We start from the raw sequence: 57,671 nt of genomic DNA on the forward strand, positions 1-57,671 counted from the left end.
AACGGGCAGGTGTTCCTGGTCAATAGCAATGGCGTGCTGTTCGGCCCTGGCGCGCAGGTCAATGTCGGCGGCCTGGTGGCCAGCAGCCTGGGTATGAGCGCGGCCGATTTCATGAACAACGGCAACACGCTCGATGCCGGCGGCGGCACTTCGTTCGTCTCCAACAACGGCACCATCACTGCGGCGGCAGGCTCGGTCAACCTGATCGGTGGCCAGGTCGTCAACAACGGCACCATCACCGCCACGGCGGGCAACATCACACTGGCCGGCGCCAACCGCGCCACGCTCAATTTCGAAAGTGGCGGTTTCGGCGTCGTCATCGAGACAGGGTTGCAAAGCCAGCTAGGCGGAGCGGCGGCGAACAACACCGACAGTCTGATCGCACCCGGCGGTACCATCACCTTGCAGGCCAGCGCCGCCAGAGCGCTGTTCAACCAGCTCGTCAACAACAGCGGCATCATCAGCGCTGTTTCGCTGTCCGATGTCGGAAGGGACGGCAATGTCTCGTTGGTTGCCAATGGCAGCACTGAAACATCGATTGGTGGCAGCGGCAGCATCAATGTCGGCAGCGGCTCGATCAGCTATATCACTGAGGGCAGCGTGCAGCAAACCGGCACCCTGACCGCCGGCGACCTGTTTGCCAGCGTCAGCAAAAACCTGCTGCTCACCGGCGAGAACAAGATCGCCAAGATCAATGGCTTCATAGACGGCGATCTGAGCCTGACCAATGCGCGCGATCTCGGTCAGGGCACCGCCCTCCAGGTGAAGGGGATCAGTACGTTCGCGCTCGGGTCCCATGCGCTCACCCTGAACACTACGAGCAACGACTTCGTCAAAGCGGTGAACATCAAGGCCGGTGCCACCAGCATCACCGATGGCAATGCGCTGACGCTGGGCGAACTGACCACCGGGAACCTGACCGCCGCCAGCACTGGCGCGTTGAACCTGGGCAGCGGCACCATCACCGGCACGCTGACCGCCACCAGCAACAACGGTGCGATCACCCAGGCCAACGGCCTGACCGTGACCGGTGCAAGTAGCCTCAATGCCGGCAGTGGCGCGATCACGCTGACCACCGGCAACAACGACTTCCAGCAGTCCGTCGCGCTGACCGGCGGCCTCACCAGCATCGCCGATGGCAATGCGCTGACACTGGGCACGCTCAACACCGGCAACCTCACCGCCACCAGTAACGGCGCATTGAACCTGGGCAGCGGCACCATCACTGGTACGCTGGCCGCCACCAGCAACAATGGCGCAATCACCCAGGCCAACGGCCTGACCGTGACCGGCAACAGCACGTTGAATGCCGGCAGCGCTGGCATCACGCTGGAGAATGCCGACAACGAGTTCCAGGGCGCCGTCGGCGCCACCGGCAACGGCATCGCCCTCACCGACCGCAACACGCTGACGGTCTCCTCGATCGCCGGCAACACCAGCGGCAACATCGTGTTGAACGCGCAGGCGATCACGCTACCGACATCGGCGATCACCGCCGGCACCGGTGGACTGACCCTGACCGCAAACGCCGGTCCACTGGCCACCCAGGGTGCCCTCAGCGGCGGCAATGTCGTGCTCGACGCCCGCGACGGGCTGACGCTTGCGCACGACATCACCGCCAACAACACCTTGACCCTGCGCACGGCCAATGCCGCGATCGAGCAGACCGCCGGCCAATTGCTGGTGCGCGAGACGACCAGTGCAAACGCCGGCACCGCCGCCATCAGCTTGACCGGCAACAACGACTTCCAGCAGGCCGTCACGCTCAGCGGCGGCCTCACCAACATCAACGACCGCAATGCGTTGACGCTGGGCACGCTCAACACCGGCAACCTCACCGCCACCAGCAACGGCGCATTGAACCTGGGCAGCGGCACGATCGATGGCATCTTGGTCGCCACCAGCAACGGCGGGGCCGTGACGCAGACCGGTGCGTTGCTGGTCACTGGCACCAGTACGGTCGATGCCGGCAGCGGCGCGCTCGTGCTGAACTCCGACGGCAATGATTTCCGCGGTGCGCTCACCCTGGCGGCGGGCAACGCGCAGATCGTGGATTCCAACCTGCTCACCCTGGAGCGGTTCGTCACCGGCGCGCTCGACGTCACCAGCCATGGGCAGCTGGATCTGGGCCAGGGCAGTGCGGGCAGCCTGCTGGCGGTCAGCAACGGTGCTGCCATCGGGCAGGCCGGTGCACTGGTCATCGCCGGCAACAGCGTGATCGACGCCGGCGCCGGCGCGGTCACCTTGAACCAGGCCGGAAACGACTTCGGCGGCACCGTGGCCGTGGCCGCCGGTGCGGTACAACTGCGCGATGCCCATGCGCTGTCGCTGGCAACCTCGCGCATGGGCAGCATCGCCGCCGTCGCCAACGGTGCCATCGCACAGACAGGCACGTTGTCGGTGTCTGGCGATGCCTCGTTCGATGCGGGTGCGGGCACCATTGCATTGACAGCGCCAGGCAACGACTTCGCTGGAACCGTCTCGCTGCGTGGTGGCGCGGTGGGGATTGCCGATGCCACTGCATTGACGCTGGGGCGGCTGGACACCTCCACGCTGCAGGCCACCAGCCAGGGCGATCTGAATCTGGGGGTTGGCGTCGTCGCCGGCACGCTGTCGGCGCGCAGCAATGGCGGTGCGATCAGGCAGGGCGGCTCGCTCCGTGTCCTTGGTGACGCTGTGCTTGACGCAGGCGCGGGCGCCATCTTCTTGAACGATCCAGCCAACGATCTGGCGGGCAAGCTCACGCTCAACGCGGCAGCGGCGCGGATTGGTACCGCTACGCCACTGACGCTGGGCATGCTCAACGTCGGAGAGCTGCATGTCTCGACGGTGGGTGCGCTCAATCTCGGCAAGGGTACGGTCGGTACGCTGGCGGCGAGCAGCGTGTTCGGCTCGGTGTCGCAGACGGGGCCACTGGTGGTCTCAGGCAGCAGCGTCATCGAAGCGAACGCCGGTGACGTCAGGTTGGACAACGTCGGCAACGATTTCGTCGGCGCGCTATCGGTGTTCTCACAAGGTGTGACGCTGGTGGACCGTAATGCATTGACGCTGGGCAACGTTGGCGCCGATCGCCTCACGGTGACCAGCACCGGTGCGCTGGACCTGGGAATGGCCGGCGTGCGTGGCGATTTGCGTGCAACCAGCAATGGCGGCGCGATCGGCCAGGCCTTTTCGATTGGGGTGGGTGGCGACAGCATGATCGATGCCGGTACCGGAACGATCACGCTCACCCACCGGTTCAACGACTTCCAGGGCGGAGTGCGCCTTGTCGGTGGTGCGAGCCAGATCGTCGATCGCAATGCACTCAGCCTGGAGACCTTTGCGGTGACCAGCCTGCGCGCAACCAGCAACGAACGTGCCCTGGACGCGACGGTGAAGGACACGCTCAGCCTGGGTAGCGGTCGCAGCGACGGTGCACTGACGGCCATCAGCAACGGCGGCGACATCGTGCAACGCGGTGCGCTCAGCGTGGGCGGCGCGACCACCCTCGATAGCAGCACCGGCAGCCTCGGTGCCGACGCCGGCACTATCACGCTGACCGGCAACAATGCTTTCGCAGGCACGGTGAGCCTCACCGGTGGCGCGACCCAGCTCACGGCCGGCTCCGCGCTCACCCTGGGCACGCTGGACACCGGTGCACTCACCATCGCCAGCAACGGCGCACTGAATCTGGGCCAGGGCCGCGTCGATGGCGCGTTGACCGCCACCAGCAACGGCGGCCGCATCACCCAGGCAGGCGCACTGCGCGTCAACGGCACCAGCACGCTCAATGCTGTCAGTGGTGCCATCGCGCTGGACGACGCCGGCAACGATTTCGCCGGTGCAGTGAACGCGATCGCCTCCGGCATCGCGTTGGTGGATCGCAACGACCTGCAGATGGCGTCCTTGCAGAGCAGCGGCAACGCCTCGGTCTCGCTGGATGCCGGCGGTGCCTTGCAGCTGCCTGCCAGTGCGATCGATGTCGGTACCGGCGCGCTCAGCCTCACGGCGCGCGGCGCTGTCCTCACCACCACGCACGCCGTGCGCGGTGGCGATGTGCAGCTCAGCGGTGCCAACGGGATTGCACTGGGCGAGGGCATCACCGCCGGCGGCACGCTGAGCCTGCGCAGCACCAACGCCGCCATCACCCAGGGCGCGGGCACGCTGCAGGTCGCCGGCAACAGCGTGGTGGATGCCGGCAGCGGCGCGATCGTGCTGGATGCGGCGGGCAACGATTTCCAGGGAGGGCTTGCCCTGACCGGCGGCGCCACGCGGGTGCGCGATGCCAATGCGCTCAGCCTGGATGCACTCGACACCGGCGCATTGAATGTCACCAGCAACGGTGCATTGAACCTGGGTTTTGGCCTGGTCAACGGCGATCTGGATGCCACCAGCAACGGCGGTGCGGTGAGCCAGACCGGCGCGCTGACCGTCACCGGTGCCAGCCGCATCAATAGCGCCGGCGCAACCATCGCGCTGGCCGATACGGGCAATGATTTCCAATCCATCCTCAGCCTGAGCGGCGGCGATACCCGCGTGCGCGATCGCAACGCACTGACACTGGGCAACCTGGACGTGGGCGCGCTGGATGCGGCCAGCGGTGCCGGCCTGAACCTGGGCCAGGGCCGCATCGGCGGCACGCTGCTGGCGCGTAGCGGCACCGCTGCGGGTAGCGACAATGGCAGGGTCACCGCGCAGGCCATCGCGCGCCCGGCCGCAACCGGCGCCGATATCACCCAGCAGGGCGCCTTGACCGTCCTCGGCAACAGCCTGCTCGACGCCGGCACCGGTGCCATCGTGCTCACCGACGCCGGCAACGATTTCCAGGGGAGTGTGCAGGCCAGCGGCGGCAGCATCGCCCTGGCCGATCGCAACGCCCTGGCCGCCGCCGTGCAATCCAGCGGTGCGGTGGACCTGCAGGCCGGCGGACAGCTGTCCAGCAGTGGCGCGATCACCGGCAACACCGTGGCGTTGACCAGCGGCGGTGCCATGCTGCTCGGCCACGATGTCGCCACGGCCGGCACGCTCAGCCTGCATAGCGGCGGTGCGATCACCCAGCGCGCTGGCAGCCTGCGTGTCGGCCAGCTCAACGGCAGCGCCGCCGGTGCGGCCACGCTCGCCGGTGCCGGCAACAGCATCGGCACCTTGGCCGATGTCAGCGCGCAGGGGCTGGACGTGTTCAGCGCCACCACGCTGCAGGTCAGCGGGCGCGTGGATGGCGGCACGTTGTTGCGGCTGGGCAGTGGCGCGGTGTTGCTGCTGGATGGACAGCTCAGCGGTGCCAGCACCTGGCTGCAGGCCACAGCGGGCATTGACCAGCGCGCCGGCAGTACGCTGGGTACCAACCTGCTCAGTGGCAGTGCCGGTGGTCCGGTCATGCTGGGCGATGCGGCCACCTTCATCGACAACCGCGTGGTGCGCCTGGGCGACTTCACGGCCGGCAATGGTTTCAGCCTGACCAACGCCGGCACCCTCACCCTGGTGCGGGCCAACGGCAGCGTCTACAGCGTGGATGCCGGCAACAGCGCCTTGTTCCTGTCGGTGCGCGGCGATCTGTTGCAGGAAGGCCGCGCCACCCTGCGCGATGGCACCGGCAGCTTCTCGGCCACCGGCCGCATCGGCACCCAGCAGGACCCGATCTACCTCATCGGCAGCGGGTCGCAGACCATCGGCATGGTGGGCGCGCCACCGGCCTACTTCGACGCCACCACCGCCGCTGGCGGCCTGCTGGACCTGAGCGGCGGCTCCAGCTTCAACGTGCCGGCCTCTGCGTTCGCCAGTCGCGCGCAGAGTTCGGCCAACCGCACCATCGCCTTTGTTGATCTGTCCAGCTCCGGGACGCCGTATCGCGCGTTCGGCCTGGTTCGCCCCGGCCTGCGCCTGCCCGACGACCAGCAGCCGGCCTGCGATGCCGGCGACCCGGACGCGGTCTGTACCCCCCAGTAATCGCCCCGCCGCCGCCTCGTTGCGGCGGCTCCCCCGACGGAGCCCATGCCATGCACGACGACAGCACCCTGCAGACCCTGCTCGCACCGGTCAGCGACGACGCACCGGCCGGCCCGGATCTGGAATACGACCCGGACTTCCTGCGCCTGGAGCGCGACTCGGCCATCCGCGCCGAGCGCAGCCTGGGCGATGCCGTCATTGCCGCCGAAGAGCCGGACTGGGACAAGGTGCAGACGCTGGCGCTGGAGCTGAGCCGGCGCAGCCGCGACCTGCGCGTGGCCAGCCGGCTCGGCGCGGCCTGGCTGCGCTTGCGCGGGCTGCCCGGCTGGGCCGACACCCTGGCGCTGATCCACGGCCTGCTGGAGCAGCATTGGGACAGCGTGCACCCGCAACTGGATGCCGACGACGACAACGACCCCACCTCGCGCGTCAACGCCCTGGTCGGCCTGAGCGACCCCATGGGCCTGCTGGGCGCGCTGCGCACCACCGCATTCGTGCAGTCGCCGCGGCTGGGCCGTTTCAGCCTGCGCGACCTGCGCGTAGCCAACGGCAGCATCAAGCTAGCCGACGGGCAGAGCGGCCCCAGCCTGGCCGAGATCGAAGCCTGCTGCCTGGACTGCGCGCTCGAGACCCTGGCCGCCTCTGCCCAGGCCATCACCGATGCGCTGGCGCGCACGCGTGCGATCGACGCCCTGCTGACCGAACGCCTGGGCACCGCCGCGCCAGACCTGCGCCCGCTGTTGACCGACCTACGCGAGCTGGAGCGCTTCGTGTTGCCGCATTGGCAGGCGCGCGACGGCGGTGCCACCGCCGGCACGCGAGGGCGAGGTGGCATCCAGCAGCGCCCGCCCACCCGGTGCCATTGCCGGCCCGGACGATGTGCTGCGCCGCCTGGACGAGATCTGCGCCTACTACGCGCGCTGCGAGCCTTCCAGCCCGGTCCCGATGCTGTTGCGCCGCGCCCAGCGCCTGGTGGGCTGCGACTTCCTGGCCTTGATGAAGGAACTGGCCCCGGCCGGCATCGACGACCTGCAACGCGTCACCGGCCCGCTGGAAGAACGCTGAGCATTGCCGGCACGAGCGGCCGGCAACGCCGCCGTGCTTACGCTCTACGATTCCCGATTCCCGATTCCCGAATCACCAGCTATACAGCTGCCAATGTACCTTGTTGACCTTGTCCTTCTCCGCATCGGTGTGTCCATCGTGGTCGCGGTCGTAGAGGAAATACGGCGCACCGCGTGCCGGCGTGACGCGCACCATTTCCAGTTCACCGTTGACGCGGTATTCGTCCACCTTGTCGCCATTGCCCATGGTCTTGCTGGTGACGTCGGCATTGGCTGGCACATCGCCGCCGCCAGGATTGGTGGTGGCACAGCCGCCAAGCAGCACTAGCGGCAGCAGCAAGAAACGTGCTTTGTTCATCGTGATGGTCCGTGTGAGGTCGCCGCCGAGTATGCGCCGGCCGGGTGCGCTGTGGGCGTGCAGCGTAGAATCGGGCCATGAGCAGATTAGTCCTGATCGACGGGTCCAGTTACCTGTATCGCGCGTTCCACGCGCTTCCGCCGCTGACCAACGCCCAGGGCGAGCCCACCGGCGCCTTGTTCGGCGTGGTCAACATGCTGCGCGCCACCTTGAAGGAGCGCCCGGCCTACGTCGCCTTCGTGGTGGATGCGCCCGGCAAGACATTTCGTGATGACTTGTATGCCGACTACAAGGCCAACCGCCCGTCCATGCCCGACGACTTGCGCGCGCAGGTGCAGCCCATGTGCGACATCGTGCATGCGCTGGGCATCGACATCCTGCGCATCGACGGCGTGGAAGCGGACGATGTGATCGGCACGCTGGCGTTGCAAGGTGCCAGCGATGGCCTGGCCGTCACCATCTCCACTGGCGACAAGGACTTCGCCCAGCTGGTGCGTCCGGGCATCGAACTGGTCAACACCATGAGCGGCAGCCGCATGGACTCGGACGAAGCGGTGATCGCCAAGTTCGGCGTGCGCCCCGACCAGATCGTGGACCTGCTGGCGCTGATGGGCGATGCCATCGACAACGTGCCCGGCGTGGAAAAGTGCGGCCCCAAGACCGCCGCCAAATGGCTGGCCGAATACGACTCGCTCGACGGGGTCATCGCCAATGCCGACAAGATCAAGGGCAAGATCGGCGACAACCTGCGCGCCGCGCTGCCGCGGCTGCCGCTCAACCGCGAGCTGGTCACCATCAAGACCGACGTGACCCTGGCCAGCGGCCCGCGCGCGCTGGAGCTGCGCGAGCCCAACAGCGAAACGCTGGCCGCGCTGTATGCCCGCTATGGCTTCAGCCAGGCACTGCGCGAACTCGGTGGCGCCGCCGCCGCTGGCGTGCAGACCGAAGCGATGGCGGTGGCCCGCACCGAACCCGGCCGCGCCCGCGGCACCGGCTTCGTCTCCGGCCCAGCCAGCGCGCCGGTAGATATCGATCCGGCACTGGCCGCACCCGGCCAGTACGAGACAATCCTGACCCAGGAACAGCTGGACAGCTGGATCGCGCGCCTGCGTGAGGCCGGCCAGTTCGCCTTCGATACCGAAACCGACAGCCTGGATGCCCTGCAGGCCAACCTGATCGGCCTCAGCGTCGCCGCCGAGCCCGGCTACGCCGCCTACCTGCCGTTCGGCCACGACTTCCCCGGTGCCCCCGCCCAGCTCGACCGCACCCAGGCACTGGCGCAGCTGGCACCGCTGCTCACCGACCCGGCCGTGCGCAAGCTCGGCCAGCACGGCAAGTACGACCTGCACGTGATGCGCCGCCACGGCGTGGAGCTGGCCGGCTATGCCGATGACACCTTGCTGGAGAGCTTCGTGCTCAATTCCGGCAGCGCCCGCCACGACATGGACAGCCTGGCCAAGCGCTATCTGGGCTACGACACGGTCACGTACGAAGACATCTGCGGCAAGGGCGCCAAGCAGATCCCGTTCGCCCATGTCAGCCTGGAAGACGCCACCGGCTACGCTGCCGAAGACGCCGACATCACCCTGCGCCTGCACCAGGTGCTGGGCCAGCGCCTGGCCGCCGAGCCCAGCCTGGAGCGCGTCTATCGCGAGATCGAAATGCCGCTGGTGAGCGTGCTGGCGCGCATCGAGGCCAACGGCGTGTGCGTGGACGCAGCCGAACTGCGCCGCCAGAGCGCGGACCTGTCCAAGCGCATGCTCGCCGCCCAGCAGAAGGCCACCGAGCTGGCCGGGCGCACCTTCAACCTGGATTCGCCCAAGCAGCTGCAGGCGCTGCTGTTCGACGAGCTCAAGCTGCCCGCCGTGGTCAAGACGCCCAAGGGCCAGCCCTCGACGAATGAGGAAGCGCTGGAAGCCATCGCCGACCAGCACGAACTGCCGCGGGTGATCCTGGAGTACCGCGGCCTGGCCAAGCTGCGCAGCACCTACACCGACAAGCTGCCGGAGATGATCCACCCGCAGTCCGGGCGCGTGCACACCAGCTACCACCAGGCCGGCGCCGCCACCGGGCGGTTGTCCTCGTCCGACCCGAATCTGCAGAACATCCCGATCCGCACCGAAGACGGCCGCCGCATCCGCCGCGCCTTCGTCGCCCCGGCCGGGCGCAAGCTGATCGCCTGCGACTACTCACAGATCGAGCTGCGCATCATGGCGCACCTGTCCGGCGACCCTGGCCTGGTGGGTGCGTTCGAGTCCGGTGCCGACGTGCACCGCGCCACCGCTGCGGAAGTGTTCGGCCGCACCATCGACACCGTCAGCGGGGATGAGCGCCGCGCCGCCAAGGCGATCAACTTCGGCCTGATGTACGGCATGAGCGCCTTCGGCCTGGCACGTCAGCTCGGCATCGGCCGTGGCGAAGCGCAGGACTACATCGCGCTGTACTTCAGCCGCTACCCGGGCGTGCGCGACTTCATGGAGACCACGCGCCAGCAGGCGCGCGACAAGGGCTACGTGGAAACCGTGTTCGGCCGCCGCCTGTATCTGGACTTCATCAACGCCGGCAGCCAGGGCCAGCGCGCCGGTGCCGAGCGCGCCGCCATCAACGCCCCGATGCAGGGCACCGCCGCCGACATCATCAAGCGCGCCATGGTCAGCGTGGATGGCTGGATCGCCGACCACGCGCAACGCGCACAGATGATCTTGCAGGTGCACGATGAATTGGTGTTCGAAGCAGACATCGATTTCGTCGATACGCTACTGGCCGAAGTCACCACGCGCATGGCCGCTGCCGCCGCGTTGCGCGTGCCGCTGGTGGTGGATTCGGGCATTGGCGATAACTGGGACCAGGCGCACTGACGTGATGAATTCCAGCGATATGCTGGATACACAGATCAGTTATACGGAGCGCGCGTGATAACGCAACTGCATGCAGCGTCGAGGGAATGAATAACCGCTAAATTCTACATTTTTTTAACAGTTATCTTCACGATCCATCAATGTGGAAAGTGGTGTTATATCCCTCGACGGGCGCAACGCCTGTCGGCAGATCTCTCCCATCCCCTGGAGCAGATCTCGGAGCGGAAACTCCTCCCCAAGTTTCCGTTCCCTGGCCCCGCCGACCTCCCCCTGGTCTGCGGGGCTTTTTATTTTCTACGGTTGAAAGCGCGGATTGCCTTACGCTGCGGCACGCTTTGGGATGTTGCGCGCTGTTTGCGCAGTATGTCTTAATCACAAATTTGAATAGGCCAAACTAATCCACTGAATCAACACAGTGTTTCATCTCGCCAATTCAGGTTTATATGGCGGCGCTGGCCGCCTGCATCAGTGCAGACGTAAAAGCCAACGGCCGGACCACGCTTGCCAGCCGCCAGCCGCCAGCCGCCAGCCGCCGATAGGATCAACCCAGCCAGTCGCGGGGCACCAGATAATCCAGCAAGCGCGCTTCGGCACTGCCAGGCTCGGCTGCATGGCCGTACTCCCAGCGCACCCGCGGCGGCAGGCTCATCAAGATGCTCTCCGCTCGCCCGCCGCTTTGCAGCCCGAACAAGGTGCCGCGGTCGTAGACCAGGTTGAACTCCACATAGCGCCCGCGGCGGTACAGCTGGAACTCGCGTTCGCGCTCGCCGAAAGGCTGGTCCTTGCGGCGCTGCACGATCGGAATGTAGGCGTCCAGGAAGCCATTGCCCACCGCCTGCTGGTAGGCGAAGTCGCGTTCGAAGTCCTGGCCCAGGTCGTCGAAGAACAGGCCGCCCACGCCACGCGTTTCGTTGCGGTGGCGCAGGAAGAAATACTCGTCGCACCAGCGCTTGTGCGCGGCGTAGCGTTCCTCGCCGAACGGCACACACAGCGCCTGCGCGGTGCGATGCCAGTGCTGCACGTCTTCGTCCACCGGGTAGAACGGGGTCAGGTCGAAGCCGCCGCCGAACCACGCCGCCACCACCTCGCCATCGCGTTCGGCGCGAAAGTAGCGCACGTTCATGTGCGTGGTGGGCACATGCGGATTGTGCGGATGGAACACCAGCGACACCCCGCAGGCGCGCCAGGTGGCGCCTGCCAGTTCCGGGCGGTGGGCACTGGCCGAGGGCGGCAGGCGGGTGCCGGAGACGTCTGAAAAACCGATGCCGGCCTGTTCGAATACCGCACCATCGCGCAGGATGCGGGTGCGCCCGCCGCCGCCTTCCTCGCGTTGCCATAGGTCTTCGGAGAAGCGCGCCCGGCCATCGGCGGCCTCTACGGCGGCGCAGATGCGGTCCTGCAGGTCGGTCAGATAATCGCGTACACGGTCGAATTCGTTCATGCTCCGATTCTAAATCGTGTCTCGCCGCCAGTGCGCCCACCCACGCGCGCTCGTTTGTCGCAGGGCGAGGTGCGGCGCGTGCAGTCGCTCAGCTGAACTCGGCGCGCACCGCTGGCGTGCACAGCCGCCAGGCCAGCGCCGCGTGCAGGCCGCCGATGGCCAGTGCACCCAGCCCGGTGAGGACCAGCGCCATTTGCCGGGTGGCCTGTAGACGCACCTGCAATTGCGGCCATTCGGGGCTGTGCACCAGTTCGGCAGGCAGCATTGCCTGCACGCCGTCGAACAGCGGCCCGATCAGGGCCAGCCCGGCGAAGTTCAGCAGGCCGGTGGCGAGCAACACCACCACGAAACCGATGCGTGCCCATTCGCGGCGCTGCAGCAGCGCCCAGCTCAGCCAGGCAAACGCGACCGACAGCACCACGCCGAGCAGCGACAGCGCCATCGCATGGTCGATCAGCCATTGCCAGGCGTGCGGGATCCGCATGCCGGCAGGCAGCGCAAGCGTGCCGGCATCGGGCACCGCCACCAGCACCACGACCTGCAACAGATTGCCTAGCACACTGACCACACCCAGCAACAGCGACACCCAGGCCAGTGGCGTCACCAACCCGCCGCGCGGCTGCAACGCGGTGCGGTGCGGGGCGTTCATTGCAGCGCGGCGATGTGCGCCGCAACCACCGCCTGCCCGGGCGGGTCCAGCGCGGGTTGCAGCTGTGCATACCAGCCGGGCAGGGCATCGGCCGGCAGGCACTGGCGCAGCAACGGCGTGCTGCGTTCCAGGAACGCCTCCAGGAACGGCAGGCCGCGCACCTGCAGAAAGTGGCTGTCGGTGATCGACATGCCGGCGTACGCCTCGCGCAGCCATTCCAGGTGCGGCAGGGCATGCGCGCCGTGGCCGGCGCGGGTCAGCGCGGTCAGGAAGCTGGTGCGTGCAACGGCCGGCGAAGTCGCGCGTTCGTGCGCGTTGAGATCGTCGAAGGTCAGCAACCACTGCTCACCGCGCGCGATCTCGTTGCACATCACCGCGGTGGTGGCCAGCTGCAACGCGTTGTGCGCTGTGGGCTCCAGCTCATACAGGGCCAGCCAATGCGGATAGGCCTCGCGGTAGCGATCCAGTGCGCTCAGCGACAACGCGCACAGCCGTTGCGCGTCGGCACCGGTCTGCAGCTGCGCCAACGCCGCGCTGTAGGCGCCAACGTGATCGCCACGCTGGAATGCAGCCAGCGCCGGTTGCAGGGCCGGGTCGATGGCGCTGGCCGCTGTCGCGTCTTCTTCTATAGCGGCCGGCGCCACGGTGGGCTCGGTGCGCGGCGTCTTTGCCGCGGCGGTGTTGCGTCCAAACAAACGGTCCCACAGGCCCATCGCCTCTCCTCGTATGCGCCGACGTCGTTGACGATCGCCACCAAGCAGGCGGCGCACCGGGCATGCGGCAGACCGGTGCAGCAGGGCGCGAATGCAGCATCGCTTTGCCGATCCTGGTACCAAGCTTAGAGCCACCGGCGTACGGGCAGGTGAGCGCATGGCAACGCGGCATGCGCTTGCACGGCAGGCGCTGCCGCTCGCCTGCAGGGGCCGCAGACGCGATGCCCTGTTCCTTGCGCGCTCGCTGCGCCCATCTCGCAATGGGCGCAGCATCGGCTCAGCGCTGTGGCTTCACCTGTTCGTTGAACAGCTTGAGGATGCGCTTGTACTCGTCCAGCCACGCGTCGGCGCGGGTAAAGCCGTGGCGTTCCAGCGGATACGGCGCCACCTGCCAGTTGTCCTTGTGCAACTCGATCAGCTTCTGCGTCATGTCCACCGAGTCCTTGAAGAACACGTTGTCGTCGATCATGCCGTGCGCGATCAGCAGATGGTCCTGCAGCCCATCGGCGTAGTTGATCGGCGAGGACGTCTTGTACGCCTGCGGGTCGAGCTCGGGCGTGTTGAGAATGTTGGAGGTGTACTCGTGGTTGTACTGCATCCAGTCGCCCACTGGCCGCAGCGCCGCGCCCGCCTTGAACGTGCCTGGGCTGCGGAACAGCGCCATGTAGGTCATGAAACCGCCGTAGGAACCGCCATAGATGCCGGCACGCGCACGGTCACCCTGCTTGGTGGTCACCAGCCAGTCCAGCCCGTCCAGGTAGTCTTCCAGTTCCGGGTGGCCCATGTTGCGGTAGATCGCGGTGCGCCAGTCGCGGCCGTAGCCTTCGGAGGCGCGATAGTCCAGATCCAGCACGATGTAGCCCTGCTGCACCAGTAGGTTGTGGAACATCTGCTCGCGGAAATACGGCGTATAGCGTTGCGAAACGTTCTGCAGGTAGCCGGCGCCGTGCACGAACATCACGATCGGATACTGCTTGCCCGGCTCGGGCGTCTGCGGGCCGTAGTACTTGCCCCAGACCGTGCCGGCTCCATGCTTGGAGGGTATCTGTACGTATTGCGGTGCGATCCACGACTGCGCCTTGAAGGCTGCTGTGCGCGTATCGGTGAGTACCCTGGCCTGGCCGCCGGCGGCCGGCACCACCGCCAGTTGCGGCGGCAGATACGCACCGGAGTAACGCACCAACAGCTGCTGCCCGTTCGGCGACAGGCTGAAGCCTTCCACGCCGTTCAAAGCGGTCACTTCGGTGAGTTGGTCGGTGCGCAGGTCGAGCTTGCACACCTCGTAGTCGCCCGGCCACTTCTGGTTGCACAGGAAGTACATGCCGCTGCCATCGGCACTGGGCACCGGCAGTGACACTTCCCACTTGCCACGCGTGCGCTGGCGCGGCTTGCCGTTGCCGTCCACGGTATACAGGTGCGAATAACCGGATTCTTCGGACAGCAGCCACAGCGTGCGGTTGTCGGGCAGCCAACCGAAATCGTTGAAGTCCCAGCTGATCCAGGCGCCATCGCTCAGCCGATGGCGTGGCTGCAGCTTGGCCGTGTCCAGATCCACGCTGGCGATCCAGCGGTCCTTGTTGTCGGTGGCGCGGATTTCCACTGCCACGTTGCGGCCGTCGTCGCTCCAGTGCACGGCCGGGCCGCTGCCATCGCCATCGCTTTCCACGCGCACGGTGCGGTTGCCCTTGAGCGCATCGCGCTTGGCGGCCTTGCGCAGGCTTGCCAGCGGGTCGGTGGCGATGCCCGGCAGCGCGTCGAACGAGAGCTGCCGCGCACTGCCGGCGGTGACATCCACCAGCCACAGCGTGTGCGCGACCGGCGCATTGCGTCCCACGCGGGTACGCACTTCCTGGAATTCCTCGTAACCGGATTCGGTGACGTACTTGGGCATCTTGCCGGCCTGGCCTTCTTCGGCGCTCTTGGCCTGGGTGACCACCAGCAGGTGGCGGCCGTCCGGCGACAAGGCGCTGTCGACGATCTCGACTTCATCGCCCAGATACACCGGCGCGGCGGCGCGGGTGGCATCGGCACGGCGCCAGGCATCTTCCTGGCTGCGCAGCGCATCGCGCTGTTCGCGGTCGTCCCGCAGCGTCGCCAGGGTGGCCAGTTGCTGCTCGCGCAACGTATCGGCCTTGGGCACGGCATTGGGGTCGCGCTCGGCCTTGACCACGGCAACCTGCGCAGTGCCGCCATCGGAGCGCCAGTGGTACCAGTTGTTGCCGGCACGCCAGATCGCACCGCCATCGCTGGCGAACTGCGGCCGCGATTCGACCTCGTTGCTGCGGGTCAGCTGGGTGAGCGCGCCCGAGCGCAGATCGCGCAGGAAGATGTCGCCGTTGCGCGCGAACAACATGCGCTGGCGGGTGGCGTCATAGCTGGGGTTGGCGGCATCCAGGCCGGCGCGGGCGGTATCGGCGACGCGTTCGGCGGCGGCACCGTCGATGCCCTGGCGGTAGGTGTCGCGCACCGGGCTGTCGTCGCGCTTGAGCAGGTATTGCACCTGTTTGCCGTCCCATTGCCACCATGCCTGATCGACCGACGGCCCGATCCAGTCCGGATCGGCCATGACCCGTTCAATGGTGAGCGGTGCGGCGGACTGCGCGTGCGCGGCGGCAGTCAGCAGCAGAAGGGTCAACGGCAGCAATCTGGGCATCGGCAACGACGGGGTACTGAAGAGAACGGCCAAGCCTAGCAGCTCATCCGCACGCAAGGCTTGGGCCACAGGTCATGCGGCGGTTGTCCACGCGCAGTCACCAGCGCGCCTGGCGAGCGCGACAATGGCCGAAGATCCGTGGCCTGGTGGCTTCGTCGCCGCGGCCTCGGGAACACCGGCAGCGCGCCAGCGGCGCATGCGTGCCCCGGGCTGGCGACCTGCCGACTTGCCAGCGGCCCGGGCGGGGCGCCAAGCTAGCGCGCTTTTGCGATTGTCGATGCACATGCCCAGCCTGTCTGCTCCTGCCCTTTCCCACCCCATGGCCGTCGGCGCGCCTGGCCGGCCGCTGGCGTGGCGCGCGGGACAGTCGGTGGATCTGGCAACCTTCACAGCGCACGTGCACGGTCTGGCACAGCAACTGCCGCAAGGCCGCCACGCGGTGAATCTATGCGAAGACCGCTACCACTTCATGGTGGCGTTCTATGCCTGCGCGCTGCGCGGGCAGGTGTCGCTGCTGCCGTCCTCGCGCGCGCCGGCCGTGGTCGGCGAAGTGCAGGCACGCCATGCCGACACCTATTGCCTGGGCGATCTGTCGCTGGAGCTGGCGCCGCCGCGTTACTGGCAGCTGCCGGCCGAGCTGCCGCAGGCCGATGGCCCGATCCCGCTGCTGGCCGACGATGCCTTGGTGGCGATCGGCTTCACCTCCGGAAGTACCGGTGCACCGCAACCTAATCCCAAGACCTGGGGTAGCTTTCTGACCAGCACGCGACAGGATCTGGTGGCGCTGCAAAGCCTGTGGGCGCACACCGATGCGGTGCCGCATGTGGTGGCCACGGTACCGCCGCAGCACATGTACGGCATGGAATTGTCGGTGCTGTTGCCGATGGTGACCGCGTTGGCGGTACATGCCGGGCGCCCGTTCTTTCCGGACGATGTGGCGCGTGCGCTGGCAGAGATTCCGGAGCCGCGCGTGCTGGTGACCACGCCGGTGCATCTGCGCGCGCTGGTCGAATCGGGCGTGGTACTGCCGCCGTTGGTGGGCATCGTCTCGGCCACGGCACCGCTGGCGCAGGAGGTCGCGGCGGCGGCCGAGGCGCGCTTCGGCGGGGAAGTGCGCGAGATGTTCGGCTCCACCGAGACCTGCGTGTTCGCCGTGCGTCGCACCGCGCTGGAAGCGGCTTGGACCCCGCTGCCGGGCGTGCGGTTGCAGGTGCAGGAGGCCGGCACGTTGGTGCATGCCCCGCATCTGGCCACACCGGTGTTGCTGGCCGACATGATGGATGTTGCCGAAGACGGCCGCTTCCAGGTGCGCGGGCGCCAGGCCGACCTGCTGGAAATCGCCGGCAAGCGCGCTTCGCTGGCCGATCTCACCCGCCGCCTGCTCGCCGTTCCTGGCGTGATCGATGGCATCGTCGTGCAACTCACGCCCGACGCCGGACAAGCCGTCGGACGCATCGCCGCACTGGTGGTGGCGCCTGCGCTGGACGAAGCGCAGATCCTTGCCGCGCTGCGCGCCAGCATCGATCCGGTGTTCCTGCCGCGCCGCCTGCGCAAGCTCGCGGTACTGCCGCGCAACGAAACCGGCAAGCTGCCGCGTGATCTGGTGCTGGGCCTGCTCAACGGCTGAGCGCTGCAATCGCGCAGCAGCGCGCCGGGCATGCCGTTCAGTGCGCTGCGGGTGCCGCGCGGCGTGACACAGCGGCGATCATGACCGCGCAGAGCGCTTGCCAGCGCCGGGCACCGGGCGGTCCAGCACGCGGAGCTGCCGGCTGCCGCAGTGCAGGCTCACCCATGCACGCCATCGATCTCCACCGCCAGCTCGTCGCGGCAGATCACCGCGTGCAGCAGCAGGCGCGGAACCGCATCACCGAAGCGCGCATCCAGGGCGTGAGCGACCTTGGCCAGGTCGTCCTGCTCGCGCACATACACCTTCAGCCGGGTGCCGGCGCCGAACTGCGCGGGCAGGGCAGGTGCATGCGTCCGTGCAGCACCGAGCAGGGCATCGAAATTGGCGAAGGTTTCTTCCAACTGCGCCAGCAATTGGCCGGTATGCATCGAGGCATGCCCGACCACAGCGGCGGTGCCCGAGAGCAGCAGCGGCATGTCGCTGCCGGCCGGCGGCAACATCGCGCGGGCGAAACTTGGCGGCTGCGGGCCGTACTGGCGCGGGTAGTTGTAGGCACTGACCTGGCGCGGGTTTTCCAGCGGCAGGCCGGCCTCGGCGGCGGCCAGCCAGTAGATCTGGATGACGCGTTCAGCATCGCAGCGACCCACCGCGGTGGCGGCCGGTAGCTGCGCGGTGTCGAATGCGCCCAGCCCGCGTGCGCGACCCACGCAGAACTGGCGGTAGCGCTCGCGATCGCCGCTGCCCAGGGTGATGGCATCGAGGTAGTTCCAGATGCGCAACAGGCGCGGCGTGTCGCTGCCGCTGACGAAGGATGTGATCTCGGCATAGGCCTTGGCGGCGGCGTCTTCGATATCGACATCCTGCTCGTCGATTTCGATCACGCCGAACTGCAGGCGGCCGTCGCTGGACCAGGCGATGTTGCCATCGCGGCCGCTACGCACCGGCGCATCGGTGCGCCACACTTCCAGCACATCGGCCTGGTACGGCTGCAGCGGCACACGCAGATAGCGCGGGTCGTGCAGGCGTGGCGCAGTTGTGCCAAAGCCGAATACCGCCAGCACCTGCTGATCGGTCAGTAGCGCGGCCGGGTCGGTCTGGTCGACATAATCGACCTGCAGGCGGGGAGCGCGCAGGGGCTGCGCAGTAGGCGCGGGGGAAGCGGTCATTGACTGTCTCGGTGCAAGGTGTCGCCGTCGAAACCGAGCCTGGCCTGGCGCCGGCGTTGGCGCCACGAGTGCCAGGCACGCGGCAGCATCGACAGCGTGGTGAGTGCGTAGATGGCGCGGAAGGCACGCAGGCGCAGGCGAACTTTGGGGCTGTCGAACACATCGCCGGCCAGCATCGCCACCACGGCCTGTTCCAGCTGCAGCACGTTCTGCGGTTGCGCGAACAGGCTGCGCATGGTCGGCGAGGTGAAGCGGTAGATGAACCACTTGAATTCGTCGATGCCGCGGTTGAGCTCACGCTGCAATGCGCGCTGCAGCATGGCTTCGTGCTGCGGCGTGCGCAGCGCCGCGTCCACCATCGCCGCGCCGCGTTCGGCGCTGTGCATGGCCAGGAACACGCCGGAGGAAAACATCGGATCGACGAAGGTGTAGGCATCGCCGAGCATCAGCCAGCGCGGCCCGGCCATGCGCGTGCATGCGTAGGCGTAGTTGCCGGTGGCATGCACCGGCGCCACGCGCTGCGCACCAGCCATACGCTCGGTGACTTCGGCGTTGAGCGCCAGCGTGCGCATCAGAAACCCCTCGCTGTCGCCCTTGCGCGTCTTCATGTATTCGGGGTAGCAGACCGCGCCCACGCTCATGATGTCGTCGGGCAACGGGATCAGCCACATCCAGCCATGTGCATGCCGGTAGATGCTGATGTTGCCGGCATCCTCGCCCGGGCGGCGGGTCACGCCGCGGAAGTGGCTGAACAGCGCGGCAGACTGGTGCTTGGCATTGGCGCGTTTGAGTTTGAGCCGGTTGCCCAGGAAGGTGTCACGGCCGCTGGCGTCGAGCAGGTAGCGCGGGCGGAACTGCTGTACTTGGCCGTCGGCCGTGCGCGCCCGCAGCAGCGGTTGCTCGCCGTCCAGGTCCACCTGTTCCACCGCGACCTGCTCGCGCGCATCCACGCCCACTGCTCGTGCGCGCGCGAACAGCACCTCGTCGAACTGCGCGCGCGGGACCTGGAAGGCGAAGTCGGCCTTGGCATCGAGCGCGTGCGAAAAGCGGAACGTGTTGTAGCCGCCGGCATCGTTGGGAAAATCCGCGCCGCGCTTGAGCACGCCGATGCGGCGCACCTGTTCCAGCACGCCCAGGCGCTCGAGAATGGGCATGTTCATCGGCAGCAGCGATTCGCCGATATGAAAGCGCGGATGCTGTGCCTTCTCCAGCAGTGTCACCGCCCAACCGAGCTCGGCCAGTACAATGGCCGCAGCGCAACCAGCCGGTCCGCCGCCAACGATCACGACGTCCGGACACTCCGGTCCGGGGGCCGGCCCGGCGGCCGGGATGGGGCGAACAACGGGAGAAGTCATCCTGGAACGAACCTGCAGCGGGCGAGCGTGATGCAGTCATGATAGCCTGACCGGCGGCCCGGACTGCTGTGCGGGCCGTCTGTCCCTCACAGGACGACCATTGCAAGGACAGGGCGATCGCCGGATGCGCGCTGGGCCGGGCGCGCGACCCGACAGGTACGCTACGTACACTGCCGGCTCGATGCCTCGCCCACCACGACCATCGGCCTTGGTGCCCGGTTGGCGCGCTGGTCCCCTCTGCCACGACCTTTTACCCTGGAAACCCTCTGGATGTCTTCGCAAACCGCTGCCGAACGTGAACTGGCCGAACTCCTGGTCGAAAGCCTGAACCTGGAAGACGTCCAACCCGCCGACATCGAGCCAGAGGCGCCATTGTTCAACACCGGGTTGGGGCTGGATTCGATCGATGCACTGGAACTGGCGCTGGCGATCAGCAAGCGCTACGGCTTCCAGCTGCGCTCGGACAACGACGAAAACCGTCGCATCTTCGCGTCGTTGCGCGCATTGTCGGCGCATGTCCAAGCCAACAAGACCGTCTGAGGCGCCCGCCGCCGCGCCTGGCGAGTCTGCGCCTTGGGTGCTGGGCGTGGGCGTGCTGCTGGCGGTGGCGTACTCGCCGCTGGCGCATTGGGCCAACGCCAGTCATCGCCCCGAACTGGCCGTGGTGGCCGGCGGCCTGTTGGTGCTGATGGTGCTGATCGAGCCGATGGTCGGCCGTCGGCCGTGGGCCTGGATGCTGGCGCTGGCGACCCTGGCCGGTCTGTGGGCGTTGTGGCAGTCGCCGTACGCGATGCTGTTGCTGGCCGCGCCGCCGGTGGTGTTCACCGGTTGGATCGCCTGGTTCTTCGGGCGCAGCCTGCGCCGCGGGCGCACGCCGTTGATTACCCGCATCGTCGAAGGGCTGTACCGCCAGGCCGGCGTGCCGCTGACCCCGGCGCAGTACCGCTATACGCGCCGCCTCACCCTGGCCTGGGCGCTGCTGCTGTGCGGGTTGGCCCTGGTCAACCTGGTGCTGGGCCTGTGCGCAGAACCCAGTGGCGTGCTGGCGCAACTGGGCATTGCCTCGCCACTGCCGATCAGCGATGCGCGCGCCTCGTTGTTTGCCAACCTGCTCGCCTATGGCGTGCTGGGCGGGTTCTTCGTCGGGGAATATTGCTTGCGCGCCCGCTGGTTTCCGCAGCGGCCCTACCGTAATCTGCTGGACTTCATGCGGCAGATGGCGCGGCTCGGGCCGGACTTCTGGCGCGATTTGCTACGCTGACGGCGTAGCTCAAGGGCACCGACGTTCGTGCACAGTTTCGGGGACAAGACAAAAATGCCGTTGGCAAGGATGCCGTCGCGCCTGGCGTGGGCCGTGTTCAATTTGCTGCAACTGGCCTTCACGCTGGCGTTTACCGCTGGCGGCATCGTCTATGCGCTGTTGCTGCTGGCACTGACCCGCGATGCCGACCGCCTGCTGCGCATGGGCGGCTGGATGTGGGCGCCGGTGCTGTTCCGCGGCGCGGGCGCCCGGGTGATTGTGGAAGGGCGCGACCAGGTCGATTGGTCCAGGAACTACCTGTTCGTCAGCAACCACCAGTCGATCATCGACATCTGCGCGCTGTTCTACGCACTGCCGGTGCCACTGCGTTTTCTGCTCAAGGAAGAAATGCTCAAGGTGCCGTTCGTGAACTGGTATGCGCGCGCCACCGGCATGCTGTTCCTGGACCGCGACAGCCGCCGGGCCGGAGCGCTGGTGCGGCGGCAGGCGGCCGCGCTGCTGCGCGAGGGCAAGCAGTTGTGTCTGTTTCCCGAAGGCACCCGTAGCCGTAGCGGCGCATTATTGCCATTCAAGGCCGGGCTGCTGCAGGCCGCTATCGATGCTGGCGTGCAGGTGGTCCCGGTGGCGCTGGATGGCTGTGGCAAGGTGTTGCCGGTAGATGGTGTGTTCAGGGTGCGCCCCGGCATCATCCGCGTGCGCATCGGCGCGCCCATCGCCGTCGCCGGGCCGGATGCACCGGACCGCCAGCAATTGACCAAGCAGGCACACAAGGCCGTGGCTGCAATGCTTCAACCCAGGATCTGAGTTCTACGCTTATGGATTTCGTCGTGCCGCATGACCATCCCTGCCTGCCCGGGCACTTCCCGGGTCGCCCCGTGGTGCCCGGCGTGGTCGTGCTCGACCATGTGCTGCAAGCCGTGGAAGCGCTGCACGGCCCGCGTGCGGCGGCACGCCTGCCGCAGGTGAAGTTCGCGCAGCCGCTGCTGCCGGGCCAGACCGCGTCGGTCACGCTGGAAGGCGATGGCCCGCGCTGGCGCTTTCGCGTGCAGCGCGCCGACCAGCTGCTGGTCAGCGGCGAACTGGTGGCCGAGGCAATGGCATGAGCAATCACTGGAAACAGCGCCCCGAAGGCGGCGGACGCTTTGCCCTATGGCTGATCCGCGGCATCGCCCGCCACGCCGGGCGCGCGGTGGGGCGGGCGATGCTCTACCCGATCACGCTGTACTTCCTGCTGGTGCGTGCGCCCGAACGCGCCGCCTCGCGTGCCTACCTGGCGCGGGTGCTGGGCCGTGAGGCAACGCTGCGCGAGGTGGCCCGGCATATCCACACCTTCGCCTCCACCATCCTGGATCGGGTGTACATGCTGTGTGGGCAGATGCAGCGCTTCCGCGTGGACATCACCGGCCTGGACCAGCTGCACACGCAGATGGATCGCGGCTGCGGCGTGCTGATCTTCGGTTCGCACCTGGGCAGTTTCGACGCGCTGCGCGTGCTGGCCACCGAGCGCCCGGACGTGCAGGTCAAGGTGGTGCTGGACAAGGCGCACAATCGTGCCCTGACCGACCTGCTGGGCGCGCTCAATCCGCAGCTGGCCGCCAACATCATCGATGCCGGGATGGACGCCACCTCGATCGTCATGGCGATCAAGGAAGCCACCGACGCCGGTGCGCTGGTGGCGCTGCTGATCGACCGCCCGCGCGAGGGCGACCCGGCGCTGCCGGCGATGTTCCTGGGCCGCAATGCGATGTTCCCGACCTCGCCTTGGCTGATCGCCGCCGCGCTCAAGGTGCCGGTGGTGCTGGCGTTCGGCCTGTATCGCGGTGGCAACCATTACGAGCTGGCCTTCGAGACCTTCAGCGAAGGCCTGGACCTGCCGCGTCGCCAGCGCGCCCCGGCGCTGGCGGTACTCATGCGCGATTACGCTGCCAGGCTGGAACATTACACCCGCTACGCGCCATACAACTGGTTCAACTTCTACGATTTCTGGAACACCCACCATGCCGATGCGCCGCACCCTGCCGTGGATGCTGATACTGCTGTCCAGCGCCGCACCGCTATGCGCCGCACCGCCTGAGACCCTGGATGTGGGCCAGGTGCTGCAGCGCCTGGCGCGCCCGGCCCCGGTCAGTACCGAGTTCGTCGAACTGCGTGGCTCGGCGCTGCTGAAGACGCCGCTGCGCGTGCAGGGCCACTACCGCCGCCCGGATGCGCAGACGCTGGTGCGCGAGGTAAGCGCGCCGTACCACGAAACCACCACCTTGACCGGCGACGAAGGCGTGCTGGAACGCGACGGCAAGCCGCCGCGTCGCTTCTCGTTGCGCCGCGTGCCCGAGCTGGCCGGGCTGAAATCCGGCTTCGGCGCGCTGCTGGCCGGCGACCGCGCGCTGCTGGAACAGCAGTACCGCCTCAGTGGGCAGGGCCAGCCGCAGGCCTGGCAGCTGACGCTGCAGCCCAAGGACGCCGCCGTGGCCAGGCAGGTGCGCGAATTGCGCCTGTACGGCCGCAATGACGAGCTGCGTTGCATCGAGAGCGTGCCGGTCAAGGGCGAGCTGCAGCGCACGCTGCTGGCCGGCGCTGCGCGCGAGGCGGCCAGTGTCACCGACGCGGCGGCACTGACCACGCTCTGCCACGGTTCGGGCGCGTGACCGCGCGCGGAACGGCTGCACCGGTCGTCTCCAGAAAAATCACACCATTGGCAGCAACAAATCGTGTGCTGCCGATGACGTTGCATGCCGCGCGCGCGGCCGGTAAGCGGTCGGCCGCTGCAGCAGGACATCCACACCATGGCGTTTGAATTGAACGCAAACCGCCGCATCGGCCTGGCGCTGTTGTGGCTGGCATTGCTGGCAGTGGCCGGGCTCTGGTTGAGCGAAACGCTCAAGGTCACTGGGGATTTGCGCAAATTCATGCCCGCTCCGCGCACGCCGGCGCAAAAACTGCTGATTGAAGAACTCGGCGAAGGCCCTGGTTCGCGGCTGCTGCTGATGGCGCTGTCCAACAGCGATCCGGTCGTGCTTGCCGAACAATCGCAGCAACTACAACAAGCGTTGTCCGCGCAGCCGGATCTGTTCGAACTGGTCGGCAACGGCGGCAACGCAGGGCTGCAGGCGATTCCGGGGCGCTTGCTGCCGTACCGCTACCTGCTCAGCGACAGCTTCGACACGACCCCGCTGGATGCACCAACGCTGGAAGCAGCGTTGCAGGCGCGCGTGCAGGACCTGGGCTCGCCGGCAGCGGCCATGGTCGAGCCGTTGCTGCCACGTGATCCCACACTGGAAATCCTGCATCTGGCCGAGACCCTGCAGCCAGCGGCCGCACCACAGACACGCAATGACGTGTGGTTCGACCGTGCCGGCACATCGGCGCTGTTGATCGTGCAGACGCGCGCAGCCGGGTTCGACCCCACCGGACAGCAGCAGGCTTACGATGCCGTGCAAGCGGCCTTCGCGAAGGTGGGCAAGGGCACCTCCACGCAGCTGACGCTGACCGGGCCGGGCGCATTCGCGGTGGAAATCACCGCACGCACCCAGGGCGAGGCGCAGTGGATCGGGACCCTGGATACGGTGGGCCTGGTGCTGTTGCTGCTGGTCGCTTATCGCAGCTGGAAGATCCCGGTGCTTGGCGTGCTGCCGCTGGCGAGCGCCGGCCTGGCCGGCCTGGGCGCGGTGGCGCTGCTGTTCGATGGCGTGCACGGGATCACCGTAGCCTTCGGCTTTACCTTGATCGGCGTGGTGCAGGATTACCCGATCCACCTGTTCAGCCATCAGCGCCCCGGTCTGGACCCGCGCGCCAACGCACGGCACCTGTGGCCGACGCTGGCCACGGGCGTGGTGTCCACCTGCATCGCGTACGTGACCTTCCTGTTCTCCGGGGTGGACGGCCTGCGCCAGCTGGCGGTGTTCACCATTGCCGGGCTGGCGGCGGCGGCCATCACCACGCGCTGGCTGTTGCCGTGGCTGATCGACCCGGCACCGCGCGACTACGCCGATTCGCGCCTGCTGGCCACGCTGTGGCGCGGCATCGCGCGGCTGCCGCGGCCACGCATCAGTTTGGCGGTGGTGGCGGTGGTCGGCATCGCGGTGATCGCGTTGGCGCCCGGCCAGTTCTGGCAGAACGATCTGTCCAAGCTCACGCCGGTGCCGCCGAAGGCACTGGCCCAGGACACCCACCTGCGCCAGGAACTGGGTGCGCCGGATGTGCGCTACGTGCTTGCCGTGCCTGCCGCCAGCGATGAAGCCGCGCTGCAGGCCAGCGAGCAGTTGCGCCCGCGCCTGGACGCACTGGTGCGCGATGGCGCGCTGACCGGCTACGACATGGCCGCGCGTTACCTGCCCAGTGCGCGGACCCAGCAGGCACGTCAGGCAGCGTTGCCAAGTGCCGCGCAGGCGCGCGCGATGACCGAGCAGGCGGTGGCGACCACACCATTGCGCAGCGACGCGTTTGCGCCCTTCCTGCAGGATCTGGACACGGCCAAGCATGCCGCGCCGCTGCTCCCCAGGGATCTGGCCGGCTCGCCGCTGGCCAGCTCGGTCGGTGGGCTCCTGCTGGGCCGCGGCGACCGCAGCACCGCGCTGGTGTCGTTGACCGGCCTGCGCGACCCAGCGGTGCTGGCAGCGGCAGTGCAGGGCAGTGGTGCCCACTTGCTGGACCTGAAGGACGCTTCCGAATCGCTGGTGGCCGCCTACCGCGGACGCGTGCTGGGCGCGCTGGTGCTGGCCGCGGTGTTGCTGGCGGTGACGGTGGCAATCGCGCTGCGCAGCCCGCGCCGCATCGCGCGCGTGCTGCTGCCGATGGCGCTGACCACGGTGCTGATCCTGGCCATCCTGCGCGGCACCGGCGTGGAGCTGAATCTGTTCCACCTGATCGCGCTGATCCTGGCGGCCGGGCTTGGTCTGGATTACGCCTTGTTCTTCGACCATGCCGGCGACGACCATGCCGATCAGCTGCGTACGCTGCATGCGCTGATCGTGTGCAGCCTGATGACGCTGCTGGTGTTCGCCTTGCTGGCCGCCTCCAGCATTCCGGTATTGCGCGCCATCGGCAGCACGGTGGCGCTGGGGGTGTTGTTCAATTTCATTCTGGCCTTGCTGGTGTCGCGCGAACCGGCGCTGGAACGCGTGGCCAACGGAGACCCGCATGCAGGGACGTGACGCGATTGCCGCCTTGATTCCGCACCAGGGCGCGATGTGCCTGTGGGAAGACGTGGTGGAATGGGATGCGCAGCGCATCGTGCTGCGCAGCCACGCGCACCGTGATGAGACACATCCCTTGCGCGCCGCCGGGCGCCTGCGCGCCCTGCATCTGTGCGAATACGGGGCGCAGGCGATGGCCGTGCATGGCGGCTTGCTGGGCCGTGCCTCGGGCACGCCGGTGCGCCCGGGCATGCTGGTGGCCTTGCGTGGGGTGGAGCTGCATGTGACCCACCTTGAACAGCTACCCGACGCGATCGTGTGCCAGGCGCAGGTGTTGCTGCAGGGCGAGGACAGCCAGCAATACAGTTTTCGATTGACCCACGGCGAACAGCTGCTGGCCGAAGGCCGCGCCACGGTGATGCTGGGCGCCGCGCAGGCCACGGAAGGGCTGTAGGAGCGTGCCTGCGCGCGATGGGGTTTTGCTGGGAAGGCCTCATCGCGCGCCAGCGTGCCTCTACGCAATGTGGGCAATCAACAGGCTGGCGATCTATTCCTGCGCTTGCGCCAGTGGTTAGGATGACGCTCTTTCCGCCGTCGCTGCTGCGGCTTCCATCGAGGATTCCATGAGCATCTCCGTTCCTCAGCGCCGCGCCCTGGTCACCGGTGGCAGCGGCGATCTTGGCGGCGCCATCTGCCGACAGCTGGCGGCGCAGGGGCGGCATGTGATCGTGCACGCCAACCGCAACCTGGCACGTGCCGAAGACGTGGTGGCTGCAATCGTCGCCGACGGTGGCAGCGCAGAAGCGGTGGCCTTCGACGTGGCCGATGCGCACGCCGCGACGGCCGCGCTGGAGGCCCTGCTGGACAGCGGCCCGATCCAGATCGTGGTCAACAACGCCGGCATCCACGACGACGCGCCCATGGCGGGCATGCAGGCCGCGCAGTGGCATCGGGTCATCGATGTGTCGCTGCATGGGTTCTTCAACGTCACCCAGCCCTTGTTGCTGCCGATGGCGCGTACGCGCTGGGGCCGTATCGTCAGCGTGTCGTCGGTGGCGGCGGTGCTGGGCAATCGCGGGCAGACCAACTACGCCGCGGCCAAGGCGGCGCTGCACGGCGCCAGCAAGTCGCTGTCGCGCGAGATGGCCAGCCGCGGTATCGCAGTCAACGTGGTGGCGCCGGGGGTGATCGAAAGCGAGATGGTCGGCGAGAGCTTCGCCCCGGACATCATCAAGCAACTGGTGCCGGCCGGACGCGTGGGCAAACCCGAGGAAGTCGCTGCGCTGGTGGCGTTTCTGTGTTCGGAGTCCGCCGGTTACATCAACGGCCAGGTCATCGGCATCAATGGTGGGATGGGCTGAGAGCGGATGGTCTGCGTCTTTGTTGCAGGGCCCTTGCCCGCCCACCATCGCAGGACACGCTGCAAGTACGTCCTTGTAAGCTCCTTGGCGGCATCCATGCCGCCAAGGGTCCCGCGACGGTGGGCGGGCAAGGACCAGTCGAGAGGGTCGGTGCGCAGGGCTTTCAATAAAGCAGCCGACTAACCGTCCGGTGAGACATCGCGCACTGGATGCCAGTGCGCTCACGTGCTGCACGTACTGGTCGAAAAAGCGCGTCGCACGCCAGAACTCGCCGCGCATCGGCGCGCTCGCTCAAACTCACGCCGCGTCGGCGTACCACGTGGCGGTCAGGATCGCCTCGCCGCTGGCATCGGCCGTCAATGCGTCCAGGCCGTGGTCGGGCAGCGCCGGATGGCGCTGGCGTGCCTGCTGCAGGATCTCGCGGGCCAGTACCGCCATCTGTGCCACGTTGCGGTGGATGCGTGCGGCGAAGGCGTCATCGTCGAGGGTGTCGTTCAAGGCGCCATTGAGTTCGTTGAACCAGCCGATCAGGTACTGGTCCAGCAGGCGGCCTTCGCCGCCGGTGATGCCTTGTTCGGTATTGCGCACGCCCCAGTCGTGCAACACGCGTTGCATGGACAGGTTCATGTCGCGGGCGTGGAAGAAATCCGCTTTCATGCGCGACAACAAGCTCAGGTCGGCGATGCGCCCCGAGCAGAACAGCGGCGCCAGCAGCGACCAGTAATAGGTGTAGTCCCAGATCACCTTGACCGGCATGACCTGCTCGTCGCCGAACAAGGCGTATTGATCCTGGTACAGGGTCAGGGTGTTTTCGTAGAACGAGAAATACAGTTGTTGGTACAGCTCCGCATACGGGCTCAGCGATTTGCCGGCACGGTCGCGGCCGATCAGTTCGCAGATATAGGTGTTGGAGATGGCGATGAAGTCGCTGCCGGGCGAATAGAACGGGTCCAGGAACAGGCCGGCCTCGCCGGTGAGCGCCCAGCGCTGCGCAGAGAATACCTGCTTGCAGCTGTAGGAAAACTTGCGCAGGAACAGGAAGTCCTGCAGCCGGTAGTGCGCGCTGTCGAGCGTGGCAGCCACCTGCGGTTGATGCAGGCGCAGCCAGTCCATGGCTTTTTCGTGGGTGTTCATGGTGTCCAGCGGATGCATCGCGGCATCGCAGACGATGCCCAGCGAGTGCGCGCCCGACGACAGCGGGATCAGCCAGAACCAGTAGCCCGGCCCGCACATGTGGTTGGTCGAGCGCCAGCGGTCCGGCGGGGTGCAACGTTGCAGCCAGCTGCTGTCCTGCGACCAGCCATTGGGGTCGATCAAGCCTTCCACGCGCCACCACACTGCGTTGGCATCGTGCGCGTTGTCCTGCGCCAGGCCGAGCTTGCGCTTGAGCAGGCCGGCGCGGCCGCTGGCGTCCACCACCCAGCGCGCCTGCAGCACGCCCGCAGTGCCGGCGCACTCGTAACGCACCGCATGGTCGGCGTCGTCCTCGGCCAGGTCCACGCCCTTGACGCTGCAGCCATCGATAAAAGTGATGCCCTGCGCGCGGGCGCGTTCGCCCAGGAAGTTCTCGAAGCGGCCGCGGTCGATCTGCCACGACGGCGTCGGCAGGATCTGGCTGACGCCCAGTTCCGTGCAACGGTCGATGTCGGTGCGCTTGTCGGAGAAGAAGAAACGGAAACCGAACTTGCGAATCTGTTCGGTCTCCAGATGCTCGCGCAGTCCCAGTACGTCGGCGAAATACTGCGCGCCGATTTCCACCGTGGATTCGCCCACCTTGAATGCCGCCTCGCGCACCGGGTGCGCACGGCGCTCCAGCACGGTGATCGCAAGCTCCGGATCGCGTTGCTTCAATTGCAAGGCCAGGCTCAGTCCGGCCAGACCGCCACCGGTAATGACGACATCGCTACGCTGTGCATTCATGAGGATGGGTTGCTCTTGGTGGCCGCGGGCACAGTAGCAAATTCGCCATCGGCATCGTCAACGATCACCGGGTTGGCGCGCACGCGGCGATATTCGCGCCAGACGTGGCCGTAGGCCCAGACCTGTTTGACCACGTGGGAGGTGATGTTCCATAGATCGTGCACCAGCCGGAAATGGCTCTTGCGAAAAGTGCCTGGCGCGCTGCCGGCGTAGCGGGTTTCGATCGGCACCGCGACCACGCGCGCACCGGCCTGGCGCGCGGCGGAAATCAGCAGCTGCGCTTCGAACACGAAGCCTTCGCCGTGCACATTGGGCAGGGTGAACACCGAGGCCGGATACAGCCGTTGGCCACTCTGGCTATCCACCAGTTGGAAACCGCAGCCCCAGGCGATGCCCCAGTCGCCGAAATCGTTGCCGATGCGGCGGATGGTGGGCTGGGTGGCGCGCTTACGCAGGCGTGCGCCGATCACCACGCTGCCGGGGTGGCGGTTGGCTGCGGCCAGCAGGCGCGGAAAGTCGGCGGCCTTGTGCTGGCCGTCGCCGTCCATGGTCATCACCGCGCGCATGCCCAACTGCCGCGCCTTGGCAAAGCCGCTGCGCAGGGCAGCGCCCTTGCCCATGCGCTGCGGGTGGCGGATCACCGTCACCGGCAGGTCGGCGATGCAGTCGGCGGTGCCATCGTCGGAGCCGTCGTCGACCACGATCACCTGCGTGCAGTACTGCAGTGCCTCGCCGACCACTTCGCGGATGCGTAGCGATTCGTTCAGTGCCGGCACCAGGATCGCAGTGTCCTGGGGCGTCAGCGGCACGCGGCTCACGGCTGGATCCCCACGCGCAGGACGCGGCCAGGGCCGGCATGCAAGGCCACGCCATCGCCGCGGCCGGCCAGCAGTTCGAACAACGGCAGCATCGGTGCCATTGCATTGCCGGCGACCTGCCGTGCCAACGGGCCATCGCCCGGCGACGGGGCGCCATCGTCCAGCCGCGCGTACAACTGCGGCTTGCCCGCCTGGCCGGCGTTGCCAAGCACCAGCGCGCCGCCCAGCAGGCCGCAGCTGGGCGAAATCCGGCCCAGCGGCCCCACCGAGCGCGCGTCGTAGCCGGCCAGCAGTACCGCCTCCACGCCGTCGCCGAGTTGCACCAAGGCTTCCAGCAGCCCTTGCGCGAAGCTGGCATCGGACGCGCTGATGGCCGTAGCCGGCGTCAACGCACCGGCACCGATGGTCCAGTAGCCGGCCGCCGCGTTATGTACCGAGTTGTGGAACTTGGTTGGCGAGATCGCCAGCGGGTCGCTGGCCAGGGTGGTGCACATGTAATCGGTGATGGCCAGGTCGCCATGGGTGGAGGTGAACACCGATGGCAGGCTGGCCGGGTCGCGGCCGGCGGCGGTGCAGGCGGCCAGTGCCGCTTCCAGTGACACCGCCACCGTATCCGGTGCGCGGCGGCGCTCGTTGGCGGCCAGCAGCTGCGGTGCCGGACGCGCCGGTGTGTCCTGCAGCGCGGCACCGTGCACGAAGGCGCGCACGGCCTCCCAGTTGGGCAGGCCCTGGGTCCAGAAGCCGATTCCTTCAATGCTGGCAGCGAGCATCAGCGTGCCCGCCCGAACAGCAGCGAGCAGTTGTTGCCGCCGAAACCGAAAGAATTGTTCATGGCGTAGTCGATCCGGGTCTGCGCGTTGTCGAAGCGGATCTGCGGGCCGCAGGCGGGGTCGGGCACGTCGCTGTTGAGCGTGCCCGGCAGCAGGCCGTCGCGCAGTGCCAGCAGCGCGATCACCGATTCCACGATGCCGGCCGCACCCAGGGTGTGGCCGGTCCAGGCCTTGGTCGAGCTGGCGTGCAAGGTGTCGGGGAAGATCGCCGCCACTGCGGCCGCTTCCACGCTGTCGTTGGCCGGGGTGGCGGTGCCGTGCAGGTTCAGATAGCCCACCGCAGCCGGCGCCAGGCCGGCGCGTTGCAGCGCGCCGCGCATCGCCAGCTGCGCGCCCAGGCCCTGCGGGTGCGGGGCGGACATATGGTGCGCGTCGCTGGATTCGCCGTAGCCATACAGCCACACCGCCGCGTCCGGCGCGGCGGCGGTGCGTTCCACCAGCGCAAAGCCGCCGGCCTCGCCCAGGCTCAGGCCCACGCGGCGCGCATCGAACGGCTGGCACGGTTCCGGCGCCACCACCTGCAGCGCGTTGAAGCCGAACAGCACGCTGCCGCACAAGGTGTCCACGCCGCCGACCAGGGCCGCATCGACCACCCCGGCGTCGATCAGCCGCGCCGCCTGCGCAAACACCTTGGCGCTGGACGAACAGGCGGTGGCCACGGTCACGCTGGGGCCGCGCAGGCCGGTGGCGTGCTGCACGAAGTCGCCCAGCGAATGCGGGGTGTGCACGATCGGGCGTTCCAGATCGGGCGGGAAGCGCGCGCCGTCGGCGTCTTCCACCAGCCGCGTATAGGCCTCTTCGCTGGCGCCGATGCTGGAGGTGGAGGTGCCGATGATGACCGCCACGCGCTCGGCGCCGTAGCGCTGCGCGGCGGCCTGCGCCGCTTCCAGCAGGCCGTCCTGTTGCAGCGCCAGCCAGGCCAGGCGGTTGTTGCGGCAGTCCCAGCGGTGCAGCGCATCGGGCAGGACGACGTCTTCCACGCCGTCGACGCGGCCGATCCAGCACGGCAGCGGTTGCGGCCCGAAATCGTTGCGACGCAGGCCGCTGCGGCGCGCCTGCAAGGCGGCGGCCTGGGCGGCGAGCCCGGCGCCCAGCGCGGTGGTGGAGGTGTAGGCGGTGACGGCGACCGGGGCCATCTGGGACGGATGCTGCGCTTGGCTCACGGTGGTCTGGCTGGCGAAGTAATGCTGGCAGTATATCGGTGGCGTGCGCCTGTCCCATCGATGGCGCAACTGAACGTGCTGGTCATGTCGCTGACGCGGCTGGGATTTTTCGCGACCGTCGCGCTTCCGCCATGGCCGCAATTGGGACACAATCGACGCGACCCATTGCTCTTCGAGCGCGATCACGCGCGCATGCACGCCTACGTCTATAAAAGCCAACGCAAGCAGGACACCTTCGTCTATCTCGCCACGCGCGACGACTTCGCCGGTCTTCCTGCTGCCGTGCACGCGCAGTTGGCGCCGTTCGCGTTCGTGCTGGAGGCGGAATTGACGCCGCAGCGCCGGCTGGCGCAGGCCGACGCGGCCACGGTGCGCGAGGCGCTGGGCAAGCATGGCTTCTACCTGCAACTGCCCAAGACCGTGGTGCTGGCCGGCGAGTGCGACCATGACTGATCCGCAGCGTGCCGCGCGTCTGCGCGCCGCAGCGCTGGCGGGCGCGGCCGGTGTGGTGTTGTCCCTGCTGGGTGGGCTGGGTGGCGGCATTGCCGCGCTGAGCCTGTGGCTGGCCCAGCCTGCCTTTGCGCTGGCGGTGTCGTGGGCGCGTGGGACGCGCGCACTGCCGGCGCAGCCGCGCGCCATTGCGCAGGCGCTGCCGCCGTTGCTGGCGATCTGGGGCGTGGGCCTGCTGGCGCTGGCCGCACTCGTCAGCTGGCCGCTGACCGCCCTGCGCGACAGCGGTAGCCTGGCCGCCGCGCTGGCGTTGAGCGTGGCGGTCAGCGCCGCCTTGCTCGGGCTCTGGCGGACCTGGCCATTGTGGGGCGAGGTGGAACGCGATGGCGGTGCACTGGTGCCACGCTGGCACGCGCTGGCCACGCAGGAACTGCAGGCCTGGCGCGGGTTGCTGGTGGCCGTGCTGGTGCTGGCGATGTGCACGTGGTGCGTGACCCTGGCCTGGCCGGGCGGGGTGTCTGGCGCGCTGCGCTGGGGCCTGGCGGCCGCGGCCTGTGCGGCGTTGCCGGTTGCCCACCTGCTGTTGCAGCGCACCGCTGCGCCGTCGCGCAGCGCGGTACCTCTGGTCCCGCAGGCGGCCGATTTCTTCAACGAAGCGGCCGCCGCACCACGTCCGCTGGAGCCGGTGGCGCAACATCAGCTGGTGCCCGAACTGTTCGAAGCGGCACGCAGCGGCCGGGTGGACCGCGCGCTGCAATTGCTCGATGCCGGCGCCGACCCGCAGGCGCTGCCGCTATCGGAATGGCGCGACCAGCGCAGCCTGCCGGCGCTGGCAGCGGTGCTGCCGGACCTGCGCCTGCTGCGCGAACTCATCGTGCGGCGCGTGGACGTCAACCAGCCGCATCGCGGCATGACCCCGTTGCTGGCCGCCACCCGCGACAGCTGGCATGGCCGCCCGGACGCGGTAATGACCCTGCTGGCCAACGGCGCCGACCCGCGCGCCTGCGACAACGACGGCAACACCCCGTTGCACCACGCCGTGCGCAGCTCCGACCCCGGCGTGGCTGCGCTGCTGCGCGATGCCGCCGCCGAACTCGATGCGCTCAACAACGACGGCCACTCGCCGCTGGCGATGGCCTGCCAGGTCGGCAACTGGCGGTTGGCGAAGTTCCTGCTGGAGCGCGGTGCGCAGTCCGAACCGGAAGGCGGCGCCCCGGTCTTGCTGGCCGCCGCCGGTACCGAAGAAGACGACCCCGCCGGCGTGCAGCTGCTGCTCAAGCACAAGGCACGCGTGGATGCGCGCGACCGCCAGCGCCGCAGCGCCCTGCACGAAGCCGCCCTGGCCGGTCATGGCGATATCGCCGAAGCGTTGTTGTCGGCCGGCGCCAATCTGGAGGCGCGCGACCTGCTCGGCCGCACCCCGTGGCTGGATGCGGCCCGCCAGGCGCGCAGCGCGGTGCTCGAACGCCTGATCGCACGCAAGGCCGACGTGCTGGCCATCGACGGCGAAGGCCGCAATGCGGTGATGCTGGCCTGCGCCGCCGACAGCGTCTCGCCGGCACTGATCCGCCGCCTGCTCGAACTGCAGGTGCCTGCCGATGCGGCCGATGCACACGGCCGCCGCGCGGTGGACGTGGCGGCCGAGGCCGGGCGGTGGGCCATCGTGCAATTACTCGATCCGGCTTACCCGCTGCCGGCCGTGGTCAGCGACGCCTCCGGCGACGGCCCCGGCGTCGCCACATTGCCCGATCGCCCGCCGCTGGTGCTGCTGCGCGAGGGCCTGCAACTCGGCCAGCGCGACGGCCTGGTCGCCCTGGCCCGGCTGTGCGGGCCGGAAGAACTCGGCGGCCTGCTGCACGATGCGCATGTGGCCTTGAAGGCCGAGGCGGTGGACTGGCTGCTGCGCCATGGCGCCGATGCCGAGGTGCGGGACGCCTGCGGCGACGTGCCGATGTTCGCGTTGCTGTCGCGTGGGATGGAGGCGGTGCCGGCGCTGCAGGTGCTGTTGCGGCATGGGGTCTCGCCGGCCGGTGCCGGTGGCCTGACCCGGCTGCTCAGCGCCTGCGTGCAGCACGATGCCGCCTCGCGCGGGCTGGAACAGTTCGCGCTGGAGTTGCTGGAACGCGGCGCCGATCCGTTTGCGCCCTCGGCCGCCGGCGACCCGCCGTTGTCGCTGGCGGTGCGGCTGGGCTGGTTGCGCCTGCAGCAATGGTTGCTGGAACACGGCGTGGACCGCGAGGCGCGTGATAGCCACGGCATGACCGCGCTGCACCTGGCCACCGCACTGGGCCGCGAGGCCGCGCTGAAACTGCTGGTCAAACAGGGCGCCTCGCCGGACGCGCGCGCCGCCGATGGGCAGACCCCGCTGGGCGTGGCGCTGTCGATCGGGCGTCGCGATCTGGCCGACTGGCTGGACTGGCGGATCTGGCCGCTGCCGCACCGCGCGCTGCGCGAGGCGGACGTGCCGGCAGCGGCGATGACCGGCGACACCGATGCGGTGCGCCGTTTGATCGACCTCGGCTTCACCGTCGATGCGGTGGATGCGCAGGGCTGCACCGCGCTGCTGCGTGCGGCGGGCGGCGGCCATCTCGGCGTGGTGACCTATCTGCTCGGCCGCGGCGCCGATCCGCAACACGCCGCCAATAGCGGCGCAACGCCGCTGTCGGCAGCGGTGAGCATGCGTCAGACCGAGATCGTCGCGGCCTTGCTGCAGGCCGGCGCGCAGATCGAGCACCGCCTGCCGGCCGGTGTCACCGTGCTGATGCTGGCCTGCGCGCTGGGCCTGGCCGATATCGTGGCGCGCCTGCTCACCGCCGCGGCCGACGTGCACGCCACCGACAACCAGGGCCTGGCGGCGCTGCATTGCGCCGCGTTGTACGGCTTTACCGCACGCGACAGCACCCGCCTGCTGGCCCTGCTGGATACGCTGCTGCTGGCCGGCGCCGATCCCGAGCATCTGGCCGGTGGCCGGGTCAGCCCGCTGCTGCTGTTGCTGGGCGCGCGTGCCGAACCGGGCACCGCCTGCGACGAGAAAGTGGTGCTGGCCGGAGTCGAGCGCCTGCTCGATGAAGGCGTCTCGCTGGAGGTGGCCGATCAACGCGGCTTCGGCCCGCTGCACCTGGCCGCCCTGCATGGCCTGCCGCTGCTGGTGCAGCGCCTGCTGCGTGCCGGCGCCGACGCCGATCGCCGCGACGCACTCAACCGTACCCCGCGCGAGATCGCCATCATGCGTGGCTTCATCGATGTGGCCGGCCAGTTCGAACCGGCGCTGCCGGGCGTCTCGTCGATGGCGCGCTTCCTGCGCGAGGGGCGCTGAGCCTGCGTGGCGGACAACCGCTGCGGGTGTTGTTCGTACGCAGCCCCACCGCTGCGCGCGTGTTCGCCGACGGGGCCGGCGTGCAGGCGCAATCGGCCGGGCTGGCCGCCGATGCCGACGTGCAGGTCACTGCGGAGCTGTTGCACGAAGCGCAGGTGGTGCTGGTGATGGAATCGCGCCACCTGCAGCTGCTGCGCAAATGCTTCGCCGCGCATCTGCGCCACTGCCGCGTGGTCTGCCTGCAGATCCCCGACGACGATGCCTGCATGGACCCGGCGCTGATCCGCCGGCTGGAACACACGGTGCCACCGCTGCTGCGTTTGCCGGCGCAGTCCTAACCTGATCCCGACACCGCGCGTGCAAGACTGCCGCTTCTTTCGCAGGAAGGAAGCGTTTCGACGATGAGCGTGCGTATCGAAGATCACGCCATGCTGGGCAACTGCCACAGCGCGGCCCTGGTCGACCACCGTGGCACCATCGACTGGCTGTGTCTGCCACGCTTCGATTCCGATGCGGTCTTCGCATCGCTGCTGGGTGACGAGCGACACGGGCAATGGGCGATGGCACCCGTAGCCGATTACCGTAGCGAACGCGCCTACGAAGACGACAGCCTGGTGCTGTGCACGCGGCTGATCGCCGATACCGGTACGGTGGAGCTGGTCGATTTCATGGCCGCCAACGAAGATGGCGAGGCGCATCAGCACCTGGTGCGTATCGTGCGCTGCGTGCAGGGCGAGGTGTCCATGCATATGCGGCTGACCCTGCGCTTCAATTACGGCCGCACCGTGCCGTGGGTGACTCGCATCGACGGTGGCATCCGCGCCATCGCCGGGCCCGACCAACTCGCGCTGCGCTCGCCGCAGCAATTGCGTGGACAGGACCTGGGTACCGAAGCCGACTTCACCTTGCGCGATGGCGAGAGCACCTGGTTCGTGCTCAGCCACGGCGCCTCGCATCTGCCTGCGCCGCCACCGATCGACCCGGAACAGGCGCGGCAACGCACCACCGCGTTCTGGCACGGCTGGGCGCGCCGCTGTACCGACGTAGGGCCATGGACCCAGCAGGTGCGCCGCTCGCTGGTGGTGCTCAAAGGTCTGAGCTATCTGCCAACCGGCGGCATTGTCGCCGCACCCACCGCATCGCTGCCCGAGCACCTGGGCGGCACCCGCAACTGGGACTACCGCTATTGCTGGCTGCGCGATTCGGTGTTCACGCTGATCGCCCTGTTGCAGGCCGGCTATCGCGACGAAGCCGCCTCGTTCCGCGACTGGGTGCAACGCACCATCGCCGGTTCGCCGGACCAGCTGCAGGCGCTGTACGGTATCGGCGGCGAGCGCCGCTTGCAGGAGTGGGAGGCGCACTGGCTACCGGGCTATGAAAATTCCGGCCCGGTGCGCATCGGCAACGGCGCGGTGGATCAGTTCCAGCTCGATGTCTATGGCGAGCTGATCGGTGCCTTGCATTACGCCCGGGAGAAGGGCGTTGCACCGCCGTCGGACGACGACGGCTCGTCGTCGGCATTGCTGGAGAACATCCTCGACGCGCTCGAGAGCCTGTGGCGTCAACCGGACGAAGGCATCTGGGAAATCCGCGACGAGCGCCGCCACTTCGTGCATTCCAAGGTAATGGCATGGTTGGCGTTCGATTGCGGCGCGCGCGATGGCATCACCAACGCCGATGCGCAAAAGCGCGCGCGCTGGGGCCGGATCGCCGAAGACATTCGCGCCGAAGTGCTGGAAAAAGGCGTGCACCCGGATGGCCACTTCGTGCAGAGCTACGGTTCCGATCGGCTGGACGCGTCGCTGTTGTTGATTCCCATCGTCGGCTTCCTGCCGCCGGAGGACCCGCGCATTGCCGCCACTGCCGACGCGATCGCACGCGAGCTGACCATCGATGGCCTGGTCGAACGCTATCGCGCCGACGACAGTGCCGACGGCCTGCCGGCCGGCGAGGGCACCTTCCTCGCTTGCAGTTTCTGGCTGGTGGAAAACTATGCCTTGATCGGCCGTACCGAGGAGGCGCGCGCGCTGCTCGAACGGCTGCTCGGGCTCTGCAACGACGTGGGCCTGCTCGCAGAAGAGTACGACCCACGTGCAAAACGCATGCTTGGCAACTTTCCCCAAGGGTATTCCCACGTGGCCCTGGTCAATGCGGCACTGCGCCTGCACGGGCGCATGGGCGAAAAGGAAACGCATCCATGAACGAGCAACAGACCACGCCGCCCTGCATCATCGTAGTGTTCGGCGCCCGCGGCGACCTGACCCGGCGGCTGGTGATGCCGGCGCTGTACAACCTGCGCCGGGCCGGTGCGCTGGGCGATGATTTCGCCATCGTCGGCATGGACCATGGCGACATCAGCGAACGCGCCTGGCGCACCAACATGGGCAAGGCGATGACGCAGCTGCTCAGCAGCCGCGATGCCGAATTCCAGACCGATGCCTTCGACACCGCCACCTGGGACTGGCTGCGCGAACGCATGCATTACCTGCGTGGCGACTTCACCGACCAGGGTGCCTACCAATCATTGGGCGGCGTGCTGGACAAGCTGCACAAGCGCTATGGCACCCAGGGCAACGTGCTGTTCTACCTGGCCACCGCTGCGCGCTTCTTCGAACCGGTCTTGCTCAACCTGGGCGAGGCTGGCCTGGTCAAGCAGCGCGAAGGCCAGGGCTGGCGCCGGGTCATCGTGGAAAAACCCTTCGGCCACGATCTGCCCAGCGCCATCGCGCTCAATGCCACCGTGGCCAAGGTGCTGCACGAGGACCAGGTGTTCCGCATCGACCATTTCCTGGGCAAGGAAACCGTGCAGAACATCCTGGCGTTCCGCTTTGCCAATGGCCTGTTCGAGCCGGTGTGGAACCGCGACCGCATCGATCATGTGCAGATCACCGCCGCCGAAACCATCGGCGTGGAAGGGCGTGGCCGCTTCTACGATCCCACCGGCTGCCTGCGCGACATGGTGCCCAATCATCTGTTCCAGCTGCTGGCGATGATCGCGATGGAACCGCCGGCGGCCTTCACCACCGAGGCGATGCACCGCCGCCGCGCCGAAGTGATCGAAGCCGTGCGCCCGATCAAACCGGAAGATGTGGTGCGCGGCCAATACGCCTCCGGCGCGGTCAATCGCAGCGCCGTGCCTGGCTATCGCGAAGAGGACACCGTGCCCGACGATTCGGATACCGAAACCTACGTGGCGATGAAACTGCAGGTCGACACCTGGCGCTGGGCCGGCGTGCCGTTCTACCTGCGCACTGGCAAGCGCCTGCGCGAACGCACCACCGAGATCGCCATCCGCTTCAAGCCCGCACCGCTGGCCCCGTTCCGCAGCACCGAAGTGGGTGGCTACGGCCCCGACTGGCTGGTGCTGCACATCCAGCCCGACGAAGGCATCTCGCTGCAGTTCGACGTCAAACGCCCCGGTGCACAGGTCGCGCTGGCGCCGGTGCGCATGGATTTCCGTTACCGCGACTGGTTTCCCAAGGAATACACCGTGGGTTACGAGCGCCTGCTGCAGGACTGCATGAACGGCGAAGCCGGCCTGTTCCAGGACGCGGCAATGGTGGAAGGCGCCTGGCGCATCGTGCAACCGATCCTGGATGCCTGGAAGCAACCGGCCAGCGACTTCCCCAACTACGCCGCCGGCAGCGCCGGCCCCTCGGCCGCCGACGCATTGCTGGCCATGAACGGCGGCCATGCCTGGCGGGCACTCACCCCCGGCCGCAAGCCACCCCCGCGCCGCCCACCGGAAGTGCGCACCAGTGCCATGACGCCAGCCGGGAAGACGCGTAAAAGCGCGGCAAAGAGGGCCACCCCTCCAACCGCAAGCCGTGCATCTACAGCTACGAAGAAAAGCACGCAAGCGTCTGCTGCATTAAAAGGCAAGGTTGCGAAAGCGGTGGTCAAGCCGGCGACCAGAAAAATTGCGAAGACAACGCGAAAGGCGGTCGGCGACCGGATCGAAGCGCAGACGTCAGCGGCCGCGCGTCCAAAACGCAAGCCGCGGAGCTGAGCCGGATGAACCGGCTGCCACAAGGCAGCTGGTTCTCGTGCAAGCCGATTGACTCGTTGCGTTCGGAATCCATGGCTGCAGAGGTGGCTGCCCGCTTTTCGGCATTCCGAGTTGCCTACGCGGCAGTGAACCCCATCCCGTTGATTTGGTCCCTGCGCTCGTTTTTCTGAGCTGCCTACGCGGCAGTGAACTCAAATCCGCCAGCAATCGTTGCTTCGCGAGTTTTCTGAGCTGCCTACGCGGCAGTGAACGCTTAAGGTGCTCGGCATCAGCGTCCATTGACTTTCTGAGCTGCCTACGCGGCAGTGAACGTTCGGCAGTCGCAGGCGCCGGTGGAGCAGCATTTCTGAGCTGCCTACGCGGCAGTGAACGTCAGCCAGACTGTCCAGCGTGAGCGCGAAAATTTCTGAGCTGCCTACGCGGCAGTGAACTCATGCGCGTTCTGCTCGGTCGCGCGCTTCCATTTCTGAGCTGCCTACGCGGCAGTGAACGCCAGCGTCAGGCGCGGCGCAGTCAGGCTCTTTTTCTGAGCTGCCTACGCGGCAGTGAACACGCTACGGACCTGTGGTCGGCCGCACGCCGTTTTCTGAGCTGCCTACGCGGCAGTGAACACAGCGCCTCTCCGCTGCGAACAGATTGGCCCTTTCTGAGCTGCCTACGCGGCAGTGAACGCCGATGCAGCGACCGCGAGAGATATCCGTAATTTCTGAGCTGCCTACGCGGCAGTGAACGTAGCCGCCGACGATGCCGGTCAAGTTGACCATTTCTGAGCTGCCTACGCGGCAGTGAACCATCCTGATCGCCATCATCGCCGCGCTCATTTTTTCTGAGCTGCCTACGCGGCAGTGAACCTCTCCGGTGAAGACCGGCACCAACTTCGGTGTTTCTGAGCTGCCTACGCGGCAGTGAACACCTGGCGGCCAATCACTGCCGGCTCGCTCATTTTCTGAGCTGCCTACGCGGCAGTGAACACCACGGCTTGGCAGGCGCGGAGCTGGTCGTCTTTCTGAGCTGCCTACGCGGCAGTGAACTGCGACCGAGCGCGATAAGCGGGCGGTCTCAATTTCTGAGCTGCCTACGCGGCAGTGAACCCAGCCCTTGCCGTGGTTGGGCCAGTTGGTCATTTCTGAGCTGCCTACGCGGCAGTGAACGGGGTCATGCGGGCAAGCGTCTACGGAGATACTTTCTGAGCTGCCTACGCGGCAGTGAACACGCGCCAGCCCTTGAACACGGTGGCGATGATTTTCTGAGCTGCCTACGCGGCAGTGAACCTGCGTGTACCCGCTTGTGCCGCCGGTATCCAGTTTCTGAGCTGCCTACGCGGCAGTGAACGGATGCCCGGTGTAAAGGTCGGAGCCGGTAAGTTTCTGAGCTGCCTACGCGGCAGTGAACCGGGCCGGCGTGGACAAAGAGCAGCTGCATAATTTCTGAGCTGCCTACGCGGCAGTGAACCGCACGCAGTGCACCGGCAAGGGTATCGCGATTTTCTGAGCTGCCTACGCGGCAGTGAACGATGGTGCCCTGCGGGTTTCCGATGATGTAGCTTTCTGAGCTGCCTACGCGGCAGTGAACGCTGCTGGAAGGCCAGGATCCCATTGCAGAACTTTCTGAGCTGCCTACGCGGCAGTGAACTCGGCCCGGCAGTGCTGCCGGACTTGCTCAATTTTCTGAGCTGCCTACGCGGCAGTGAACGGATGATAAGCAATCATGCCTTTGGGGCCCTTTTTCTGAGCTGCCTACGCGGCAGTGAACCATGCCAGCGTAGTTGGCGCGTCCCGTGTTCTTTTCTGAGCTGCCTACGCGGCAGTGAACTACGACAACGGCCTGGATGTTGATCGCATCGCTTTCTGAGCTGCCTACGCGGCAGTGAACTCGAATCCAAAACCGCGATCAATCATCAATCATTTCTGAGCTGCCTACGCGGCAGTGAACAATTCCCGCCGCCATCGCGCGCGCGGCGTCCTTTTCTGAGCTGCCTACGCGGCAGTGAACCCCCTGGCGGAAGCCGGGGGTTTTGCTTTTGCTTTCTGAGCTGCCTACGCGGCAGTGAACGCTTACTCCCGTAAAGCTGCCCTCGCCGACCATTTCTGAGCTGCCTACGCGGCAGTGAACATGATGTCGCGATGGGAGGCCAACGGGTATTCTTTCTGAGCTGCCTACGCGGCAGTGAACCTCGCGCGTTTCGATGGCGCGCCCATAGCCCATTTCTGAGCTGCCTACGCGGCAGTGAACGCGGCACCGTTCTGCCCGCCGTTTACCCTCTCTTTCTGAGCTGCCTACGCGGCAGTGAACGCTCAGGTGTCACCTGTCAACAGCCACTGCCATTTCTGAGCTGCCTACGCGGCAGTGAACTCTCATAGCGCCTCATGTCTTCTCAAGACGTGTTTCTGAGCTGCCTACGCGGCAGTGAACCCGTCTATCACCCACCCCTAGTGATCGCGCAATTTCTGAGCTGCCTACGCGGCAGTGAACCAGAATTTCAGAAAGTATACGGCACGCGATGATTTCTGAGCTGCCTACGCGGCAGTGAACGTTTCTCCCGGATCCGCATCATCAATAGGCTTTTTCTGAGCTGCCTACGCGGCAGTGAACCTCACGCCCGAGGAGTTTCGCGGCTACCTTAATTTCTGAGCTGCCTACGCGGCAGTGAACGAGCAGCATCAGCGGGTCCTTGTTCTCTTGCGTTTCTGAGCTGCCTACGCGGCAGTGAACATGTTGTCGTCGTCAGGTCGCATCCTGGTCGGTTTCTGAGCTGCCTACGCGGCAGTGAACGCGTGTGGCGACATTTCTTTAATGGATCTTCGCGGATCACTGTGGGTGCAATCGAGCATTTTCGGGTAGCGCGGGCAGGAAGCTGGCGATGATCTTGAGCCTCAGGAACTCCTCGTCGCGATAGCCGTAGGCGCTGCGCTGGATGACCCGGATCTTGTTGTTGAGCCCTTCCACCAGGCCGAGGCTGACCTTGTTCTCCGGCCTGCAGTACGCCGCGATGCCGTCCCAGTGCCGCTCGATCATCCCCACGAACGTCTGGTAGGGCGCCAGCCGCTGCCAGCGCAGACTCTGCTTCCAGCGCTCGAAGAACTCCCGTGCACCTCGCTCGGTGCGGTAGCTCCACAGCTGCCCGAAGGACTCTTTCAGCAGGTACGCCGTGTTCAGACGTTTGTTGGCCGCCAGCAGCTTGGCGAGCGCCTTCCGACCGTCCAGGGTAAGGTTTTCGCGATTGCTCAGCAGGGTGTAACGCTGGCCCTTGATGTAACTGCGATCCTGGCCTTGAAGGCGCTTGTACTCGTCGCGCCGCACCTGATCGAGCGCGTCGGACAGGTGGCGCATGATGTGGAATTTGTCGAACACGATGCTGGCGTTGGGCGCGTTCTTGCCCACCGAGTTGCGAAACGGCCGCCACATGTCCATCACCGCCACGTCGATGCCAGCACTGCGTTTTGGGCCCAATTCGGCGAAGAACTGGTCGATGTCCGCCTCGGTGCGCCCACTGCCGCCGAACCAGATCGGTCGGCCGCGCTCCAGATCGCTGACCACAACGCGGTAGTCATGGCCTTTGTGGATCGCGATCTCGTCGATGCCGATGGCGCGCGGCGCCGGCGTCCCCGCCCGGCGCACCTGCTCGGCCATGTACAGCTTGGACAGCTCCTTGACCGTGCTGTCGTGCAGGCGCTCCAGCTCGGCCACGGCCTTGTGCGTCATGCTTCGGCACAGATTGCCCACATGCAGGGCGAATCGCTCGGTGTAGCGCGGATTCTTGGCCAGCCAGTCCAGCCGCTCTACGTGCACGCCGCCGCACCCCGGGCAATCGACCCGCCAGCGCTCAAACTCCACGAACAGCATCCAGCCGGCCGCCCGCAAGTCGCGGGCGCGGCACAGGCGCTTGTCGTAGCGGCTGCGACACCGATGGCCACAGTTGGAACACACGGCCGTTTTTTTCGGCGCCGCAAGGTCACGATCCGCGCCTTCGGGGCGCCGAACACGCCCTTGAGCGTGGACTCCGCCGCGAAGCCAGGGAAGGAAAACAACTCACTCAGCCGACGGCCCGTTTTCATGCAGAACACCGCGTCAAGAAGTCAGCACAGGATGTACCACCTTCTGGGACGGTGGAAAGGGCCTGTTTCCAAGGCTCAACGCAGATTCAGGGGCCTCAAGGCACCCACACGAATCCGCGATGAGCCTCTTTAATTTCGAACATTTTCTGAGCTGCCTACGCGGCAGTGAACGCCAAATAACCGCCACCGCCATTAGTCAACACTTTCTGAGCTGCCTACGCGGCAGTGAACATCGTCACCGGCTGGCGGGCGGCGATGTATTCTTTCTGAGCTGCCTACGCGGCAGTGAACTCAACCACGCCCAAATCATCATGCTTGATAGCTTTCTGAGCTGCCTACGCGGCAGTGAACCGAAACACGCGCCTTACCAATATGCAAGATTTTTTCTGAGCTGCCTACGCGGCAGTGAACTCTCCTAGTTGACCAAGTTCGATAACTTCATTTTTCTGAGCTGCCTACGCGGCAGTGAACGAACGCAAAACAAACATTTACTTCTCCTTATTTTTCTGAGCTGCCTACGCGGCAGTGAACGCTTCGTGAATTGGTTTGCTTGGGTTTTGTTAGTTTCTGAGCTGCCTACGCGGCAGTGAACAAGGCCCGAATCCTGCTGCTGTGGGTGGATGATTTCTGAGCTGCCTACGCGGCAGTGAACGTGCCTGCTTTGCAGCCATACTTGACGGCAATTTTCTGAGCTGCCTACGCGGCAGTGAACGTTAACATGGGCTGTATTGCAGACGCCCGCTATTTCTGAGCTGCCTACGCGGCAGTGAACCCAGGTCCACATAGTCATCTGGCTTGCCGCTTTTTCTGAGCTGCCTACGCGGCAGTGAACTTCTGCATTTTACGTAGATCGTTGCGCTACGTTTTCTGAGCTGCCTACGCGGCAGTGAACGCACGCCGGAACGTGACCAGCTTTACCACATGTTTCTGAGCTGCCTACGCGGCAGTGAACACCGAAGGCGCCGGAACCAAATGGTGTGCCATTTCTGAGCTGCCTACGCGGCAGTGAACGATGACGGCGATGAATTCTATGCGTGCCCGAATTTCTGAGCTGCCTACGCGGCAGTGAACAGGGGCGCCACTGGGGCGCCCCTTCTTTTTGAGTTTCTGAGCTGCCTACGCGGCAGTGAACGGTTTTCAAAGTGAGCTACGAGTCGGCGCTAATTTCTGAGCTGCCTACGCGGCAGTGAACTACGGCTATTATGGAAATTACAGAACTGCGAATTTCTGAGCTGCCTACGCGGCAGTGAACACTGCCGACGACCAGGCCGGCACCGTGGTTCCTTTCTGAGCTGCCTACGCGGCAGTGAACTGGTCACCATCGCGCAGATCGCAGAGCGGCTATTTCTGAGCTGCCTACGCGGCAGTGAACGGAATCCACCTTCAGTGAGCGCGGGTCCACAATTTCTGAGCTGCCTACGCGGCAGTGAACGCAGTGCTGGCAAGGAATCCAGAATTTCCGTTTTTCTGAGCTGCCTACGCGGCAGTGAACAATTGCTTGCACCGAACGCGCCGGAACCAAATTTTCTGAGCTGCCTACGCGGCAGTGAACGCGCGATTTGCGCCATACCGCCAGATGCAGCTTTTCTGAGCTGCCTACGCGGCAGTGAACAGTGCAACCTGGCCGACTCGGCCTGACCGTTTTTTCTGAGCTGCCTACGCGGCAGTGAACACCGAGTTTCCTACATGCTCGGCGCGCAGCTATTTCTGAGCTGCCTACGCGGCAGTGAACCCCTGTGCCAGCAGAAGGGCGTGACCATCAATTTTCTGGCTCATCGCGGATTCGTGTGGGTGCCTTGAGGCCCCTGAATCTGCGTTGAGCCTTGGAAACAGGCCCTTTCCACCGTCCCAGAAGGTGGTACATCCTGTGCTGACTTCTTGACGCGGTGTTCTGCATGAAAACGGGCCGTCGGCTGAGTGAGTTGTTTTCCTTCCCTGGCTTTGCGGCGGGGTCCACGCTCAAGGGCGTGTTCGGCGCCCCGAAGGCGCGGATCGTGACCTTGCGGCGCCGAAAAAAACGGCCGTGTGTTCCAACTGTGGCCATCGGTGTCGCAGCCGCTACGACAAGCGCCTGTGCCGCGCCCGCGACTTGCGGGCGGCCGGCTGGATGCTGTTCGTGGAGTTCGAGCGCTGGCGGGTCGATTGCCCGGGGTGCGGCGGCGTGCACGTAGAGCGGCTGGACTGGCTGGCCAAGAATCCGCGCTACACCGAGCGATTCGCCCTGCATGTGGGCAATCTGTGCCGGAGCATGACGCACAAGGCCGTGGCTGAGCTGGAGCGCCTGCACGACAGCACGGTCAAGGAGCTGTCCAAGCTGTACATGGCCGAGCAGGTGCGCCGGGCGGGGACGCCGGCGCCGCGCGCCATCGGCATCGACGAGATCGCGATCCACAAGGGCCATGACTACCGCGTTGTGGTCAGCGATCTGGAGCGCGGCCGACCGATCTGGTTCGGCGGCAGTGGGCGCACCGAGGCGGACATCGACCAGTTCTTCGCCGAATTGGGCCCAAAACGTAGCGCCGGCATCGACGTGGCGGTGATGGACATGTGGCGGCCGTTTCGCAACTCGGTGGGCAAGAACGTGCCCAACGCCAGCATCGTGTTCGACAAATTCCACATCATGCGCCACCTGTCCGACGCGCTCGATCAGGTGCGGCGCGACGAGTACAAGCGCCTTCAAGGCCAGGATCGCAGTTACATCAAGGGCCAGCGTTACACCCTGCTGAGCAACCGCGAAAACCTTACCCTGGACGGTCGAAAGGCGCTCGCCAAGTTGCTGGCGGCCAACAAACGTCTGAACACGGCGTACCTGCTGAAAGAGTCCTTCGGGCAGCTGTGGAGCTACCGCACCGAGCGAGGTGCACGGGAGTTCTTCGAGCGCTGGAAGCAGAGTCTGCGCTGGCAGCGGCTTGCGCCCTACCAGACGTTCGTGGGGATGATCGAGCGGCACTGGGACGGCATCGCGGCGTACTGCAGGCCGGAGAACAAGGTCAGCCTCGGCCTGGTGGAAGGGCTCAACAACAAGATCCGGGTCATCCAGCGCAGCGCCTACGGCTATCGCGACGAGGAGTTCCTGAGGCTCAAGATCATCGCCAGCTTCCTGCCCGCGCTACCCGAAAATGCTCGATTGCACCCACAGTGATCCGCGAAGACCCAATTTTCTGAGCTGCCTACGCGGCAGTGAACAAGATAATGGGGATATCGTGGAGACGGTGGGGTTTCTGAGCTGCCTACGCGGCAGTGAACTTAGCGAAACAGCTTGGCCTAGTGGCGCCTGTTTTCTGAGCTGCCTACGCGGCAGTGAACGGAAAGACTTGCCGACTTCCAATTGCTCGAAATTTCTGAGCTGCCTACGCGGCAGTGAACCGCCCACGCGGCTGGCCAGCGCATCACCAGGTTTTCTGAGCTGCCTACGCGGCAGTGAACGACCAGGCTTGCGCCAAAGCGTTGCAGGCTTTTTTCTGAGCTGCCTACGCGGCAGTGAACACGAACAATCCGGCAATTCCGGACAGTTGCACTTTCTGAGCTGCCTACGCGGCAGTGAACCAAACCGTCAACCCCAGCGCAGTGAGCGTCTCTTTCTGAGCTGCCTACGCGGCAGTGAACTGGCGCCATGTCCACCGGGCACTGCACCAGCTTTTCTGAGCTGCCTACGCGGCAGTGAACATCACTGCCATTGATGGTCACACCCCGCTGCTTTTCTGAGCTGCCTACGCGGCAGTGAACAAGGGTAGGTTCGGGTTCGTGGCGGTGCCTGTTTTCTGAGCTGCCTACGCGGCAGTGAACTCCTGCATTTTACGTAGATCGTTGCGCTACGTTTTCTGAGCTGCCTACGCGGCAGTGAACGACGGGGCGAAGGGTAGGTTCGGGTTCGTGGCTTTCTGAGCTGCCTACGCGGCAGTGAACGCAGCCACCGGATGCGATTCCGCCATCACCTTTTTCTGAGCTGCCTACGCGGCAGTGAACCTCCGCGAGTACGACGACGCAAAGAAGGCCAATTTCTGAGCTGCCTACGCGGCAGTGAACTATTGAATGTTTACACCAGCTGAATTTCGGCATTTCTGAGCTGCCTACGCGGCAGTGAACGCCGGAACCGTCATGATCGCCTGTCGCAAGACTTTCTGAGCTGCCTACGCGGCAGTGAACTGATGATTTCGCCGGGATCGCCCCAAATTTCGTTTCTGAGCTGCCTACGCGGCAGTGAACGATGAATTGGAATTAGCGAAACAGCTTGGCCTTTTCTGAGCTGCCTACGCGGCAGTGAACCGGGATAAATTCACGTTCACGGCTGGTTCCATTTTCTGAGCTGCCTACGCGGCAGTGAACGTCAGCGCCGGCCGGAAGGCTCGCCAGGTCGGTTTCTGAGCTGCCTACGCGGCAGTGAACGCCCACCGGAAGCACAGCCGCACGAACCCAATTTTCTGAGCTGCCTACGCGGCAGTGAACGGATCATCCCACCAGCCCCCGGTTACGACAATTTTCTGAGCTGCCTACGCGGCAGTGAACACGCCTCCGCCGGATTCCTTCGGGTTTAACCTTTTCTGAGCTGCCTACGCGGCAGTGAACGGTGCGCCCCTTCAGCAGCGACACAGCCCACCTTTCTGAGCTGCCTACGCGGCAGTGAACGCGGATCGCCGCCGGGTTCGCGAACTGCGTCATTTCTGAGCTGCCTACGCGGCAGTGAACGCGCAGGCCCGATTGTTCGCAGTCTTGCGACATTTCTGAGCTGCCTACGCGGCAGTGAACAGTGCGGAAGGAAGGGTCAGGCTACCGGGTTTTTTCTGAGCTGCCTACGCGGCAGTGAACATCAGGATGTTATCCGTTATGTTCAGTCGAATTTTCTGAGCTGCCTACGCGGCAGTGAACCGTACCGGCTAGTTCAGGAAATAAATTTCAGTTTTCTGAGCTGCCTACGCGGCAGTGAACATGCAGGCGGGCAAGTTCCCCAAGCCGCACAATTTCTGAGCTGCCTACGCGGCAGTGAACCTGAACTGGCGCGACAACCCGTTCTTCCCGAATTTCTGAGCTGCCTACGCGGCAGTGAACGAGTAAGCGGCGCTAAAGCTGCGGCGCTTGTGTTTCTGAGCTGCCTACGCGGCAGTGAACCACAGATTCGCAATTGCACTACCTTCGAATCTTTTCTGAGCTGCCTACGCGGCAGTGAACATACGTTGCAGGGGTTAGCGGAACTGACCGGATTTCTGAGCTGCCTACGCGGCAGTGAACTGCCGGACCCGGGACCGCTGGTCGCTCAACCCTTTCTGAGCTGCCTACGCGGCAGTGAACTCCAAAGCCTGGGACGGGTCTTGGTTTTCCCTTTTCTGAGCTGCCTACGCGGCAGTGAACTCGGTCAGGATCTGGTAGCCCTGCGCGTACACTTTCTGAGCTGCCTACGCGGCAGTGAACCCGGGTGAGCGCCGGAACCGCTCCGCGAACTGTTTTCTGAGCTGCCTACGCGGCAGTGAACCGGGCGTCAGCTTCCTGACGGTGCCTTTGCTTTTTCTGAGCTGCCTACGCGGCAGTGAACTCACCATCCTCCAGCGCGTCGCCAGGCGCGACTTTCTGAGCTGCCTACGCGGCAGTGAACTCTGTCGTTCCCGTGACCGCAAATGCTGTAACTTTCTGAGCTGCCTACGCGGCAGTGAACGCCATTCCCGGCGTGCGCCGCACGCTTGCAGATTTCTGAGCTGCCTACGCGGCAGTGAACGAGCTAGTGTCAATTACCGTTCGTCGGGTTCTTTTCTGAGCTGCCTACGCGGCAGTGAACATCGGCTGCCACAGCAGGTTGCTGCCGTCAGTTTTCTGAGCTGCCTACGCGGCAGTGAACGTCGCTGTGAGCGGCTACACGGTGTGCCTGCATTTCTGAGCTGCCTACGCGGCAGTGAACCCAGTGTTGGGGCAGGGCCAGCGCTTTGCACTTTTCTGAGCTGCCTACGCGGCAGTGAACCCCGTAGTGAGATTGATTACGAGGGACTGCTTTTTCTGAGCTGCCTACGCGGCAGTGAACGACGTGCATGAGGACGTGGTAGCTAGTGGGCTTTTCTGAGCTGCCTACGCGGCAGTGAACTTTTTGTGCGTAGTCGTCTGCCACGTCGTCATTTTCTGAGCTGCCTACGCGGCAGTGAACACGCTGAAATGCTTTGCGTGACCATCTCCGAATTTCTGAGCTGCCTACGCGGCAGTGAACGTCGGCGTCGCGGCCTTTCTCGCGGCTCGCCATTTCTGAGCTGCCTACGCGGCAGTGAACGGCGACCTGTATAACGACATCCGCAAGCCTCTTTTCTGAGCTGCCTACGCGGCAGTGAACCCGATTGCTGTGTTTCGGCGTCGATGATGCTATTTTCTGAGCTGCCTACGCGGCAGTGAACCGGACTTGTTACGCATGTCGGTGTCTCCGGTTTTTCTGAGCTGCCTACGCGGCAGTGAACCGATAGCGCCGAAGCCTACACAAGCCCACAATTTTCTGAGCTGCCTACGCGGCAGTGAACCGTGGACTACGCTCCAACGTCCATCACGCTTATTTCTGAGCTGCCTACGCGGCAGTGAACGTCGGTTGTGCGCGTCAGGTGCAGCACCTCATTTTCTGAGCTGCCTACGCGGCAGTGAACTTGGCCCTGACCGCACGCCGGCTAGGCGTCAATTTCTGAGCTGCCTACGCGGCAGTGAACTACATCTTCTGAAAACGAGAAACCCCGCACTATTTCTGAGCTGCCTACGCGGCAGTGAACCCGCTGCCCGAACTGACCGACCTGCGCGAACTTTTCTGAGCTGCCTACGCGGCAGTGAACCGTTCTTGCGAATTTTCATCCGGGTATCCAGATTTCTGAGCTGCCTACGCGGCAGTGAACCTATCGCCCTGTTACGCGAAGCCCTGAAACCATTTCTGAGCTGCCTACGCGGCAGTGAACTCAACGCGCACGCAAAGACAACCCCGCCACGCTTTCTGAGCTGCCTACGCGGCAGTGAACTTGGCGAGCCGATCAGGGAACGAAACCTGCTCTTTCTGAGCTGCCTACGCGGCAGTGAACTCATGCGTCGGAACTCCACGACACTACTTCACTTTCTGAGCTGCCTACGCGGCAGTGAACTGAAGCCTGACGGCCGCAATGGTGATGCATTCTTTCTGAGCTGCCTACGCGGCAGTGAACCTCAAGGCGGGGCTGTAGGTCGATGCGAGGTAGTTTCTGAGCTGCCTACGCGGCAGTGAACGTGGCGGCGGCGGTGGTGGCGTAGGCGGTGGTTTTCTGAGCTGCCTACGCGGCAGTGAACGTGCTGCAACCTGGCAAGAGCTACGACATTCATTTCTGAGCTGCCTACGCGGCAGTGAACCCCTGCCGTGGACGCTTAGCGGCCTGGTCATATTTCTGAGCTGCCTACGCGGCAGTGAACTACCGCATGCGCACTGGACGCTGCCAAGTTCTTTTCTGAGCTGCCTACGCGGCAGTGAACCGGCTATCTCTTTCATGCGTGCTTAGCCATTGTTTCTGAGCTGCCTACGCGGCAGTGAACTAGGGTTAGCGGCCGAACGTGAAGACCAACGCTTTCTGAGCTGCCTACGCGGCAGTGAACGTGAACACCATTCCAATGATCAAGGGCGGCCATTTCTGAGCTGCCTACGCGGCAGTGAACGCTTGAGCAGTTTCGCCCAGCCGTTGGCACAATTTCTGAGCTGCCTACGCGGCAGTGAACGGGCCATCGTGTCATGCGCGTGGTTCTGCGAATTTCTGAGCTGCCTACGCGGCAGTGAACAGCGATGACCGCGCTTTCATTCTGGAACATATTTTCTGAGCTGCCTACGCGGCAGTGAACCCGCAGACGCGCGCCTACTGTTGCACCTGCAATTTCTGAGCTGCCTACGCGGCAGTGAACGGACCCAAAGTGTTCACTTTCGCGCGGGGGTCTTTCTGAGCTGCCTACGCGGCAGTGAACCCGCAGACGCGCGCCTACTGTTGCACCTGCAATTTCTGAGCTGCCTACGCGGCAGTGAACGCTGTGCTGTGCGTCGTCGCCGTTATCATGTGTTTCTGAGCTGCCTACGCGGCAGTGAACCCGCACTGCGCACTCTGTTGCTGAGCCCATCTTTTCTGAGCTGCCTACGCGGCAGTGAACATAGCTTGCTCAATCGTTGCGGCTTCTTGATATTTCTGAGCTGCCTACGCGGCAGTGAACACCTCCCCGCACTAGCGGGTGCTTATGGTCCATTTCTGAGCTGCCTACGCGGCAGTGAACAGTGCGAGACCGGCAAGCGTGCGCGCTCCCTTTTTCTGAGCTGCCTACGCGGCAGTGAACCCGATCGGCAGGAAATGCGCATGCATAAGCAATTTCTGAGCTGCCTACGCGGCAGTGAACCCGTTCGCAAACTTGATCGGCGTTTTGTAGCTTTTCTGAGCTGCCTACGCGGCAGTGAACCGATGCAGTGATAGAGGACAAGCGGGCGTACATTTCTGAGCTGCCTACGCGGCAGTGAACCACTCGTTGCGCGCTATACCTGCCAGCGGCTGTTTCTGAGCTGCCTACGCGGCAGTGAACGAGCGCGCACGCTTGCCGGTCTCGCACTCGCGTTTCTGAGCTGCCTACGCGGCAGTGAACTACCGCATGCGCACTGGACGCTGCCAAGTTCTTTTCTGAGCTGCCTACGCGGCAGTGAACAAGTAATGAACAGTTCGATTATCGTCAAAGTGTTTCTGAGCTGCCTACGCGGCAGTGAACATGACTACGAACACCTGCGCGCTTTCGTCAACTTTCTGAGCTGCCTACGCGGCAGTGAACCCGATGACCGCGAGTTCATCATTGACGCAATGTTTCTGAGCTGCCTACGCGGCAGTGAACATAGCTGTTTAGCCGTAGCTCGCCGCCACGTTTTTTCTGAGCTGCCTACGCGGCAGTGAACCTGACTGGGCCGAAAATTACGGCTACGACTCTTTTCTGAGCTGCCTACGCGGCAGTGAACTGACCGGGCGAGCGTGGGCGCTTACGTAGCGTTTTCTGAGCTGCCTACGCGGCAGTGAACCCGTCTCGCGCTGAGAGCCAGCCGCGCGTCGTTTTCTGAGCTGCCTACGCGGCAGTGAACCAGCATGCGTACGGTTCGGCGGTGCTGCGCCTTTTCTGAGCTGCCTACGCGGCAGTGAACCTGAAGGTGGTCGGTCATGCGGGTTGCTCCGTTTTCTGAGCTGCCTACGCGGCAGTGAACGTCTCGCGAGGTTGCTGAAGTAGGTCTCGAGATTTCTGAGCTGCCTACGCGGCAGTGAACTGCTGTGCGATTTTGCTCATAGCGCTGTCTCCTTTCTGAGCTGCCTACGCGGCAGTGAACCCGCAGTACAGCGAAGCCGCGGTGATGTCGTTTTTCTGAGCTGCCTACGCGGCAGTGAACACGACTATGCGTCTGCGCGGTGCAATCGGTAATTTCTGAGCTGCCTACGCGGCAGTGAACTAGCTCGCCAGAGAATCCATCCCAATCACCGCTTTCTGAGCTGCCTACGCGGCAGTGAACGCGCCTCACGGCGATTGCGGCGGGCAGGCTGCTTTCTGAGCTGCCTACGCGGCAGTGAACCTTTGCCTTTGCGCGCTGCACACGCGCTGCGTTTTCTGAGCTGCCTACGCGGCAGTGAACCCGAATGCCGCGGTGATTGGGATGGATTCTCTTTTCTGAGCTGCCTACGCGGCAGTGAACCGGCCATCCCGGTTCCGTCGAATTTCTTTTTCTTTCTGAGCTGCCTACGCGGCAGTGAACCTGCGATAAGCTGATCATGTCGGTGCCTCGTTTTTCTGAGCTGCCTACGCGGCAGTGAACTGCGGTGCGCCCGCACGTCTGGGCCTGCACTTTTTCTGAGCTGCCTACGCGGCAGTGAACCCAACTCGCGCAGGTCGGTCAGTTCGGGCAGCTTTCTGAGCTGCCTACGCGGCAGTGAACAAGAGAAGGTTCTCTTCAATGCATTGATAAATAAGACAATACTGACGAAAAAGAGCAGGCACCCTTTCCTTCAGGGTGCCTGCTAAGTGACTGATTCTTAAGAAGGCCGCATGCTTACCGAAAAAAGGGTCAGAACCAGGGTACGGTCGCTTCCTGGCTCAGGCCATAGCTGCTGAAACTGCCGTCTTTGGGTTTAGGTAGTAGGGGGCCATGGCAGATGAAGAGCGGGAATGATGCTTGGCCGGTACTACGGCTGCCCAGCGTCACGAACGGGAGCCACAACTGTTCGGCTGTCGTGTCCGGGATGCGTTGGGTCGCTGTTTCGGCATCGATCCCGTGACGCCGCATGGCACGACGTCGCAGGCGCGATGGGCTGCTTTTGGCCTGAACCCGTGTGACCTGCCGGTAAGAGGGACTGGCCGCAACAGCAGTGATACTCGAGACCAGCAGGTGATCGCGCATGCCGTGCAGCCAGGGACTTGCCATCACTGTCTGCAAAGCGGCCTGTTGTCCGTGCAGACGCAGGTGGCTACCTAGAGTCGGTTTGCGTGCGTCATGGCCTGGAAAGCTGACTCCGATGTCCTGGCGTTGCTGTTGTGCCAATACTCGGTGCAGACGTGTGTACAAGCCACTGAGCAGTTGGTGCGGTGCCAACTCCGAGTCTGGACGAAGGTGAAGGTCCACGTAGTGGTCCATGGTCTCAGCCCGCATCGCCAAAGACGCCGCCACGAATCAGTGTTGCGATCACGAAGTGCTGCTGGTCCGGCTCCGGTTGCTTGTCCTTGAGTACCCAACCATCGAGCAGATTGTAGAAATCCTGCTTGGCCTTGGGTTGTCGGTAGGCTTTGCCTTGCGTGGTCACCGAGCCGTAGGGCTCTACGGCGATCGGACCATTTTTTTCGGCCTCCGGGTACCATGTGTCGATGGTGCGCAGTGCGTTGCCGATCTTCTGCGAATGGATCGCGGCCACTGCATTGTCGCCGTGGCCAACGGCATAGAGCGTCTTGCTCTTCTTGCTGCTGCCCTTGTCCAGAATGAGTTCCTGCGAGGGAAATACTTCCTGGCCCGCTCCCACACGCACGAACGCGGTGACTTGCAGCAGCAGGTGTGCACTGCCTGCCAGCGCAGTGGCGATCAGTGCGGAAAGTGCTGCCAGGTCCGCAGCTTCGGCGGGAGGCGCCTGCAAATCGCGCAATGAGTGGTCGTGCGCCTGAAACGTCCAGTGCGCGGCAGGCGCACCGTTCTTCAGATGTGCAACCTGTACCTCCACCTGCTCGGCACCAATCCGGTTGCGCCATAGAAAACGTCCGTTGGCCAGATTGGCCGCGTAGCGCCGCGCCAACGTGTCGAAGCCGTGCTGTTGCACGTAGCCAGCAACGGTGGCGGCCAGTTTGTTGCGGTAGTCGGTATCGTTGCAGGCCGAGGGCGTGCCGGTGCCACCAAGCACGCGCAGCGTAAATTGTACTTTTAGCGTATCTGCATCTAGCGGCAGTGCGGCTACGTCCACGGTCTGCAGGTTGGGATTTTCGATTTGCGCATCAAGCTTTGCAGGGTCTTGGTCTTTGGTCTTGAGTCGATTGGAAATCGTGCCACGCACGGATTTTTCGCGCAGCTTCACGGGTTGCCAGTCGGCGGGTGCCGCGCGTGCTGCCCAGGCGCCGGAAAACAGCAGCGCGTCGGAGGGGTCGAGCTTGCGCTCGAAGGCGAGAACGGAGGCGGTCTTGAGTTCGGTTGCCATGCTGGAATTCCTTGTCGTGAGGTCAGTCGAGAAAGTAGTTGAAATCAAGCGAGTCATCTTCAATGTGTGCCGCAGCGAAATCGTTGCGGCAGCGATACAACCCCCGATCCGGTTCGCTGCCGGGGTACCAGAGCAACTGCTGCGGCGTGTCCAGGCGGTGCGGGCTGATCCACTGGCCGAGCGAGTACAGGCTCTCGACGAAGCGGAATGCAGTGGTCGTGTCGCGCGCGTTGGCAATACTGTCCGGTGCCTGCAGTTCACCCAGGGCGCCATAGCCCACCGGAATCGGCACGGTCCAGCCACGCCCTGTGCGGTCATGGCGCCATCCGGGGGTGTCGTCCGGGGTGTCCTGGCCCTGGTGGTAGCGCCAGTTGACGCGTGCCAGCGACAGCCAGGCATCCAGCCCGGTGGCATCGGGAGCGGTGGCCCGCAGCTCGGCCAGGCGGGTGTCGAGCAGGTCGGCCCGTTCCACCAGCGCAAAGCCCGGCAGCAGACGCGTGCGTGCCTTGCGGAACTGCGCCGCGCGGTCGTCTTCGGTGCCAGTCAGATCCAGTGTCCACGGTTGATAGCGATGCCTCCAGGCGTCGGCCGGTGGCCGCAGGCTGCCACCGGCGATGCGCATGCCGGCGAGCAACCCGGCCACCGTCGCCGTTTCGGCCTGGTGTGCCTGCGGCTGGTCTTTCCAGCGTTGGCTGTTCACCGCCAGCACCAGACTCAGTTCCAGGTGGATACGGCCTTCTTCGACGATGGCGGCGGTCTTGCCATCCTCGTCGACCGGGTTGCGGGTCAGGTGAAACGCCTTGACGAAGCTGCTATCGGTGACCTGCTCCTGATGATCGTGGCAAACCGTGCCAATGGCCTGGAAGGTCAGCTCCAGGCCGGCGGCGTGAACCTTCCGTTGCAGCGCCCACATCACGCCCAGCAACGCAGTCATGGAGGGAAAGCCATGGGTCAGCGGGCTGGAAACGGCATTGGCGTTGTGGACGCGCAGATGCGGGATCACCAAGAGATGACTGAATGTCGGGCACTGGTTCATGGCCGGGCTCCGCCAGGCGCACGCCGTTGCAAGGGCACCGGCCAAGCCGCCTCGACGATGGCCTGTTTTGCCCAATGTCGGTACTCGCTGTCGCCGATACCCGTCAGCCCTGCCTTGCGCAGTTGTGCACTGATCCAGTTGGCAAAGCGGCCTGCCACCTGGTCTGGCCAGTCGCCAAACAGATAGGCCGCGTTGAACGCTTCGTCGTCCTGCGTCCATTGCCCATGTTGCGGATCGTGGCGGATCGGCAATTCGGTGCGCTCCGGGTCAAGCCACAATTGTTCGTCCAATGGCAGCATGCAGTCGGCATCACGGGTCCAGCCGGGTGCGAGGCTGGCCTGGGTTTGCGCAGCAAAGACGGTCAACTGTGCACCGAGCTCCTGCGCAATACGGTCACGGGTCTGGCGCGTCCTGTCGTTAGCGGGGGGAGCGCCACGCAGGAAGTCTGCAAGCGCCTTCATGATCGCGCGCACCTCCTTACCGTAGCCAAACCGCTCCATCGCCGACTCGCTCTTCAGCAGACTGCGTGGATGGTCATGCGCCCAGCTCGGCGGCAGCGAGGCCAGCAGGTAGTTCACGCCGCCGCGTTCGCTGTTGAGCTGGGAAATATTCTGCGGTTTGGTACCGCCGAGCTTGCGGGCGACCAAGTTGCGGTAATCGCGGTAGTCGTCGGCATGCGCTTGCCTGGCGCGGTGCGCCTGACGGGCCAGCTTATTGCGTTCGCCAAAACGGGCATCCTGGATATCGGCGTGCACCACCTGTGCCAGCGTGCTGGAGAACATTGGCTGCAACAGGTGGTAGTGCGTGTCGTCGGTCGGCTCTTCGCCGACAAGCCAGTAGACCTGCTTGGCCATCGCATGCGA

At 65.5% G+C, this 57,671-nt stretch carries 34 protein-coding genes, 1 pseudogene and 3 CRISPR repeat arrays (2 of these 38 only partly in view); of the genes and pseudogenes, 19 read left to right on the top strand and 16 right to left on the bottom strand.

All coding sequences use genetic code 11. The features are described from left to right. Together ACCQ13_RS01190 and tssA are read left to right on the top strand one after the other, a co-directional pair. A protein-coding gene (locus ACCQ13_RS01190) for a beta strand repeat-containing protein (RefSeq protein WP_223214387.1) crosses the window boundary here: on the top strand, nt 1–5,925 show its 3' portion. It extends 363 nt beyond the left edge of the window; the window shows 5,925 of its 6,288 coding nt (coding positions 364–6,288); its start codon lies beyond the left edge, outside the window; it ends in the stop codon at nt 5,923–5,925. Between the two features lie 50 nt (nt 5,926–5,975). Next, a pseudogene (gene tssA, locus ACCQ13_RS01195) lies at nt 5,976–6,990 on the top strand (type VI secretion system protein TssA). Nucleotides 6,991–7,062: 72 nt separating this feature from the next. Here tssA and ACCQ13_RS01200 read toward each other — a convergent pair. Beyond that, complete coding sequence (locus ACCQ13_RS01200; RefSeq protein ID WP_104604196.1) at nt 7,063–7,347, bottom strand: DUF2782 domain-containing protein; 285 nt, start codon at nt 7,345–7,347, stop codon at nt 7,063–7,065. Between the two features lie 77 nt (nt 7,348–7,424). Here ACCQ13_RS01200 and polA point away from each other — a divergent pair, with 77 nt between their 5' ends. Further along, nucleotides 7,425–10,205: a DNA polymerase I gene (gene polA / locus ACCQ13_RS01205; protein ID WP_159406483.1), complete on the top strand. Its 2,781-nt coding sequence runs from the start codon at nt 7,425–7,427 to the stop codon at nt 10,203–10,205. Between the two features lie 541 nt (nt 10,206–10,746). Here polA and hemF read toward each other — a convergent pair. The 4 genes from hemF to ACCQ13_RS01225 form a co-directional block, all read right to left on the bottom strand. Continuing rightward, nucleotides 10,747–11,646: an oxygen-dependent coproporphyrinogen oxidase gene (gene hemF, locus ACCQ13_RS01210; RefSeq protein WP_159406484.1), complete on the bottom strand. Its 900-nt coding sequence runs from the start codon at nt 11,644–11,646 to the stop codon at nt 10,747–10,749. An 88-nt stretch (nt 11,647–11,734) separates the two neighbouring features. Beyond that, nucleotides 11,735–12,295 carry a hypothetical protein gene (locus ACCQ13_RS01215; protein ID WP_159406485.1) on the bottom strand — a complete coding sequence of 187 codons (561 nt, stop codon included), beginning with the start codon at nt 12,293–12,295 and terminating at the stop codon, nt 11,735–11,737. After that, the gene (locus ACCQ13_RS01220; RefSeq protein WP_159406486.1) at nt 12,292–13,008 is read right to left on the bottom strand and encodes a hypothetical protein; all 717 of its coding nucleotides are present in this window, start codon (nt 13,006–13,008) and stop codon (nt 12,292–12,294) included. Before ACCQ13_RS01220 ends, ACCQ13_RS01215 begins: the two co-directional genes overlap by 4 nt. Before the next feature lie 277 nt (nt 13,009–13,285). Continuing rightward, the gene (locus ACCQ13_RS01225) at nt 13,286–15,652 is read right to left on the bottom strand and encodes a S9 family peptidase (RefSeq protein ID WP_159407902.1); all 2,367 of its coding nucleotides are present in this window, start codon (nt 15,650–15,652) and stop codon (nt 13,286–13,288) included. Nucleotides 15,653–15,944: 292 nt separating this feature from the next. Here ACCQ13_RS01225 and ACCQ13_RS01230 point away from each other — a divergent pair, with 292 nt between their 5' ends. Next, on the top strand, nt 15,945–17,288 hold the full coding sequence (locus ACCQ13_RS01230) for an AMP-binding protein (RefSeq protein WP_104604190.1): 1,344 nt from the start codon (nt 15,945–15,947) through the stop codon (nt 17,286–17,288). Nucleotides 17,289–17,446: 158 nt separating this feature from the next. Here the strand turns inward: ACCQ13_RS01230 and ACCQ13_RS01235 are convergent, their stop codons facing one another. Continuing rightward, a complete protein-coding gene (locus tag ACCQ13_RS01235; protein ID WP_167526803.1) occupies nt 17,447–18,454 on the bottom strand; it encodes a chorismate transformation FkbO/Hyg5 family protein in 1,008 nt (335 codons plus the stop codon). Further along, nucleotides 18,451–19,785, bottom strand: a complete 1,335-nt coding sequence (locus ACCQ13_RS01240) for an NAD(P)/FAD-dependent oxidoreductase (protein ID WP_159407903.1) — start codon at nt 19,783–19,785, stop codon at nt 18,451–18,453. The genes ACCQ13_RS01235 and ACCQ13_RS01240 overlap by 4 nt, the downstream gene beginning before the upstream one ends. A 294-nt stretch (nt 19,786–20,079) precedes the next feature. On the opposite strand from ACCQ13_RS01240, the gene xanC reads away from it, so the two are divergent. The 9 genes from xanC to fabG all read left to right on the top strand — a co-directional run bounded on the left by xanC (nt 20,080) and on the right by fabG (nt 27,563). After that, nucleotides 20,080–20,349, top strand: a complete 270-nt coding sequence (gene xanC, locus ACCQ13_RS01245; protein ID WP_104604189.1) for a xanthomonadin biosynthesis acyl carrier protein XanC — start codon at nt 20,080–20,082, stop codon at nt 20,347–20,349. Nucleotides 20,350–20,386: 37 nt separating this feature from the next. After that, nucleotides 20,387–21,070: a COG4648 family protein gene (locus ACCQ13_RS01250; protein WP_167526992.1), complete on the top strand. Its 684-nt coding sequence runs from the start codon at nt 20,387–20,389 to the stop codon at nt 21,068–21,070. Nucleotides 21,071–21,124: 54 nt separating this feature from the next. Then, on the top strand, nt 21,125–21,874 hold the full coding sequence (locus ACCQ13_RS01255) for a lysophospholipid acyltransferase family protein (RefSeq protein ID WP_104604187.1): 750 nt from the start codon (nt 21,125–21,127) through the stop codon (nt 21,872–21,874). 11 nt (nt 21,875–21,885) lie between these two features. Continuing rightward, nucleotides 21,886–22,173: an ApeI family dehydratase gene (locus ACCQ13_RS01260; protein ID WP_104604186.1), complete on the top strand. Its 288-nt coding sequence runs from the start codon at nt 21,886–21,888 to the stop codon at nt 22,171–22,173. Further along, the gene (locus tag ACCQ13_RS01265) at nt 22,170–23,144 is read left to right on the top strand and encodes a lysophospholipid acyltransferase family protein (protein ID WP_104604185.1); all 975 of its coding nucleotides are present in this window, start codon (nt 22,170–22,172) and stop codon (nt 23,142–23,144) included. Before ACCQ13_RS01260 ends, ACCQ13_RS01265 begins: the two co-directional genes overlap by 4 nt. Further along, the gene (locus ACCQ13_RS01270; RefSeq protein WP_104604184.1) at nt 23,068–23,715 is read left to right on the top strand and encodes a LolA-related protein; all 648 of its coding nucleotides are present in this window, start codon (nt 23,068–23,070) and stop codon (nt 23,713–23,715) included. Before ACCQ13_RS01265 ends, ACCQ13_RS01270 begins: the two co-directional genes overlap by 77 nt. A 138-nt stretch (nt 23,716–23,853) precedes the next feature. Further along, nucleotides 23,854–26,220, top strand: a complete 2,367-nt coding sequence (locus ACCQ13_RS01275) for an MMPL family transporter (protein WP_159406487.1) — start codon at nt 23,854–23,856, stop codon at nt 26,218–26,220. Continuing rightward, complete coding sequence (locus ACCQ13_RS01280) at nt 26,207–26,656, top strand: hotdog family protein (protein WP_159406488.1); 450 nt, start codon at nt 26,207–26,209, stop codon at nt 26,654–26,656. The genes ACCQ13_RS01275 and ACCQ13_RS01280 overlap by 14 nt, the downstream gene beginning before the upstream one ends. A 169-nt stretch (nt 26,657–26,825) precedes the next feature. Beyond that, a complete protein-coding gene (gene fabG / locus ACCQ13_RS01285) occupies nt 26,826–27,563 on the top strand; it encodes a 3-oxoacyl-ACP reductase FabG (protein ID WP_159406489.1) in 738 nt (245 codons plus the stop codon). A gap of 297 nt (nt 27,564–27,860) precedes the next feature. Here fabG and ACCQ13_RS01290 read toward each other — a convergent pair whose 3' ends face one another. The 4 genes from ACCQ13_RS01290 to ACCQ13_RS01305 are packed head-to-tail and all read right to left on the bottom strand — an operon-like array spanning nt 27,861 to nt 32,267. Next, nucleotides 27,861–29,483: an NAD(P)/FAD-dependent oxidoreductase gene (locus tag ACCQ13_RS01290; RefSeq protein ID WP_159406490.1), complete on the bottom strand. Its 1,623-nt coding sequence runs from the start codon at nt 29,481–29,483 to the stop codon at nt 27,861–27,863. Beyond that, nucleotides 29,480–30,301 carry a glycosyltransferase family 2 protein gene (locus ACCQ13_RS01295; RefSeq protein ID WP_104604180.1) on the bottom strand — a complete coding sequence of 274 codons (822 nt, stop codon included), beginning with the start codon at nt 30,299–30,301 and terminating at the stop codon, nt 29,480–29,482. The genes ACCQ13_RS01290 and ACCQ13_RS01295 overlap by 4 nt, the downstream gene beginning before the upstream one ends. Then, nucleotides 30,298–31,071 carry a beta-ketoacyl synthase chain length factor gene (locus tag ACCQ13_RS01300; RefSeq protein WP_104604179.1) on the bottom strand — a complete coding sequence of 258 codons (774 nt, stop codon included), beginning with the start codon at nt 31,069–31,071 and terminating at the stop codon, nt 30,298–30,300. The genes ACCQ13_RS01295 and ACCQ13_RS01300 overlap by 4 nt, the downstream gene beginning before the upstream one ends. Further along, nucleotides 31,071–32,267, bottom strand: coding sequence for a beta-ketoacyl-[acyl-carrier-protein] synthase family protein (locus ACCQ13_RS01305; RefSeq protein ID WP_104604178.1), 1,197 nt, complete (start codon nt 32,265–32,267; stop codon nt 31,071–31,073). Before ACCQ13_RS01305 ends, ACCQ13_RS01300 begins: the two co-directional genes overlap by 1 nt. A gap of 219 nt (nt 32,268–32,486) precedes the next feature. On the opposite strand from ACCQ13_RS01305, the gene ACCQ13_RS01310 reads away from it, so the two are divergent. The 5 genes from ACCQ13_RS01310 to zwf all read left to right on the top strand — a co-directional run bounded on the left by ACCQ13_RS01310 (nt 32,487) and on the right by zwf (nt 40,069). Further along, nucleotides 32,487–32,747, top strand: coding sequence for a YcgL domain-containing protein (locus ACCQ13_RS01310; protein WP_104604223.1), 261 nt, complete (start codon nt 32,487–32,489; stop codon nt 32,745–32,747). Next, nucleotides 32,740–36,060 carry an ankyrin repeat domain-containing protein gene (locus tag ACCQ13_RS01315; RefSeq protein ID WP_372372332.1) on the top strand — a complete coding sequence of 1,107 codons (3,321 nt, stop codon included), beginning with the start codon at nt 32,740–32,742 and terminating at the stop codon, nt 36,058–36,060. Before ACCQ13_RS01310 ends, ACCQ13_RS01315 begins: the two co-directional genes overlap by 8 nt. 26 nt (nt 36,061–36,086) lie before the next feature. Beyond that, on the top strand, nt 36,087–36,398 hold the full coding sequence (locus ACCQ13_RS01320; protein WP_372372333.1) for a phosphotyrosine protein phosphatase: 312 nt from the start codon (nt 36,087–36,089) through the stop codon (nt 36,396–36,398). Between the two features lie 63 nt (nt 36,399–36,461). Continuing rightward, entirely contained in the window at nt 36,462–38,261 is a 1,800-nt protein-coding gene (locus tag ACCQ13_RS01325; protein ID WP_167526804.1) for a glycoside hydrolase family 15 protein, read from the top strand. After that, nucleotides 38,258–40,069 carry a glucose-6-phosphate dehydrogenase gene (gene zwf, locus ACCQ13_RS01330; protein ID WP_167526805.1) on the top strand — a complete coding sequence of 604 codons (1,812 nt, stop codon included), beginning with the start codon at nt 38,258–38,260 and terminating at the stop codon, nt 40,067–40,069. The genes ACCQ13_RS01325 and zwf overlap by 4 nt, the downstream gene beginning before the upstream one ends. 103 nt (nt 40,070–40,172) lie before the next feature. Continuing rightward, nucleotides 40,173–42,841: a CRISPR direct-repeat array (repeat unit 28 nt; unit sequence TTTCTGAGCTGCCTACGCGGCAGTGAAC). 36 nt (nt 42,842–42,877) lie between these two features. Here the strand turns inward: zwf and ACCQ13_RS01335 are convergent. After that, a complete protein-coding gene (locus tag ACCQ13_RS01335) occupies nt 42,878–43,996 on the bottom strand; it encodes an ISL3 family transposase (protein WP_159406429.1) in 1,119 nt (372 codons plus the stop codon). Between the two features lie 271 nt (nt 43,997–44,267). After that, nucleotides 44,268–45,856: a CRISPR direct-repeat array (repeat unit 28 nt; unit sequence TTTCTGAGCTGCCTACGCGGCAGTGAAC). 291 nt (nt 45,857–46,147) lie between these two features. Here ACCQ13_RS01335 and ACCQ13_RS01340 point away from each other — a divergent pair. Then, nucleotides 46,148–47,266: an ISL3 family transposase gene (locus tag ACCQ13_RS01340; protein ID WP_159407655.1), complete on the top strand. Its 1,119-nt coding sequence runs from the start codon at nt 46,148–46,150 to the stop codon at nt 47,264–47,266. A 16-nt stretch (nt 47,267–47,282) separates the two neighbouring features. After that, nucleotides 47,283–54,034: direct repeats of the CRISPR family, unit length 28 nt; unit sequence TTTCTGAGCTGCCTACGCGGCAGTGAAC. Nucleotides 54,035–54,163: 129 nt separating this feature from the next. Here ACCQ13_RS01340 and cas6f read toward each other — a convergent pair. The 4 genes in view from cas6f to csy1 are tightly spaced (at most 22 nt apart) and all read right to left on the bottom strand, a layout consistent with a single transcriptional unit that may run on beyond the window. After that, nucleotides 54,164–54,730, bottom strand: a complete 567-nt coding sequence (gene cas6f / locus ACCQ13_RS01345; protein ID WP_104602999.1) for a type I-F CRISPR-associated endoribonuclease Cas6/Csy4 — start codon at nt 54,728–54,730, stop codon at nt 54,164–54,166. Nucleotides 54,731–54,734: 4 nt separating this feature from the next. Further along, a complete protein-coding gene (csy3, locus tag ACCQ13_RS01350) occupies nt 54,735–55,772 on the bottom strand; it encodes a type I-F CRISPR-associated protein Csy3 (RefSeq protein ID WP_104602916.1) in 1,038 nt (345 codons plus the stop codon). 22 nt (nt 55,773–55,794) lie between these two features. Beyond that, nucleotides 55,795–56,808 carry a type I-F CRISPR-associated protein Csy2 gene (gene csy2 / locus ACCQ13_RS01355; RefSeq protein WP_159406493.1) on the bottom strand — a complete coding sequence of 338 codons (1,014 nt, stop codon included), beginning with the start codon at nt 56,806–56,808 and terminating at the stop codon, nt 55,795–55,797. Then, nucleotides 56,805–57,671: the 3' portion of a type I-F CRISPR-associated protein Csy1 gene (gene csy1 / locus ACCQ13_RS01360; protein ID WP_104602918.1), read on the bottom strand. It continues 489 nt past the right edge of the window; only the last 867 of its 1,356 coding nucleotides appear in the window; its start codon lies off the right edge, out of view — the gene reads right to left on this strand; the stop codon is at nt 56,805–56,807. Before csy1 ends, csy2 begins: the two co-directional genes overlap by 4 nt.

It is taken from the genome of Xanthomonas sp. NCPPB 1638 (genome assembly GCF_041475635.2).
In the GTDB taxonomy this organism is placed as follows: Bacteria; Pseudomonadota; Gammaproteobacteria; order Xanthomonadales; family Xanthomonadaceae; genus Xanthomonas; species Xanthomonas cucurbitae.

Coding starts and splice junctions, on each gene's coding strand:
- ACCQ13_RS01200 (WP_104604196.1), bottom strand. CDS start 7,347: ATGAACAAAGCACGTTTCTTGCTGCTGCCGCTAGTGCTGCTTGGCGGC.
- polA (WP_159406483.1), top strand. CDS start 7,425: ATGAGCAGATTAGTCCTGATCGACGGGTCCAGTTACCTGTATCGCGCG.
- hemF (WP_159406484.1), bottom strand. CDS start 11,646: ATGAACGAATTCGACCGTGTACGCGATTATCTGACCGACCTGCAGGAC.
- ACCQ13_RS01215 (WP_159406485.1), bottom strand. CDS start 12,295: ATGAACGCCCCGCACCGCACCGCGTTGCAGCCGCGCGGCGGGTTGGTG.
- ACCQ13_RS01220 (WP_159406486.1), bottom strand. CDS start 13,008: ATGGGCCTGTGGGACCGTTTGTTTGGACGCAACACCGCCGCGGCAAAG.
- ACCQ13_RS01230 (WP_104604190.1), top strand. CDS start 15,945: ATGCCCAGCCTGTCTGCTCCTGCCCTTTCCCACCCCATGGCCGTCGGC.
- ACCQ13_RS01235 (WP_167526803.1), bottom strand. CDS start 18,454: ATGACCGCTTCCCCCGCGCCTACTGCGCAGCCCCTGCGCGCTCCCCGC.
- xanC (WP_104604189.1), top strand. CDS start 20,080: ATGTCTTCGCAAACCGCTGCCGAACGTGAACTGGCCGAACTCCTGGTC.
- ACCQ13_RS01255 (WP_104604187.1), top strand. CDS start 21,125: ATGCCGTTGGCAAGGATGCCGTCGCGCCTGGCGTGGGCCGTGTTCAAT.
- ACCQ13_RS01260 (WP_104604186.1), top strand. CDS start 21,886: ATGGATTTCGTCGTGCCGCATGACCATCCCTGCCTGCCCGGGCACTTC.
- ACCQ13_RS01265 (WP_104604185.1), top strand. CDS start 22,170: ATGAGCAATCACTGGAAACAGCGCCCCGAAGGCGGCGGACGCTTTGCC.
- ACCQ13_RS01270 (WP_104604184.1), top strand. CDS start 23,068: ATGCCGATGCGCCGCACCCTGCCGTGGATGCTGATACTGCTGTCCAGC.
- ACCQ13_RS01275 (WP_159406487.1), top strand. CDS start 23,854: ATGGCGTTTGAATTGAACGCAAACCGCCGCATCGGCCTGGCGCTGTTG.
- ACCQ13_RS01280 (WP_159406488.1), top strand. CDS start 26,207: ATGCAGGGACGTGACGCGATTGCCGCCTTGATTCCGCACCAGGGCGCG.
- fabG (WP_159406489.1), top strand. CDS start 26,826: ATGAGCATCTCCGTTCCTCAGCGCCGCGCCCTGGTCACCGGTGGCAGC.
- ACCQ13_RS01290 (WP_159406490.1), bottom strand. CDS start 29,483: ATGAATGCACAGCGTAGCGATGTCGTCATTACCGGTGGCGGTCTGGCC.
- ACCQ13_RS01300 (WP_104604179.1), bottom strand. CDS start 31,071: ATGCTCGCTGCCAGCATTGAAGGAATCGGCTTCTGGACCCAGGGCCTG.
- ACCQ13_RS01305 (WP_104604178.1), bottom strand. CDS start 32,267: ATGGCCCCGGTCGCCGTCACCGCCTACACCTCCACCACCGCGCTGGGC.
- ACCQ13_RS01310 (WP_104604223.1), top strand. CDS start 32,487: ATGCACGCCTACGTCTATAAAAGCCAACGCAAGCAGGACACCTTCGTC.
- ACCQ13_RS01315 (WP_372372332.1), top strand. CDS start 32,740: ATGACTGATCCGCAGCGTGCCGCGCGTCTGCGCGCCGCAGCGCTGGCG.
- ACCQ13_RS01325 (WP_167526804.1), top strand. CDS start 36,462: ATGAGCGTGCGTATCGAAGATCACGCCATGCTGGGCAACTGCCACAGC.
- zwf (WP_167526805.1), top strand. CDS start 38,258: ATGAACGAGCAACAGACCACGCCGCCCTGCATCATCGTAGTGTTCGGC.
- cas6f (WP_104602999.1), bottom strand. CDS start 54,730: ATGGACCACTACGTGGACCTTCACCTTCGTCCAGACTCGGAGTTGGCA.
- csy3 (WP_104602916.1), bottom strand. CDS start 55,772: ATGGCAACCGAACTCAAGACCGCCTCCGTTCTCGCCTTCGAGCGCAAG.
- csy2 (WP_159406493.1), bottom strand. CDS start 56,808: ATGAACCAGTGCCCGACATTCAGTCATCTCTTGGTGATCCCGCATCTG.